The organism is Actinoplanes derwentensis, assembly GCF_900104725.1.
Taxonomy (GTDB): domain Bacteria; phylum Actinomycetota; class Actinomycetes; order Mycobacteriales; family Micromonosporaceae; genus Actinoplanes; species Actinoplanes derwentensis.
The window spans coordinates 7,213,014-7,270,368 of sequence record NZ_LT629758.1; the positions used below are offsets into that span (position 1 = coordinate 7,213,014).

53 protein-coding genes (2 of these 53 only partly in view) are annotated in these 57,355 nt (G+C 68.5%); 13 read left to right on the forward strand and 40 right to left on the reverse strand.

Annotated elements, in window-relative coordinates:
* Positions 1–393 carry the final stretch of an EamA family transporter RarD gene (rarD, locus tag BLU81_RS31750; protein WP_092549557.1) on the forward strand. 537 nt of this gene lie to the left of the window's left edge, so the window shows 393 of its 930 coding nt (coding positions 538–930); the start codon falls outside the window, past its left edge; its stop codon occupies positions 391–393.
* 40 nt (positions 394–433) lie between these two features.
* On the opposite strand, the gene BLU81_RS31755 is transcribed toward rarD, so the two are convergent.
* Both BLU81_RS31755 and BLU81_RS31760 read right to left on the reverse strand, forming a co-directional pair.
* Positions 434–1,114 (reverse strand): anti-sigma factor, encoded by a 681-nt coding sequence (locus BLU81_RS31755; protein ID WP_092549560.1) that lies wholly within the window; start codon positions 1,112–1,114, stop codon positions 434–436.
* Between the two features lie 128 nt (positions 1,115–1,242).
* A complete protein-coding gene (locus BLU81_RS31760; RefSeq protein ID WP_092549564.1) occupies positions 1,243–2,037 on the reverse strand; it encodes an IclR family transcriptional regulator in 795 nt (264 codons plus the stop codon).
* 154 nt (positions 2,038–2,191) lie between these two features.
* Between BLU81_RS31760 and BLU81_RS31765 the strand changes: the two genes are divergently transcribed.
* On the forward strand, positions 2,192–3,376 hold the full coding sequence (locus BLU81_RS31765; protein ID WP_092549567.1) for an MFS transporter: 1,185 nt from the start codon (positions 2,192–2,194) through the stop codon (positions 3,374–3,376).
* Here the strand turns inward: BLU81_RS31765 and BLU81_RS31770 are convergent.
* The 21 genes from BLU81_RS31770 to BLU81_RS31870 all read right to left on the reverse strand — a co-directional run bounded on the left by BLU81_RS31770 (position 3,354) and on the right by BLU81_RS31870 (position 26,162).
* Positions 3,354–4,313, reverse strand: a complete 960-nt coding sequence (locus tag BLU81_RS31770) for a polyprenyl synthetase family protein (protein WP_231954846.1) — start codon at positions 4,311–4,313, stop codon at positions 3,354–3,356. The genes BLU81_RS31765 and BLU81_RS31770 overlap by 23 nt on opposite strands.
* 249 nt (positions 4,314–4,562) lie before the next feature.
* Positions 4,563–5,489 carry a pyridoxamine 5'-phosphate oxidase family protein gene (locus tag BLU81_RS31775; RefSeq protein ID WP_172890657.1) on the reverse strand — a complete coding sequence of 309 codons (927 nt, stop codon included), beginning with the start codon at positions 5,487–5,489 and terminating at the stop codon, positions 4,563–4,565.
* Positions 5,490–5,585: 96 nt separating this feature from the next.
* Complete coding sequence (gene nuoN / locus BLU81_RS31780) at positions 5,586–7,115, reverse strand: NADH-quinone oxidoreductase subunit NuoN (protein WP_092549570.1); 1,530 nt, start codon at positions 7,113–7,115, stop codon at positions 5,586–5,588.
* A 1-nt stretch (position 7,116) separates the two neighbouring features.
* Complete coding sequence (locus BLU81_RS31785) at positions 7,117–8,655, reverse strand: NADH-quinone oxidoreductase subunit M (RefSeq protein WP_092549574.1); 1,539 nt, start codon at positions 8,653–8,655, stop codon at positions 7,117–7,119.
* Complete coding sequence (nuoL, locus tag BLU81_RS31790; protein ID WP_092549577.1) at positions 8,652–10,580, reverse strand: NADH-quinone oxidoreductase subunit L; 1,929 nt, start codon at positions 10,578–10,580, stop codon at positions 8,652–8,654. The genes BLU81_RS31785 and nuoL overlap by 4 nt, the downstream gene beginning before the upstream one ends.
* Positions 10,581–10,593: 13 nt before the next feature.
* On the reverse strand, positions 10,594–10,893 hold the full coding sequence (nuoK, locus tag BLU81_RS31795; RefSeq protein WP_092549580.1) for an NADH-quinone oxidoreductase subunit NuoK: 300 nt from the start codon (positions 10,891–10,893) through the stop codon (positions 10,594–10,596).
* A complete protein-coding gene (locus BLU81_RS31800; protein ID WP_092549582.1) occupies positions 10,890–11,633 on the reverse strand; it encodes an NADH-quinone oxidoreductase subunit J in 744 nt (247 codons plus the stop codon). The genes nuoK and BLU81_RS31800 overlap by 4 nt, the downstream gene beginning before the upstream one ends.
* Positions 11,630–12,190: an NADH-quinone oxidoreductase subunit NuoI gene (gene nuoI / locus BLU81_RS31805; protein ID WP_092549585.1), complete on the reverse strand. Its 561-nt coding sequence runs from the start codon at positions 12,188–12,190 to the stop codon at positions 11,630–11,632. The genes BLU81_RS31800 and nuoI overlap by 4 nt, the downstream gene beginning before the upstream one ends.
* A gap of 1 nt (position 12,191) precedes the next feature.
* On the reverse strand, positions 12,192–13,565 hold the full coding sequence (gene nuoH, locus BLU81_RS31810) for an NADH-quinone oxidoreductase subunit NuoH (RefSeq protein ID WP_092549588.1): 1,374 nt from the start codon (positions 13,563–13,565) through the stop codon (positions 12,192–12,194).
* Positions 13,562–16,057 (reverse strand): NADH-quinone oxidoreductase subunit G, encoded by a 2,496-nt coding sequence (locus BLU81_RS31815; RefSeq protein ID WP_092549592.1) that lies wholly within the window; start codon positions 16,055–16,057, stop codon positions 13,562–13,564. Before BLU81_RS31815 ends, nuoH begins: the two co-directional genes overlap by 4 nt.
* A complete protein-coding gene (gene nuoF, locus BLU81_RS31820; protein WP_092549595.1) occupies positions 16,057–17,373 on the reverse strand; it encodes an NADH-quinone oxidoreductase subunit NuoF in 1,317 nt (438 codons plus the stop codon). Before nuoF ends, BLU81_RS31815 begins: the two co-directional genes overlap by 1 nt.
* Entirely contained in the window at positions 17,370–18,206 is an 837-nt protein-coding gene (gene nuoE, locus BLU81_RS31825) for an NADH-quinone oxidoreductase subunit NuoE (RefSeq protein WP_092549598.1), read from the reverse strand. Before nuoE ends, nuoF begins: the two co-directional genes overlap by 4 nt.
* Positions 18,203–19,528 (reverse strand): NADH-quinone oxidoreductase subunit D, encoded by a 1,326-nt coding sequence (locus tag BLU81_RS31830; RefSeq protein WP_092549601.1) that lies wholly within the window; start codon positions 19,526–19,528, stop codon positions 18,203–18,205. The genes nuoE and BLU81_RS31830 overlap by 4 nt, the downstream gene beginning before the upstream one ends.
* Positions 19,525–20,220: an NADH-quinone oxidoreductase subunit C gene (locus BLU81_RS31835; RefSeq protein WP_092549604.1), complete on the reverse strand. Its 696-nt coding sequence runs from the start codon at positions 20,218–20,220 to the stop codon at positions 19,525–19,527. The genes BLU81_RS31830 and BLU81_RS31835 overlap by 4 nt, the downstream gene beginning before the upstream one ends.
* The gene (locus BLU81_RS31840) at positions 20,217–20,888 is read right to left on the reverse strand and encodes a NuoB/complex I 20 kDa subunit family protein (RefSeq protein WP_092549608.1); all 672 of its coding nucleotides are present in this window, start codon (positions 20,886–20,888) and stop codon (positions 20,217–20,219) included. Before BLU81_RS31840 ends, BLU81_RS31835 begins: the two co-directional genes overlap by 4 nt.
* 6 nt (positions 20,889–20,894) lie before the next feature.
* On the reverse strand, positions 20,895–21,260 hold the full coding sequence (locus tag BLU81_RS31845) for an NADH-quinone oxidoreductase subunit A (RefSeq protein ID WP_203737666.1): 366 nt from the start codon (positions 21,258–21,260) through the stop codon (positions 20,895–20,897).
* 86 nt (positions 21,261–21,346) lie between these two features.
* Positions 21,347–22,597 carry a geranylgeranyl reductase family protein gene (locus BLU81_RS31850; protein WP_407923873.1) on the reverse strand — a complete coding sequence of 417 codons (1,251 nt, stop codon included), beginning with the start codon at positions 22,595–22,597 and terminating at the stop codon, positions 21,347–21,349.
* Between the two features lie 163 nt (positions 22,598–22,760).
* Positions 22,761–23,021 (reverse strand): hypothetical protein, encoded by a 261-nt coding sequence (locus BLU81_RS31855; RefSeq protein ID WP_092549614.1) that lies wholly within the window; start codon positions 23,019–23,021, stop codon positions 22,761–22,763.
* A 41-nt stretch (positions 23,022–23,062) separates the two neighbouring features.
* On the reverse strand, positions 23,063–23,758 hold the full coding sequence (locus BLU81_RS31860) for a demethylmenaquinone methyltransferase (protein ID WP_269460929.1): 696 nt from the start codon (positions 23,756–23,758) through the stop codon (positions 23,063–23,065).
* A 301-nt stretch (positions 23,759–24,059) separates the two neighbouring features.
* A complete protein-coding gene (gene mqnC / locus BLU81_RS31865) occupies positions 24,060–25,298 on the reverse strand; it encodes a cyclic dehypoxanthinyl futalosine synthase (protein WP_092549620.1) in 1,239 nt (412 codons plus the stop codon).
* 33 nt (positions 25,299–25,331) lie between these two features.
* On the reverse strand, positions 25,332–26,162 hold the full coding sequence (locus tag BLU81_RS31870; RefSeq protein ID WP_231953608.1) for a TetR/AcrR family transcriptional regulator: 831 nt from the start codon (positions 26,160–26,162) through the stop codon (positions 25,332–25,334).
* Positions 26,163–26,232: 70 nt separating this feature from the next.
* On the opposite strand from BLU81_RS31870, the gene BLU81_RS31875 reads away from it, so the two are divergent.
* The 5 genes from BLU81_RS31875 (at position 26,233) to BLU81_RS31900 (ending at position 33,453) form a co-directional block, all read left to right on the forward strand.
* Entirely contained in the window at positions 26,233–26,622 is a 390-nt protein-coding gene (locus tag BLU81_RS31875; protein ID WP_092549623.1) for a VOC family protein, read from the forward strand.
* Positions 26,623–26,671: 49 nt separating this feature from the next.
* A complete protein-coding gene (locus tag BLU81_RS50960; protein ID WP_231954848.1) occupies positions 26,672–29,995 on the forward strand; it encodes a DEAD/DEAH box helicase in 3,324 nt (1,107 codons plus the stop codon).
* On the forward strand, positions 29,995–30,810 hold the full coding sequence (locus BLU81_RS31890; RefSeq protein ID WP_092549626.1) for an SWIM zinc finger family protein: 816 nt from the start codon (positions 29,995–29,997) through the stop codon (positions 30,808–30,810). Before BLU81_RS50960 ends, BLU81_RS31890 begins: the two co-directional genes overlap by 1 nt.
* A 61-nt stretch (positions 30,811–30,871) precedes the next feature.
* Complete coding sequence (locus tag BLU81_RS31895; RefSeq protein WP_092549629.1) at positions 30,872–31,828, forward strand: aldo/keto reductase; 957 nt, start codon at positions 30,872–30,874, stop codon at positions 31,826–31,828.
* Positions 31,829–32,682: 854 nt separating this feature from the next.
* Entirely contained in the window at positions 32,683–33,453 is a 771-nt protein-coding gene (locus BLU81_RS31900) for a hypothetical protein (protein WP_157751856.1), read from the forward strand.
* 120 nt (positions 33,454–33,573) lie between these two features.
* On the opposite strand, the gene BLU81_RS31905 is transcribed toward BLU81_RS31900, so the two are convergent.
* The 5 genes from BLU81_RS31905 to BLU81_RS31925 all read right to left on the reverse strand — a co-directional run bounded on the left by BLU81_RS31905 (position 33,574) and on the right by BLU81_RS31925 (position 38,258).
* Positions 33,574–35,103, reverse strand: coding sequence for a COG1361 family protein (locus BLU81_RS31905; protein WP_157751857.1), 1,530 nt, complete (start codon positions 35,101–35,103; stop codon positions 33,574–33,576).
* Positions 35,104–35,188: 85 nt separating this feature from the next.
* Complete coding sequence (locus tag BLU81_RS31910; RefSeq protein ID WP_092549637.1) at positions 35,189–36,040, reverse strand: menaquinone biosynthetic enzyme MqnA/MqnD family protein; 852 nt, start codon at positions 36,038–36,040, stop codon at positions 35,189–35,191.
* Positions 36,037–37,275: an MFS transporter gene (locus BLU81_RS31915; protein ID WP_092549640.1), complete on the reverse strand. Its 1,239-nt coding sequence runs from the start codon at positions 37,273–37,275 to the stop codon at positions 36,037–36,039. Before BLU81_RS31915 ends, BLU81_RS31910 begins: the two co-directional genes overlap by 4 nt.
* 45 nt (positions 37,276–37,320) lie before the next feature.
* Positions 37,321–37,878: a helix-turn-helix domain-containing protein gene (locus BLU81_RS31920; RefSeq protein WP_092549643.1), complete on the reverse strand. Its 558-nt coding sequence runs from the start codon at positions 37,876–37,878 to the stop codon at positions 37,321–37,323.
* A 44-nt stretch (positions 37,879–37,922) separates the two neighbouring features.
* Complete coding sequence (locus BLU81_RS31925; RefSeq protein ID WP_407923874.1) at positions 37,923–38,258, reverse strand: helix-turn-helix domain-containing protein; 336 nt, start codon at positions 38,256–38,258, stop codon at positions 37,923–37,925.
* A 262-nt stretch (positions 38,259–38,520) separates the two neighbouring features.
* Here BLU81_RS31925 and BLU81_RS31930 point away from each other — a divergent pair, with 262 nt between their 5' ends.
* Complete coding sequence (locus BLU81_RS31930) at positions 38,521–40,527, forward strand: HelD family protein (RefSeq protein ID WP_092549646.1); 2,007 nt, start codon at positions 38,521–38,523, stop codon at positions 40,525–40,527.
* Positions 40,527–41,399 (forward strand): LLM class flavin-dependent oxidoreductase, encoded by an 873-nt coding sequence (locus BLU81_RS31935; protein ID WP_092549649.1) that lies wholly within the window; start codon positions 40,527–40,529, stop codon positions 41,397–41,399. Before BLU81_RS31930 ends, BLU81_RS31935 begins: the two co-directional genes overlap by 1 nt.
* A 57-nt stretch (positions 41,400–41,456) precedes the next feature.
* Here the strand turns inward: BLU81_RS31935 and BLU81_RS31940 are convergent, their stop codons facing one another.
* Together BLU81_RS31940 and BLU81_RS31945 are read right to left on the reverse strand one after the other, a co-directional pair.
* Positions 41,457–41,882, reverse strand: a complete 426-nt coding sequence (locus tag BLU81_RS31940) for a GNAT family N-acetyltransferase (RefSeq protein WP_092549653.1) — start codon at positions 41,880–41,882, stop codon at positions 41,457–41,459.
* Between the two features lie 17 nt (positions 41,883–41,899).
* Entirely contained in the window at positions 41,900–42,616 is a 717-nt protein-coding gene (locus BLU81_RS31945) for an SDR family NAD(P)-dependent oxidoreductase (RefSeq protein WP_092549656.1), read from the reverse strand.
* A gap of 141 nt (positions 42,617–42,757) precedes the next feature.
* On the opposite strand from BLU81_RS31945, the gene BLU81_RS31950 reads away from it, so the two are divergent.
* On the forward strand, positions 42,758–43,519 hold the full coding sequence (locus tag BLU81_RS31950; protein ID WP_092549659.1) for a VOC family protein: 762 nt from the start codon (positions 42,758–42,760) through the stop codon (positions 43,517–43,519).
* Between the two features lie 184 nt (positions 43,520–43,703).
* Here BLU81_RS31950 and fliQ read toward each other — a convergent pair whose 3' ends face one another.
* The 9 genes from fliQ to BLU81_RS31995 all read right to left on the reverse strand — a co-directional run bounded on the left by fliQ (position 43,704) and on the right by BLU81_RS31995 (position 49,502).
* The gene (gene fliQ / locus BLU81_RS31955) at positions 43,704–43,973 is read right to left on the reverse strand and encodes a flagellar biosynthesis protein FliQ (protein WP_092549663.1); all 270 of its coding nucleotides are present in this window, start codon (positions 43,971–43,973) and stop codon (positions 43,704–43,706) included.
* Positions 43,974–44,040: 67 nt separating this feature from the next.
* Complete coding sequence (locus BLU81_RS31960; RefSeq protein ID WP_373873284.1) at positions 44,041–44,811, reverse strand: ABC transporter ATP-binding protein; 771 nt, start codon at positions 44,809–44,811, stop codon at positions 44,041–44,043.
* Complete coding sequence (locus tag BLU81_RS31965; RefSeq protein ID WP_092549666.1) at positions 44,808–45,857, reverse strand: FecCD family ABC transporter permease; 1,050 nt, start codon at positions 45,855–45,857, stop codon at positions 44,808–44,810. Before BLU81_RS31965 ends, BLU81_RS31960 begins: the two co-directional genes overlap by 4 nt.
* A complete protein-coding gene (locus BLU81_RS31970; protein WP_092549669.1) occupies positions 45,854–46,777 on the reverse strand; it encodes an ABC transporter substrate-binding protein in 924 nt (307 codons plus the stop codon). Before BLU81_RS31970 ends, BLU81_RS31965 begins: the two co-directional genes overlap by 4 nt.
* A 295-nt stretch (positions 46,778–47,072) precedes the next feature.
* Positions 47,073–47,717 (reverse strand): signal peptidase I, encoded by a 645-nt coding sequence (gene lepB / locus BLU81_RS31975; protein WP_092549672.1) that lies wholly within the window; start codon positions 47,715–47,717, stop codon positions 47,073–47,075.
* Positions 47,714–48,043, reverse strand: coding sequence for a PadR family transcriptional regulator (locus BLU81_RS31980; RefSeq protein ID WP_092549675.1), 330 nt, complete (start codon positions 48,041–48,043; stop codon positions 47,714–47,716). The genes lepB and BLU81_RS31980 overlap by 4 nt, the downstream gene beginning before the upstream one ends.
* A gap of 64 nt (positions 48,044–48,107) precedes the next feature.
* Complete coding sequence (locus BLU81_RS31985; RefSeq protein ID WP_092549678.1) at positions 48,108–48,422, reverse strand: DUF4229 domain-containing protein; 315 nt, start codon at positions 48,420–48,422, stop codon at positions 48,108–48,110.
* Positions 48,423–48,433: 11 nt separating this feature from the next.
* On the reverse strand, positions 48,434–48,844 hold the full coding sequence (locus BLU81_RS31990) for a hypothetical protein (RefSeq protein ID WP_092549681.1): 411 nt from the start codon (positions 48,842–48,844) through the stop codon (positions 48,434–48,436).
* A 22-nt stretch (positions 48,845–48,866) separates the two neighbouring features.
* Positions 48,867–49,502: a hypothetical protein gene (locus BLU81_RS31995; protein WP_092549684.1), complete on the reverse strand. Its 636-nt coding sequence runs from the start codon at positions 49,500–49,502 to the stop codon at positions 48,867–48,869.
* Positions 49,503–49,666: 164 nt separating this feature from the next.
* Here BLU81_RS31995 and BLU81_RS32000 point away from each other — a divergent pair, with 164 nt between their 5' ends.
* From BLU81_RS32000 to BLU81_RS32015, 3 genes are all read left to right on the forward strand, one after another.
* Positions 49,667–51,364 (forward strand): C40 family peptidase, encoded by a 1,698-nt coding sequence (locus BLU81_RS32000; protein WP_092549686.1) that lies wholly within the window; start codon positions 49,667–49,669, stop codon positions 51,362–51,364.
* Positions 51,365–53,927: 2,563 nt separating this feature from the next.
* Positions 53,928–54,236, forward strand: coding sequence for a hypothetical protein (locus BLU81_RS32010; RefSeq protein ID WP_157751858.1), 309 nt, complete (start codon positions 53,928–53,930; stop codon positions 54,234–54,236).
* A 277-nt stretch (positions 54,237–54,513) separates the two neighbouring features.
* Positions 54,514–56,367 carry a DEAD/DEAH box helicase gene (locus tag BLU81_RS32015; RefSeq protein WP_231953609.1) on the forward strand — a complete coding sequence of 618 codons (1,854 nt, stop codon included), beginning with the start codon at positions 54,514–54,516 and terminating at the stop codon, positions 56,365–56,367.
* Positions 56,368–56,707: 340 nt separating this feature from the next.
* Here BLU81_RS32015 and BLU81_RS32020 read toward each other — a convergent pair whose 3' ends face one another.
* On the reverse strand, positions 56,708–57,355 hold the 3' portion of the coding sequence (locus BLU81_RS32020; RefSeq protein WP_092549695.1) for a hypothetical protein. The gene runs 657 nt beyond the window's last position; only the last 648 of its 1,305 coding nucleotides appear in the window; the start codon falls outside the window, past its right edge — the gene reads right to left on this strand; it ends in the stop codon at positions 56,708–56,710.

Genomic DNA, 57,355 nt, shown 5'->3' on the forward strand with positions numbered 1-57,355 from the left:
GAGTCGGCGGTGCTCGCGCTGCCCGCGCTGGCCTTCCTGACGTGGCTCAACGTCGCCGGTGGAACCGACGGCGGCGCGAAGTTCGGGCAGGTCTCGGTCACACATACGCTGTTGATGATCTTCTCGGGGGTGGCGACCGCGGTGCCGCTGCTGTTGTTCGCCGGCGCCGCCAACCGGGTGCCGCTGGTCGGGTTGGGCATCCTGCAGTACATCGCCCCGATCCTGCAGCTCGCGGTCGGTGTGCTGCTCTATCACGAGCCGATGCCGCTGGCCCGGCTCGCCGGTTTCGGGCTGGTCTGGATCGCACTGATCATCTTCACCGTGGACGGTATCCGCAGCGCCCGGACCGCGGCGCGGAACCGTGCGGCAGCCGCCGCCCTGCCCGTTCACTGAGGCAGGCGCAACCGCAGCCAACCGGTCTGATCGGGCCGGGTCACCGCGGGGGTTCGTAGACGAGCATGACCTTGCCGTCGTAACGGACCAGTTCGAGCCGTGCCAGGCTGCCCTGCGCGAAGTGGGTGGCCGCCGGCATCAGGAAGTCCGCGCCGGGTTGTGCCAGCCACGAGCCGAGTTGTTCCCGCTGCTCGTCCGGCCCGTACGCGATGAGCCGGAACGTGTAGGGCTTGCCGGTGCTGCTGTATTCGCAGTGCATCTCGACCCGGCTGCCGCCGGGGGTGCTGGTGATCCGGACGGTGGCCGCGATCGGTGAGCCGTTCTCGACAGCCGTCATCGCGATCGCCGGACCGAGCGGTGGCCCGGCCGGGTTGTCCCGGTTCATCGCCCATGCGGTGACCCCACCGCCGATGCCGAGCACCAGAACAGCCGCGACCGCGGTGCTGGCGATCCGGGTCCGCAGCACCCGGGACTTCTTGACGGCCGGCCGAGACGGCGGCCGGGGCGACGGCCGATGGGAAGAGAACAGATCCGGGTCGAGCAGCCGTTCGAACTCGTCCGCGTCGAGCCGGTCCAGCATGTCCGGCACCTGTGCCAGATCGGCTACGGCCTCCCGGCAGAACGAACATGTCGCCAGGTGGTTCTCGTATGCGGCCCGCTCGATCGGCGACAACGCGCCGAGGACATAGGCGGCGTCGTCGTGCCCGTCCTCGCATCGCATCCGTACCGCCTCCTACTGGGTCTGCCCTTCCCGGTTGGAGGTACGCGGCTTGAGCCGCGAAGGTTCAACGGAGCCTTAGAACTCCACCTCAAGCCGTGGCGGCCCGAATCCGGAGAGCAACCACCCTTTCAGGCGGTTGCGGACTCGCCGCCGGACAGGGCTTCGGCCACGTTCCGGGCGGCCGCGGTGAGTTTGGCGCGGACCACCCGGGCCGAGGTCAGCATCTCGGCAGCCGGCATCGAGCAGGCCAGGACGAGGCGTCGTTCCATGTCGCGGTCGGCGACGACGACGACGGAGGCGGAGGCGAGGCCCTGCCGGAACTGACCCATCTCGATCTGCATGCCACGCCGTTCACCAGCGGCCAGGTCGGCTTCGAGCGCCTCGGGCGTGGTGAGGGTGGCCGGGGTGAAGGCCCGCATCCCGTAGTCACGCAGGTAGCGCGACCGCTGGTCAGGGGTGAGGGTGGCCAGGAGCGCCTTGCCGAGCGCGGTGGCGTGCCCGCCTTCGTCGAAACCGGGGGCGACGTCGTCCATGAACGGCGACCGCGCGCCTTCGGCGGAGGCGGTGACGGCTATCCGCCCGCCGACGAATCGGCCCAGGTAGTGGCTGTATCCACTGTCGACGGCGGCCCGGCGCAGCGCCTCACCGACAGCGGGCGGGCCGCGGAAGGCGGAGACCAGCTCACGGTACCGATCGGCGATCTCCAGCCCGACGATGTACGTACCGTCCTCACGCCGGATGACGTAGCCCTCGTACGCCAAGGTCCGAACCAGGTGGTACGTCGTCGCGACGGTCAGTTCGCACCGTCGAGCGATCTGTTTCACGGTGAGCCCGCGTGGCGCCCGGCCCACCGATTCCAGCACGCGCAGGGCACGCGAAACGCTCCGGATGAGATCTGACGGCTCCGCTAGGGGGTCACGCACAGCTACCTCCGAGGCACAGGGACTTACACCATATGAAGAATCGTCCGTCGACGGAATGCCAAACGCATGTGGATCACGGTCGATTTACACAGCGCGTGTGATCAATGGAACTGTCCGCATCAGGACCGGGGTTGAATCGCCTAGTCTGCCTCCAATGCACGAGCTCGCGAAAGACCCTGTTGAGACCGGCTCCACCAGCGCAAACGCGGTCCGGGCGACGAGCGGCGCACTTACCACGACGATCGCTGTTTCGATACCCGTCTTCCTGGTCGGCGGGCTCGCGGTTCAGGTCGGCGACGAGCTGAATTTCTCCCCCGCCGGGTTGGGACTGGCGGTCTCCGCCTACTTCGGAGTGAGCGCGCTGGCCTCGATCCCCGCCGGTAATCTGGTGGAACGATATGGTTCCGCCAAAATCGCCCGGATAGCGATCGGACTGGCCGGAGCGTCACTGATCGGTATCGCATTCGCGGCCCGGTCACTGTGGACACTGACCGCGATTCTGGCCCTCGGCGCGGCCGCCAACGCGATGGGACAACTGGCCAGCAACACCAGTCTTTCCCGATATACCCCGAAGAACCGGCAGGGCCTGACCTTCGGGATCAAGCAGGCCGCCATTCCGGTCTGCACCCTGCTGGCCGGCGCGGCGGTGCCGGTGCTCGCCCTGACCGTGGGCTGGCGCTGGGCGTTCGTCCTGGCCGGGCTGCTGGCCGGAGCCGCGGTCCTGCTGGTGCCCGGAGACGGCAAGAGGTTACCCAAAAACACGCGGTCCGGCCGGAGCACCGGCCCGTTGGTGGTCATCGGTGTCGCCGCGACGCTGGCCGCCGCTTCGGCCAACGCGCTGGGCACGTTTGTCGTCTCGTCCGCGGTGGAGCGCGGCATCGCGCCCGGCCCGGCCGGCCTGGCGCTCACCCTGGGCGGCGCGATCTGCGCCCTGGCCCGAATCGTCGGCGGCTGGCAGGCCGACCGCCACCCGGACCACCAGATCGGCGTCATCGCGGCCCTGTTGGGCACCGGAGCGGCCGGACTGGCCCTGCTGGCGGTCCCGGGGACCCCGGCGTTGCTGGCCGGTGTCGTCCTGGGCTTCGGGTTCGGCTGGGCCTGGCCCGGCCTGATGACCTTCGCCGTGGTGCGACTGCACCCGCAGGCACCGGCCGCGGCCACCTCGATCACCCAGACCGGTGTCTACGCCGGCGGTTGTGTCGGCCCGATCGCCCTGGGTGCGATCGCGCACGGGGCCGGTTACCCCGCGATGTGGTTCAGCGCGGCGGCCGCGATGATCGGCGCGGCCGGCCTGATGGTGCTGGGGAGCAGGCTGATCAGCCGGTCCGGTCGGCGATGAAGTCGCAGAGCGCCTCCATGGTCCGTTTCGCCTCACCGGCGGGCAGCGGGGCCAGGCTCGACCGGGCCGCCTCCGCATAACCGCGGACGGTCTCCCGGGCCCGTTTCATCGCCGCCGACTCGCGCAGCAGGGTCAGCGCCTCGGCATGAAGCGTGTCGTCGGTGAGCGGCCCGGACGCCAGCAACTCCCGGAGCCGGACCGCGGACGGCTCCGCGTCGTCGTCGGCCAGCGCGTAGAGCATCGGCAGCGTGGGCACGCCCTCCCGCAGGTCGGTGCCGGGCGTCTTGCCGGACTGGACCGACTCACTGGCGATGTCGAGCAGGTCGTCGGAGAGCTGGAAGGCGATGCCGATGGTCTCGCCGTAACCCGCGAGGGCCTCGACGAACTCCGGCCGGGCGCCGGAGAAGAGCCCGCCGAACCGGGCCGCGGTGGCGATCAGGGAGGCCGTCTTCTCGGTGATGACGTGCAGATGGTGCTCGATCGGGTCACTGCCACGCGGGCCAACCGTCTCGGCGATCTGCCCGTGCACCAGCCGCGCGAAGGTCTGCGCCTGCAGGTGCACGGCCTCGGTGCCGAGCGTGGCGGCCAGGTCGGCGGCCTGGGCGAACAGGTAGTCACCGACCAGGATGGCGACCGAGTTGCCCCAGCGCGCGTTGGCGCTCGCCGCACCGCGCCGCACGGCGGCCTCGTCCATCACGTCGTCGTGGTAGAGCGTGGCCAGGTGGGTCAGCTCGACCACGTTCGCTGCGGCGACGACCTGTGGCGCCGACGGGTCACCGAACTGGGCGCCGAGCGCGACGAGCAACGGCCGGAACCGCTTGCCCCCGGCCTCGGCGAGATGCCGCGCGGCCTCCGCCACCAGCGGATCAGCGCTGGACACATGGCCGCGCAACGCGATCTCCACAGCGGCCAGCGTCGCGGACACCGACTCGTCCATCGCAGGATCGACGTCGAGGCCCAAGGATGACAGCGCTAGTTCGCGCGGGCTCGAATCACCGGTGCTCACCACGCTTTCACCTTGCCATACCCATCTGACGGTTTCTGTCCCAGGGTGGCACGCGACAAGATCAAAAATCCGACAGCGCCGGTACGGACCACAAAGGCGCCCGTGACCACAGCCGGACGTGAGCGTCACACCGGGTATCCGGACCACCTGCGGGCCGAATGCGGTGGCTGGGGAAAACGGTCACGCCCGGACCCGGGCCCGGATCGCCCGGTAGTCGGCCCAGGGCACGACCGGCCGGGCGAGCCCCCGCTGGTCCAGATACCGCTTGGTGGCCCGCCGGGTCTCCCGCACGATCCGGAGCTGGTCGAGCACCCCGCCCCGGTGCCGCCCGCCGGGTTCCACGAGACGCTCCGGCTTCAGCAGCCAGCCGGCACCGTCGGCCACCAGTTCGCCGCGCACGCTCGCGTTGTAGAGATTCCAGAGCTGTTCGTCGTGCCGGTGCACGAGCAGCCCGGCCGGCCCGGCGGCGAGCGGCAGATCCTCCGGAACCGCGATCCGGTACCCGCCCGTCTCCGCCTCGACCGTGGTCCGCAGCAGCACCGGGGCACCGGCCTTGTCCACCGCGGTCAGCACCACCGACGCGAACTCGGCCAGCACCTCGGCGCCGATCAGTGCGCTGTCGGCGAGACCGGTCGACGACAAGTCCGGCAACGGCCGTTCGACGACCTCGGTGGGCGTGACGACGATCTTCAGGCGCATGTAATAGAAATCGGTCAGTAGTGTCGCCGGCCAGTCCAGGTAGGACTGCGAGGCGGGCTGGCGTTCGAACAGCATCGCCCAGAACGGTTCGAGGTCACCGGCCGGCGTCACGTGGACCTCACCGGGGCAGCGTGCTTCCCCCCGTACCAGAACCTGGGTCGGATGCTTCAGACCGCTCGCCGTGGGGTCGGAGAACAGCAGTGCCACCCGCTCGTCCCGCCGGATGTTGACCGCCTTCTGCGGGAACCCCAGCGAGGTGGTCAGCAGGATCGTGCCGTCGTCCAGGACCAGCCCGGAAGTCGGCCAGGCGACCGGCGATCCGCTCTTGCTCAGGGTGGCGAGTTCACAGGTCCGGTAGGCCTGAAGAGTCTCGGCGAGGGAGGTCGGCAGCAGGGTCGAGTCAGACACGCGGGCAAGTTAGAAGAGCGTGATCGACAGCCGATGGACAACGGATTGACGGGAGCCCCGAAGGACTCCCGCCAATGATCGTTTACGGAAAGAGCGCTACCTGACGAACTGTGCCGCTTCCCGGGTCAGGTCGATCAGCGGAGCCGGGACGACACCCAGCGCCACGGTCACGAGCACACCCAGCGCGAGCACCGCCGAGGTGAGGAAACCCGGAATGGAGACGGTCGGCGTCGTCTCGCCCGGCTCGGACAGCCACATCAGCACGACCACCCGCAGGTACGGGAAGGCCAACAGCATGCTGCTGACCACGCCGAAGATGACCAGCCACGTCTGACCGCCTTCGACGGCCGCCCCGAAGACCGCGAACTTGCTGGTGAAACCGCTGGTCAGCGGGATACCGGCGAAGGCCAGCAGGATGAACGTGAAGACACCGGCCAGCAGTGGGCTCTTCCGCCCGATGCCGGCCCACCGGGACAGGTGGGTGGCCTCGCCGTCGGAGTCCCGCACCAGGCTGATGATCGCGAACGCGGCGAGCACCGAGAACCCGTACGCCACCAGGTAGAACATCGTGCCGCTCAGGCCCGCCTCGTTGAGCGCGAGCACACCGACCATCAGGTATCCGGCGTTCGCGATCGACGAGTAGGCCAGCAGCCGCTTCAGGTCGGTCTGGGTGACCGCCAGGATCGCGCCGATGAACATGGTGAGCACCGCGATCGTCCCGAGGACCGGCTGGAAGTTCCAGCGCACCCCTTCGAACGCCACGTAGAGGATCCGCAGCAGCGCCCCGAACGCGGCGACCTTGGTGCAGGCCGCCATGAACGCGGTGATCGGCGTCGGCGCGCCCTGGTAGACGTCCGGCGTCCACACGTGGAACGGTGCCAGCGCCGCCTTGAAGAGCAGGCCGATCGAGAGCATGGCCAGGCCCACGTAGAGCAGCACCTCGCTGCGCTGCGGGTCGGCCACCGCCTGGTGCACCACGCTGAGCTGGATCCCGCCGGAGAAGCCGTAGATGAAGGCCACCCCGAACAGGAAGAACGCCGAGGCGTACGAGCCGAGCAGGAAGTACTTGAGTGCTGCCTCCTGGCTGAGCAGGCGACGCCGCCGGGCGAGCGCGCACAGCAGGTAGAGCGGCAGCGAGAAGACCTCCAGCGCCACGAACATGGTGAGCAGGTCGTTGGCCGCGACGAACAGGAGCATGCCGCCGAGCGCGAAGGTGCTCAGCGGGTAGACCTCGGTCGCGCCGGGACTGCCGGTCTGCCGGGCGTCCTTCTGCGAGCCGATGGTGACCGCGGCCTGGGCGACGAACGCGCCGCCCTTCTCGATCGTGCGCTCCCCGATCAGCAGCAGCGAGACCCCGCCGAGTACGAGGATCGCGCCCTGCAGGAACAGTGTCGGCCCGTCCACGGCGACCGCACCGCCGATGGTGATCGTCCGGGTGCCCCGGGCCACGATCACCGCGGTCAGCGAGGCCACCACGGCGAGCAGCGACAGGATGAGTTGGACCGCGTTACGGGCCCGGCGTGGCACCACGATCTCGACGAGGATCCCGGCACACGCGGCGCCGAAGAGGATCAGCATCGGGAGCAGTGCCCCGTACTCGATGGGAGGCAGTTTCAACGGTTCCATGTCAGCCGCCCACCTTTCCGCCGGCCTCCACGTTGGGGGCCGGGTCTGTCACGCCGACGTCCTGCATGGTCGCCTGCACCGCCGGGTTGATCACGTCGGTGACCGGCTTCGGGTAGAAGCCGAGCACCAGCAGGAGAGCGATCAGCGGGGCGACGACCGCCTTCTCCCGCAGGGTGATGTCCTTCGACATCGCCGGCACCTCGGTCAGTGCCGGGTTGAGCGTGCCCTGGGTGGTCCGCTGGATCATCCACAGCACGTAGGCGGCGGCCAGCACGATGCCGAGGGTGGCCACCACGGCGTAACCCTTGTTGGTGCTGAACGTGCCGATCAGCACCAGGAACTCGCTGACGAACGGTGCCGTGCCGGGCAGCGCCAGCGACGCCAGACCGGCGAAGAACAACACCCCGGCGAGTACGGGTACCAGCTTGCCGGCCCCGCCGAAGTCACTGACCAGCGACGATCCACGCCGGGCCACGAACATGCCGACCACGATGAAGAGCAGGCCGGTGGCCAGGCCGTGGTTGACCATGTAGAGCACGGCGCCGGTGCCGGCCTGGGTGGTGAAGGCGAAGATGCCGATGCCGATGAAGCCGAAGTGCGCGATCGACGTGTACGAGACGAGGCGCTTGAGGTCGTTCTGGCCGACCGCGAGCAGTGCCGCGTAGATGATGCCGATCACCGCCAAGGCCATCGCCGCCGGGGCGAACCAGCGCGATGCCTCCGGGAACAGCGAGAGGCAGTAGCGCAGGATCCCGAACGTGCCGACCTTGTCCATCACGCCGACCAGCAGTGCGGCGGCTCCGGCGGGGGCGGCGCCACCGGAGTCCGGCAGCCAGGTGTGGAACGGGAAGAACGGTGCCTTGATCGCGAACGCCACGAAGAAGCCGAGGAACAGCCACCGTGCGGTGTCGGTGTCCAGGTCACCGGCGATCGCGGCGAGTGCGGTGAAGTCGAAGGTCTTCCCGCCGACCACCCACAGCCCGACCACCGAGGCCAGCATGAAGAGGCCGCCGACCAGGCTGTACAGGAAGAACTTGACGGCGGCGTACTGCTTCTGGCCGGTGCCGAACGAGCCGATGATGAAGTACATCGGGATCAGCATGATCTCGAAGAACACGTAGAACAGGAACACGTCCGCCGCGGCGAACACCCCGATCATGGTGAACTCGAAGGCCAGCAGCAGCGCGAAGTAGGCCGGTGCCGACCGGGTGCTCTGGTCGACGTCGTGCCAGGACGCCAGGATCACGATCGGGAACAGGATCGCGATCAGCATCAGCATGACGAGGGCGATGCCGTCGGCCGCGAACGTGAAGTTGGCGCCCCACGCGGGAATCCAGGCGTACGACTCGCGGAACTGGAATCGGTCGCCACCGACGCTGTAGGCGATCCACATGAAGATGCTCAGCACCAGCACGAGGATCGACCAGCCGAGCGCGACGAGCTTGGCCAGTTCTGCCTTCGTACGCGGAATGAAGGCCACCACCAGCGCGCCGGCCAGCGGTAGAAGCGTCAGTACGGAGAGGAAGGGAAAATCTTTCACGCCAACCACCCCAGTTGGATCGCGAGGAAGGCGCCGACCACGAGCATGGCGCCGGTGAGGATGGACATGGCGTACGAGCGGACGAAGCCGGTCTGGAGCCGCCGCAACCTGCCGGAACCGCCGCCGACTCCGGCCGCGATCCCGTTGACCAGGCCGTCGATCCCCCGGTTGTCGAGGAAGACGAGTGCCCGGGTGAGGTAGATGCCGGGCCGCTCGAACACCGCCTCGTTGATCGCGTCGGTGTAGAGGTTGCGCCGGGCCGCCGTGACCAGCACACCGGCCGGCTGCGGTTCGAGAGCCGTGCCCTTACGGAAGATCGCCCAGGCCAGACCCGCACCCAGCACCGTGACCACCAGCGACAGGATGGTGATGACGGTGTGCGACAGCACGCCGTGTGCTTCGCCTTCCGACGCGCCGAGGACCGGGGTCAGCCAGTCCGGCACGCTGGTGCTGAGAAGGAAACCGGCGCCGACCGAGCCGACCGCCAGCAGGATCAGCGGAATCGTCATGATCGCCGGGGATTCGTGCGGGTGCTGGTTGTCCTCGGTCCAGCGGGCCGGGCCGTGGAAGGTCAGCACAAAGAGCCGGGTCATGTAGAACGCGGTCAGTCCGGCACCGATCAGCGCCGCCATCCCGAAGACCCAGGCTTCCCAGACCACTTCCCGCTCGAAGGCGGCCGCGATGATCGGCTCCTTGGAGAAGTACCCGGAGAGCGGCGGGATGCCGATGATCGCCAGCCAGCCGGTCCCGAAGGTCAGCCAGGTGATCTTCATGTGCTTGGACAGGCCACCGAATCGCCGGATGTCGACCTGGTCGTGCATCCCGTGCATGACCGAACCGGCCCCGAGGAACATGTTGGCCTTGAAGAAGCCGTGTGCCAGCAGGTGCACGATGGCCAGCGCGTACGCCCCGCCGCCGAGCCCGACACCGAGGAACATGTAACCGATCTGGGAGACCGTCGACCAGGCCAGGACACGCTTGATGTCGTCCTTGGCCGAACCGATGACACAGCCGATCAGCAGGGTCAGCGCGCCGATGCTCACCACGATCAGCTGCAGCGTGGTGTTCGCCGAGAAGATCGGGTTGGACCGGGCGATCAGGTAGACACCGGCGGTGACCATGGTCGCCGCGTGGATGAGCGCGGAGACCGGGGTCGGGCCCTCCATCGCGTCCGGAAGCCAGGCCTGCAACGGGAACTGGCCGGACTTTCCGCACGCGCCGAGCAGCAGCAGAATCCCCATGACCAGGACCGTTCCGGCGGCGAGCGAGTCGACGCCGTTGAAGACGTCCGCGTACTGCGTGCTGCCCAGCTCGGTGAACATCAGGAAGATGCCGATGGCCAGGCCGGCGTCGCCGACCCGGTTCATCAGGAAGGCCTTCTTGCCCGCGGTGGCCGCCGACGGCTTGGTGTACCAGAACGAGATCAGCAGGTAGGACGCCAGGCCGACGCCTTCCCAGCCGAAGTACAGCATCACGTAGTTGTTGCCCAGGACCAGCAGCAACATCGCCGAGACGAAGAGGTTGAAGTAGGCGAAGAACCGCCGGCGGCCGGGGTCGTGCTCCATGTACCCGACCGCGTACAGGTGGATCAGCGAGCCGACACCGGTGATCAGCAGCACGAAGACGCCGGCCAGCGGGTCGAAGAGCAGCCCGAAGTCGACCTTCAGGTCGCCGACCACGATGAAGTCCCAGAGGCTCAGCTCCGCCGAACGCCTGCCGTCCTCCAGACCGGCGAGACTCAAGAAGAAGATCAGCCCGAGTACGAACGAGGCCGCGACCGAGGCGACGCCCAGCCAGTGTCCCCACTTGTCCGCCCGCTTGCCGAGCAGCAGCAGGATCGCCGCGCTGGCCAGCGGGATCGCCACGAGCAACCAGATGTTGCTCAACACTCCCGCCGCGGGGGCGAACTCCACAGTCTGTTCCATGCGAAGGCCCCTTTCAGTACTTGAGGAGGTTGGCGTCGTCGACACTCGCCGAACGTCGCGTCCGGAAGATCGACATGATGATGGCGAGGCCGACCACGACCTCGGCCGCCGCGACGACCATCACGAAGAACGAGATGATCTGGCCGTCCAGGCCGCCGTTGATCCGGCTGAAGGTGACAAGCGCCAGGTTCGCCGCGTTCAGCATCAGCTCGATGCACATGAACAGGACGATCGCGTTGCGCCGGACCAGTACGCCGGAGGCGCCGATGGTGAACAGGATCGCCGCCAGGACGAGGTAATAGTCAGGAGTCACTTCTCGGTCCCCTTAGGCGCGACCTCGTCCGGGGTCAGCTCCCGGATCGGGAGGATCGGCGAGATGCTCCGCTCGGCTCCGTTACCGTCCGGCAGCCGGGCCGGCGCGGCCACCGACATGGTGTTCGCGTAGACGCCGGGTCCGGGCTTGGCACCCGGGTAGTTGCCGGGACGGAACCGGTCCTTCATCCGGGTCACCTGATCCCGCGTCTCCTCCTTCGTCTTCTCGACGTGCGCCAGGATCATGGCGCCGACCGCCGCGGTGATCAGCAGAGCCGAGGTCACCTCGAAGGCGAAGACGTACTTGGTGAAGAGCAGCGAGGCCAGGCCCTGGACGTTGCCGTTCGCGTTGGCGGCATCCAGGCCCATCGTGGGGGTGGAGCCGAGGGCACGGGCCAGACCGGTGCCGATCAGCGCGGCGAAGGCGACACCCAGCGCGATCGCGGCGATCCGCTGACCGCGCAGGGTCTCGATCAACGAGTCCGACGCGTCCCGGCCGACCAGCATCAGCACGAACAGGAACAGCATCATGATCGCGCCGGTGTAGACGATGATCTGCACGAAACCGAGGAACGGCGCCGAGTTGATCACGTAGAAGAACCCGAGGTTCAGCATCGTGACGACCAGCCACAACGCGGAGTGCACCGCGTTACGGGCCAGCACCATGCCGAGCGCGCCGATCACCGCGAGCGAGCCGAGGATCCAGAACGCGATCTGCTCCCCGGTGGAGACGGCGGTCATTGCTCGCCCTCCCGGTAGACCGGCGCCCGCTCGGCCCCGGCCGACGTACCCGGGTTGGTCAGCGCCCCGATGTAGTAGTCCTTGTCGGTCTCGCCCAGGCGCATCGGGTGCGGCGGCTGCTCCATGCCCTCCAGCAGCGGGGCCAGCAGTTCCTTCTTCGTAAAGATCAGGTCCTGCCGGTTGTCCCGGGCCAGCTCGAACTCGTTGCTCATGGTCAGCGACCGAGTCGGGCAGGCCTCGATGCAGAGTCCACAGAAGATGCACCGGGCGTAGTTGATCTGGTAGATCTTCGCGTACCGCTCGCCCGGCGAGAACCGCTGGTCGTCGGTGTTGTCGCCGCCCTCGACATAGATCGCGTCGGCCGGGCAGGCCCAGGCACACAGCTCGCAGCCGATGCACTTCTCCAGGCCGTCCGGGTGCCGGTTGAGAATGTGCCGCCCGTGGTAGCGCGGTGCCGGCTTCGGCGGGGAGAACGGGTAGTCGGTGGTGATCACTTTGCGGAACATGTGCGCGAAGGTCACGCCGAACCCTTTGAAGGAACCGGTGAACGTACCCACGTCACACCTCCTTCGAATCGGGCTCGGCGCCGACTGCGGCCGGGGCACGTTCGGCCACGGCTCGGCGGGCTCGAGGGCTCGGCGGGACCTGCAGGTCCATCGGCGGGACCGGGAAACTGCCCGGCGGCCGCTGATGCAGCTCCTCCTCGATCGAGAGCTGTTTCGGCTTCTTCGGTGTCGGCCAGCCCCAGGCGACGGCCAGGATCAGCACCGCCGCCGCACCCGTGATGACCCAGCGAGTGGTGTCGGAGATCGCGCCGCTGCGGGCGACCTTGATGAAGGCCAGGCAGAGGATCCAGACCAGGTTGACCGGGATCAGCACCTTCCAGCCGAAGCGCATGAACTGGTCGTAGCGCATCCGGGGCAGCGTGGCCCGCAGCCAGATGAAGCCGAAGAGCAGAATCAGCACCTTGCCGAAGAACCAGAGCAGCGGCCAGTAGCCGGAGTTGGCGCCGTCCCAGACCGTGGTGATCGGGGCCGGAGCCCGCCAGCCGCCCAGGAACAGCGTGGTCGCGAACGCCGAGACGGTGATCATGTTGATGTACTCGGCGAGGAAGAAGAGCGCGAACTTGAACGACGAGTACTCGGTGTGGAAGCCGCCGACCAGCTCGGACTCCGCCTCGGGCAGGTCGAACGGGGCACGGTTGGTCTCACCGACCGCCGCGATCAGGTAGATGATGAAGCTCGGCAGAAGCTGCACCGCGTACCACCCGGGGGCGGTCACCTCGAACCCGAAGAACTCCACCGGGCTGCCGTGCGCCTGCGCCTTGACGATCTGCGAGGTGCTCATCGTGCCGGCGGTCATGAACACCGCCACGATGGACAGGCCCATCGCCACCTCGTACGAGATCATCTGGGCACTGGAACGCAGACCACCGAGCAGTGGGTAGGTCGAGCCGGACGCCCAACCGGCGAGCACCACGCCGTAGACCGCCATCGACGAGCAGGCGAGCAGCACCAGCACCGAGACCGGCACGTCGGTGAGCTGCAACGCGGTCTGCTGGCCGAACATGTTGACCACGCCGCCGAACGGGATCACCGAGAACGCGGTGAAGGCCACCGTCGCGGAGATCACCGGGGCGATGAAGTAGACCACCTTGTCGGCGGTCTTCGGGATGATCTCCTCTTTGAACGGCAGTTTGATGCCGTCGGTGAGGCTCTGCAACCAGCCGTTCGGGCCAACCTGGTTGGGGCCCGGCCGGACCGCCATCCGGGCCACGACCTTGCGCTCGTAAACAATCGTGAACAGCGTCAGGAGCAGCAGCAACACGAACAGGGCGAGCAACTTGACCAGCGAGATCCACCAGACGTCGTTCTCGAACGTCTCCAGAGTCGGATCGACGGCGCCCGCCGTCGCCAGCACAATTCCGTTCATCGAACGACCTCTTCAGCGAGGATCGGGCCGGGGACTCCGGCCGTCAGCTTGACCACCGCACCGGCGGTGACGCCGAGACTGCGCCGCACCGTCGAGCCCGGCGAGTTGGTCGGCAGCCACACCACCCGCGGCGGCAGGTCGGTGATCGCGGCCGGCAGCGTGACCGAACCACGGATCGTGCTGACCGTGACCAGGTCACCGTCGACGACCTGCAGCGACTCGGCGAGGTACTTGCCGATCCGGGCCACCGGCGGCCGGGCGGTGCCGGCCAGGATCTGGTCGCCGTCGAGCAGCGAACCCAGGTCGATCAGCTGGTGCCAGGTGGCGAGAACCGCCTCGTCGGCGGTGGGCTGAGCGGCACGGGCGGCCTCGGCACGCGGCCGGGACGGGCTGGACGTGCTGCCGGGCAGCGAGCCCAGTTCACGCCGGACCGCCTGCACGTCCCCGGTACCCAGGGTGACGTCCAGCAGGTCCGCGAGCGCGTCGAGCACCCGGCCGTCGGTCATCGCGGTGCTCTTCAGCACCGCGCCGAACGATCGGAGCCGGCCTTCCCAGTCCATGTAGGTGCCGGCCTTCTCCACGGCCGGCGCGATCGGCAGCACCACATCGGCCCGCCGGGTCACCGAGGTCTGCCGCATCTCCAGGCTGACCAGGAACGGCACTGCGTCGAGCGCCTCCTCGGCCAGCTTCGGATCGGTCAGGTCGGCCGGGTCGACCCCGCCAACCAGCAGGGCACCCAGGGTGCCGTCGGCGGCCGCCGCGATGATCCGGTCGGTGTCCCGGCCGGGTGTGCCGGACAGCGCACCCGCGTCGGTCTTCCAGGCCAGCGACAGTTCGTTACGGGCCGCCGTGTCGGTGACCGGACGGCCACCGGGCAGCAGGTTCGGCAGGCAACCGGCGTCGATCGCGCCCCGGTCACCGGCCCGGCGCGGCACCCACGCCAGCTTCGCGCCGGTGCGGACGGCCAGGTCGGCCGCCGCGCTGAGCCCGCCCGGCACGGTGGCCAGACGCTCGCCGACGATCAGCAGGGCACCCGGGGCGCTGAGGGCTCCGGCCACCGCGGGATCACTCTGCAGGACGTGGGCCTCGTCGCCTGGGACGGCCGCGACCAGCACGGCGCCGACCTTTTCCAGACCCCGGCTGAGGTACGACGAGACCGCGGTCACCGTGAGCTTGCGCCGGACATGGGCCTTGCGCAGACGCAGGAAGAGAATCGGTGACTCCTCCTCCGGCTCGATGCCCACGAGCACCACCGACGGAGCGTTCTCGACCTGCTCGTACGTCACTCCGGTGGCCCCGGCGACCACAGCGGCCAGGAAGTCGGCCTCCTCCGTGGTGGACACCGGCGAGCCGGTCGCCCGGATCGGCCGAGCCCGGAAGTCGACGTCGTTGGTGCCGAGCGCGATGCGGGCGAACTTCGCGTAGGCGTACGCGTCCTCGACCGTCAGCCGGCCACCCGGAAGAACGCCGACACCACGGTCCTTCGCGGCCCGCAGACCCTCCGCCGCCGTGAACAGCGCCTCACTCCAGGAGGCTTCACGCAGCTCACCGGTGGCCGCGTCCCGGACCAGCGGCGTCATGACACGGTCGTTGGCGGTGGCGTACCGGAAGCCCCAGCGGCCCTTGTCGCAGTTCCACTCCTCGTTCACCGCCGGGTCGTCACCGGCGAGCCGGCGCAGCACCTTCCCGCGCCGGTGGTCGGTGCGCTGCGAGCAGCCGGAGGCGCAGTGCTCGCAGGCGCTCGGTGTGGAGACCAGGTCGAACGGGCGGGCCCGGAACCGGTACTGCTCGCCGGTCAGCGCGCCGACCGGGCAGATCTGGATGGTGTTGCCGGAGAAGTACGAGTTGAAGGCGACGTCGCCCTCGCCCTCTCCCACCTGGCCGTCGCCGGTCCCCGTACCGCCGAAGAAGTCGTCTCGGTAGACGTTGATCTGCTCCCCGGACGAACGGTCCATCAGGTCGATGAACTTGTCGCCGGCGATCTCCTCGGAGAACCGGGTGCACCGCTGGCAGAGCACGCAGCGTTCCCGGTCCAGCAGCACCTGGCTGGAGATGTGGATCGGTTTCTCGTACTCCCGCTTCTCCTCCTTGAACCGGGACTCGGCACGGCCGGTGCTCATCGCCTGGTTCTGCAGCGGGCACTCACCGCCCTTGTCACAGGTCGGGCAGTCGAGCGGGTGGTTGATCAGCAGCAGCTCCATCACACCGGCCTGCGCCTTCGCGGCCACCGGCGAACTGAGATGGGTCTTCACCACCATGCCCTCGGCCACCGTCTGGGTGCAGGAGGCGATCGGCTTGCGCTGGCCCTCCACCTCGACGAGGCACTGCCGGCAGGCGCCGGCCGGGGCGAGCAGCGGGTGGTCGCAGAACCGCGGGATGGCGGTTCCCATCCGCTCGGCGACCCGGATCAGCAGCTCGCCCTTCTCCGCAGTGACCTCGACCCCGTCGATGGTGAGCTTGACGGTGTCGGTTCTCTTTTCCACGTCAGTCATCAGTGCGCTCCTACGAGGGACTTCTCGGAGAGCCGCGGCGCGGTGCGGCCCTCGATGTAACCGAGGTAGTCGTCCCGGAACCACTTGAGCGTCGAGATGACCGGTGTCGCGGCGCCGTCACCGAGGCCGCAGAAGGACCGGCCGAAGACGTTGTCCGCGGTGTCCTGCAGCGTGTCCAGGTCGGCGACGGTGCCGTGCCCGGCGAGGATCCGCCGGTAGGTGCGGACCATCCAGTAGTTGCCCTCACGGCACGGGGTGCACTTGCCACACGACTCGTGGTGGTAGAACTCCAGCCACCGCCACGTGTTGTAGACCGGGCAGTCCTGGTCCGAGAAGATCTGCATCGCCGTGGTGCCGAGGATCGACCCGGCCGCCGCGACACCTTCGAAGTCCATCGCGGTGTCGATGTGCTCGGCGGTCAGCAGCGGCGTCGACGATCCGCCCGGCGTCCAGAACTTCAGCTCGTGCCCCGGCTGCATCCCCCCGGCCAGCTCGATCAGCTCGCGCAGGGTGATGCCGAGGCCGCACTCGTACTGGCCCGGGTTGACCACCCGGCCGGACAGCGAATAGATCATCGGGCCGGCCGACTTCTCGGTGCCCATGCTCTTCCACCAGTCCGGACCGCCCAGCACGATGTAGGGCACGCTGGCGATGGTCCCGACGTTGTTGACCACGGTCGGGCTGGCGTAGAGCCCGGCGATCGCCGGGAAGGGCGGCCGCAGACGGGGCTGTCCGCGGAACCCTTCCAGGGAGTCGAGGAGCGCGGTCTCCTCACCGCAGATGTACGCGCCCGCACCGCTGTGCACGACCAGGTCCAGGTTGAAGCCGGAGCCGAGGATGTTCTTTCCGAGATAACCCTTGGCGTACGCCTCCTGCACCGCGTTACGCAGCCGCCGGGCCGCGTGCACCGCCTCACCACGGATGTAGATGAACGCCCGCTCGGCCCGGATCGCGTAGGAGGCGATGATCGCGCCTTCCACCAGCGAGTGCGGGTCGTAGGTCATCAGCGGCAGGTCCTTGCAGGTGCCCGGCTCGCCCTCGTCGGCGTTGATCACCAGGTAGTGCGGCTTGCCGTCACCCTGCGGGATGAAGCCCCACTTGAGCCCGGTCGGGAACCCGGCGCCGCCGCGGCCGCGCAGTCCGGAGTCCTTGACCAGCTGGATCAGGTCGTCCGGGTGCACGTCGAGCGCCTTGCGCAGTGCGAGGTATCCGTCCAGCCGCTCGTAGACACCGATCTGCCAGGCGTCCGGCGACAGCCAGCGCTTGGTCAGGACCGGGGTGAGCTTCTGCAGGACCTCCTGCCGTGGCTGGGTCATTTTGTACCCTCCTTGCCGCTCGGGCGGCTGTCACCAGCGGGCTTGGCATCGGAGGCCGGCTTGTTCGCGGCCACTCCGGCTGCCTCGGCGGGGTTGGCGACCTCGTCCTTGGGCAGCGGCTTGGTCTTGGTGATCGGAGTGTCCGGATCGAACCCGGCCACCGCGACACCGTGCTCCTGGGCGAGCCGCACCCCGCGCAGGGTCGGTGCACCGGCCACCCCGTCGCCGACCGCGCCGTCCCGGGGGTCGGCGAAGCCGGCGAGCTGGAACTGCATGTCCTTCAGCGAGCAGATCCGGGCGCCGCGCGCCGGGGTCGGCCGCTGGTCCTGGCGCAGGCTCTCCACCAGCTCGACCGCGTTCTCCGGCGTGGCCTGGTCGACGGTGAAGTCGTAGTTGACCGTCACCACCGGCGCGTAGTCGCAGGCGGCGAGGCACTCCGCGTGCTCCAGCGTGATCTTGCCGTCGGCCGAGGTCTCGCCGTGACCGATGCCGAGGTGCTCGACCAGTCCGTCGTACACCTCCTGGCCGCCCATGACGTTGCAGAGGGTGTTGGTGCAGACGCTGACCAGGTATTCGCCGGTAGGCCGGCGCTTGTACATGGTGTAGAAGGTCGCGACCGCCCCGACCTGGGCCTTGTTGATGCCGAGCAGGTCGGCGCAGAACGCCACCCCACCCGGGCTGACGAAGCCCTCCTCGGTCTGCACCAGATGCAGCAGCGGCAGCAGCGCGGAGCGCTCACGACCGGCCGGGTACCGGGCCAGGATCTCCCGGGCCGGTTCGAGGAGCTTGGCCGCCAGCGGTTCGGCGGCCGGCGAGAAGTCCACCGTTGTCATCGGTCACACCCACCCATCACGGGATCCAGCGAGGCGCCGCCGGCGATCACGTCGGCCAGCAGGGCGCCCTCGGCCATCGCGGGGATGGCCTGGAGGTTCACGAAGCTCGGCTCGCGGTAGTGCACCCGATAGGGCTGGGTTCCACCGTCGGAGACCGCGTGTACGCCGAGCTCGCCACGCGGGTGCTCGATGGCGACATAGACTTGACCAGGCGGAACCCGGAAGCCCTCGGTCACCAGCTTGAAGTGGTGGATCAGCGACTCCATCGACTGACCCATGATCTTCGCGACGTGTTCGAGGGAGTTGCCGAGACCGTCGGTGCCGATCGCGAGCTGCGCCGGCCAGGCGATCTTCTTGTCCTCGATCCAGATCGGCCCGGGTTTGAGCCGGTCCAGGGCCTGCTCGACGATCTTCAGCGATTCCCGGATCTCCGCCATCCGGACCAGGTAACGGCCCCAGACGTCGGCGGTGGTCGCGGTGGGCACATCGAACTCGTAGTTCTCGTAACCGCAGTACGGCATCGTCTTGCGCAGGTCCCACGGCAGGCCGGCCGAGCGCAGCACCGGGCCGGTGATCCCGAGCGCCAGGCACCCGGTCACGTCCAGCACCGCGACACCCTGGGTCCGCTGCTGCCAGATGATCTGGCCGGACAGCATCGCCTCATATTCCTTGAGCTTCTTCGGCAGGTAGACCAGGAAGTCGCGGATCTTGCGAACCGCGGACTCCGGCAGGTCCTGCGCGAGGCCGCCCGGGCGGATGTAGCCGTTGTTCATCCGCAGGCCGGAGGTCTCCTCGAAGATGTCGAGGATGTACTCCCGCTCGCGGAAGCCGTACAGCATCATCGAGATGGCGCCCAGCTCCATGCCCGTGGTCGCGAGCCAGACCAGGTGCGAGGCGATCCGCTGCAGTTCCATGAAGAGCACCCGGATGGTGTTCGTCCGCTCAGTGATCTGATCGGTGATGCCGAGGAGCTTCTCCACCGCGAGGCAGTACGCCGTCTCGTTGGACATGTTGGCGAGATAGTCCATCCGGGTCACGAAGGTGACGCCCTGGGTCCAGTTGCGGTACTCCAGGTTCTTCTCGATCCCGGTGTGCAGGTAACCGATGACCGGGCGGACCTCGGTCACCGTCTCGCCCTCGAGTTCCAGCACCAGCCGGAGCACCCCGTGGGTGGACGGGTGCTGCGGGCCCATGTTGACGACGATCTTCTCGTTGCTGAGCGGATCGACGCTGGAGGTGATGGTGTCCCAGTCGCCGCCGGTGACCGTGAAGACCCGGCCCTCGGTCGTCTCGCGCTCGGTCGCGTACTCAGATGTGGTCACTGGTAGACCCTCCGCTGGTCGGGAGGCGGAATCGAGGCGCCCTTGTACTCGACGGGCACGCCGCCGAGCGGGTAGTCCTTGCGCTGGGGGTGGCCCTCCCAGTCGTCCGGCATGAGGATCCGCGTCAGGTTCGGGTGGCCGGCGAAGACGACGCCGAACATGTCGTAGGCCTCGCGCTCCTGCCAGTCCGCGGTCGGGTAGATCCGGGTGACGCTCGGAACGGTGACCCCGTCGGCGACCGAGACCTCCAGGCGTACCCGGCGGCGATAGGTCATCGAAGTCAATTGATAAGCGACATGGAAACGGCGCTCGTCGGAGGCCAGATAGTCGACGACATCGACCGAGGAGCACAACTCGAAGCGCAGGGAGGCGTCGTCACGCATTACCTGACACACCTCAGCGATGTGTTCAGGGCGTACGTGAAGTGTGAGTTCCGCCCTATCCACGACCACTTTCTCGATTGCTTCGGCAATGGCCGGATAAGCTTCCTCAAGCGCGTCGTAGACGTCGTCGAAATACCCGCCGTAGGGCCGCGGGCTGTCAAAAGCAGCAGGTCTCGGGCGGGTCAGACGACCGAAGCCGGAGACATCTCCGGTGCCCTTGACGCCGAACATGCCCTTATCCGGGGTGGTCGGCGCCTGCACTTCAGGACCCTTCGGAACGCTACCCTCGGTTCCGGCTTGAATACTCATTTGTGAACCTCCCGCAAATGCGGCTGGAGTTTCATCCAGTTCTCGATCCGCAATTGCTCTTCGCGTCCCTCTTTCACGGCCTGAGTCCATTCCGCGCGGCGGACCTTGTCCACGCGGTAGGACGACGGCATGGCTCCCGGCGCGACGATCGGAACTCGGCCCTCGGCCTGCCGAGCTTCGAGCATCTTTCGGCCGTTGGGACCGAGTGGTGCCGCCATGACCTTCTCGCGCATCTTGAGGATCGCGTCGATCAGCATCTCGGGTCGAGGCGGACAACCGGGTAGGTAGATGTCGACCGGAACGATGTGGTCGACGCCTTGAACGATGGCGTAGTTGTTGAACATGCCGCCGGACGAGGCACAGACGCCCATCGAGATCACCGAGCGCGGCTCGGGCATCTGGTCGTAGATCTGCCGGACCACCGGAGCCATCTTCTGGCTGACCCGGCCGGCCACGATCATCAGGTCGGCCTGTCGAGGCGAGGCGCGGAAGACCTCCATGCCCCACCGGCCCAGGTCATAGTGCGGGCCGCCGGAGGCCATCATTTCGATGGCACAGCAGGCGAGACCGAAGGTGGCGCCCCAGAAGGATGACTTCCGGGCGTAGTTGGAGAGTTTCTCCACGCTCGTCAGCAGGATGCCGGCCGGGAGTTTCTCTTCGATTCCCATGTCGCATCAGTCCCAGTTCAGGCCGCCACGTCGCCACACGTACGCGTAGGCGATGAAGACGGTGAGGATGAAGAGGACCATCTCCACGAACCCGAAGAGGCCGAGCGCGTCGAACGACACGGCCCACGGGTAGAGGAAGATCGTCTCGATGTCGAAGATGATGAAGAGCATCGCGGTGAGGTAGAACTTCACCGGGAATCGCCCGCCACCGATCGGTTGCGGCGCCGGCTCGATCCCGCACTCATAGGCGTCGAGCTTCGCGCGGTTGAAGCGCTTGGGCCCGACGATGGGCGCGATGGACACCGAGAACAACGCGAACAGGGCGCCTAAAATCAGCAACCCGACGATCGGGACATAAGGGTTGATCGTCATGTCTACTCCCGTACGACTGTTAGCCGCTTCACACTAGTTAATGTGGTTTTGCAGTCCTTTGGTCGGGGTACCCTTTTCGTCCAGATTCAGACGGAGGGCGCCACCTTGGTCAGGCCGTTGATGATGCGATCCATGGCGTCGCCACCCCGGGGGTCGGTGAGGTTGGCCAGGAGTTTGAGGACGAACTTCATGAGCAGCGGCTGAGGCATGCCGTACTTGGTGGCGACCCGCATGATCTGCGGATTGCCGATCAGCTTCACGAAGATCCCACCGATCCGGTAATAACCACCGAACCGGAGACTCAATTCGGCGGGGTACGCCTGGAGCGCGCGCTCGCGCTCGGGACCCGCGGGACGGGCCAGCGCCTGCACGGCCACCTCGGCCGCCATCTCGCCGGACTCCATCGCGTACGCGATGCCCTCGCCGTTCATCGGATTGACCATGCCGCCGGAGTCGCCGACCAGCATCACACCGCGGGTGTAGTGCGGCACCCGGTTGAAGCCCATCGGGAGTGCGGCACCCAGCGTGGGACCGTCCGCGTTGGCCTCGTCACGCAGCCCCCACTCCTCGGGGGTGCTGCCCAGCCAGTCGGTCAGCAGGTTCCGGTAGTTCGTCTTGCCGAAGGCGTCCGACGAGTTCAGGATGCCCAGCCCGACGTTGACCCGGCCGTCACCGAGCCCGAAGATCCACCCGTAACCGGGGAGGAGCCGGCCCGGGTCCTGCGCGCTGCGCAGCTCCAGCCAGGACTCCAGGTAGTCGTCATCGGCCTTGACCGCCGAGTGGTAGTAGCGCCGGACCGCAACACCGAGCGGCCGGTCGTCACGCTTGGCCAGGCCGAGAGCCAGCGGGAACTTGCCGGAGACGCCGTCCGCGGAGATCACCAGCGGGGCCAGGAACCGGACCGGCTCCTTGTCCGCGCCGATCTTGGCCTCGACACCGGTCACGTATCCGTCGTCGTTCAGGATCGGCCCGGTGACGTTGACTCCGGTGCGCAGCAGCGCGCCCGCCTCGACCGCCTGCCTGGCCAGCAGGTCGTCGAAGTCCATCCGGGTCCGGACCAGGCCGTAGTTCGGGAAGCTGGCGAGCTCGGGCCAGTCCAGTTCCAGCCGAACGCCGCCGCCGATCACGCGCAGGCCCTTATTTTGGAGCCAGCCCGCCTTCTCCGAGGTGTCGATGCCCATCCGAACGAGCTGGCGCACCGCGCGGGGCGTGAGCCCGTCGCCGCAGACCTTCTCGCGGGGAAACTCGGTCTTCTCCAGCAGCAGCACCCGCACACCATGACGAGCCAGGTGATAGGCGGCCGCTGAACCGCCCGGGCCGGCACCGACCACGATCACGTCTGCCTCGTCACCGACGGGCCCACTAGCTACGTGGTCGCTCACGGTCCAACCTCCGTCTCGCCGGACGCTCGTGAATTAGTTCACAAGCATGCCTCGATCGGAGTGTATGCCGACAATCGAAGATCTTTGCGCTTAGGTTCGCCTAATTGTTTCGACAGGACTAACGGCCCTGCTCAGGTGCCCGAAGGACGCGGTCCGCCACGCCGAGTGCCGGACCGTCAAGGTGCTGCCGGATCGTTCCGCCCATCGCCTGGTCGAGCGCCACGATCAATCCCTCCACCAGGTCCTGCGCAAGATCGGGGTCCTCGGCTGCGACCATCCGGAGCCGGCTGGCCAGCTCCATGGCGCGGCGCTCATCCGCTTCCCCCTCGTCGATCGCGAGGTCGATGTCCGTGTCGTCGAGCTGCCCGATATCAGTCATGAATCGAGCTAAACAGTGCTTTTGGTCGCTTGTCGGCGTTTTTAGACTCTCGTAGCCCGATGGAGGGCCACGATTCCGCCGGTGAGGTTCCGCCAGCCCACCCGATCCCACTCCCCGGAGCCCGCGATCACGTCGGCCAGACCCTGCTGATCCGGCCAGGCCCGGATGGACTCGATCAGATAGACGTACGCCTCCGGGTTGCTCGCCACCGCCCGCGCCACCCCCGGCAGGGACCGCATCAGGTACTGCAGGTACAGCGTGCGGAAGGCCTTATTGGTCGGGTGACTGAATTCGCACACCACCAGCCGGCCGCCCGGACGGGTCACCCGAGCGAACTCACGCAGCGCAGCGGTGGTGTCGACGACATTACGCAGAGCGAGCGAGATGGTGACCGCGTCGAAGGTGTTGTCCGCGAACGGCAGCTTCAGCGCATCCCCGGCGAGCAACGGCACCTCGGCCCGAACCTGACGACCCGCCCGCAGCATCCCCACCGAGATGTCCGCGCCGACGGCGAACGCCCCGGACCGGGCCAGCTCCTCGGTGGAGACCCCGGTGCCGGCCCCCACGTCCAGGACCCGCTCCCCCGGCCGGAGCCCGAGCGCGGCCCGGGTTGCGCGGCGCCAGCCACGGTCCTGCCCGAAGGAGATCACGGTGTTGGTCAGGTCGTACCGATGGGCCACGCCGTCGAACATCTCGGCGACCTCATGCGGCTGCTTGTCCAGGTCTGCGCGTGTCACGCTCCCGATCGTCCCACCCGGGACGCCAAACAGCGCGGGCGGGATGGTTTCCCATCCCGCCCGCGCCTTGTGCGTTATATATACGACCGCCATCGGTCGGGTCCGACTGCTCGTCACCGGGCGCTGACCGCGACCTGCGACGTATCTGAGTTACCAAGGCCTTACACAGGCAACGTAACCAGCGGGAACGAGTCGGTACAGCCAACCGGCGGGCTCGTTACGAAGGAGCAACCCGCCCTCACCGATCTGACGATCCGAACCTGTCCGAACGGACTACTACCACCCCCCGAAGGGGCCACTCCTAGCTGGTCTGCACCAGAGGAAGGGCCTTACGAACGCCACCGCCCGGCAGCGCGATCGAGGAGAAGTGCGAGACCACCCGGTCGTCGGTGGGGTCGTCAGCCGGCGTGAGGTGCACGGCCAAGTGCTTGTACCAGGTGTCGCGCCACGCCGGGATGCGGTCCGCGGTGCGGATCATGGTGATCAGCTCCTGGAGGTTCGACCGGTGCTTGGCTCCGGCTGAGGAGATCACGTTCTCCTCCAGCATGATCGAGCCCAGATCGTCGACACCCATGTGCAGTGAGAGCTGGCCGATGTCCTTACCCGTGGTCAGCCAGGACGCCTGCAGGTGGGAAATGTTGTCGAAGAAGAGCCGGGAGACCGCGATGAACCGCAGGTACTCCATCGTCGTGGCCTGGGTGCGGCCCTTCAGATGGTTGTTCTCCGCCTGGTACGTCCACGGGATGAAGGCCCGGAAGCCGCCGACCTCGTGCGACTGCTCGACCGCGACGTCGGAGTAGCCGTTCGCCACGGCCAGGTCCTGCACATCTCGGATCATCCGGATGTGCTCGATGCGCTCGAAGTTCGTCTCGCCCGTGCCCATCATCATGGTCGCGGTGGAGGACAGGCCGTGCCGGTGGGCGATCGCCATCACCTCGAGCCAGCGGGCACCGCTCTCCTTGAGCGGCGCGATCGCCTTCCGCGGCCGGTCCGGCAGCATCTCGGCACCTGCGCCGGCGATCGAGTCCAGGCCGGCGGCCTTGATCCGGATCACCGCGTCCTCGATGGAGACGCCGTCGACCTTGGCCATGTGCAGGATCTCGCTCGGGCCGATCGAGTGGATCGCGAGCTGCGGGAACTCCTGCTTGACCGAGGAGAAGAGGTGCTCGTAGTACGCCACCCCGAAGTCGGGATGGTGGCCGCCCTGAAGCATCACCTGCGTGGCGCCCAGCTCGACCGCCTCACCGGCCCGGTGCAGGATCTCCTCGATCGGGTGCGCCCAGCCCTCCTTGTGCTTGGGAGCACGGAAGAAGGCACAGAACTTGCACGCCGTCACACAGACGTTCGTGTAGTTGATGTTGCGGTCGATCAGGTAAGTGACGATGCCCTCGGGATGACGTCGTCGCCGAACCGCGTCGGCAGCCTCGCCCAGCTCGTGGAACGGGGCCTCGGTGTAGAGGAGCAGGGCCTCCTCGGGCGTGATGCGCCCGCCGTCGGCTCCGCGCTGCAGGATGCTGTCGATCTCCGGATTCGCGGTCACGAACTGAAGCGTACGTCCACCGCGTCCCGGTCGTCAGCGGCGAGGGTCACCCGTCTCGATCAGGGCGGCCAGGCCGTCCAGCACCCGGTTCAGACCGAAGGTGTACGCGTGTCCCGGGTCGTAGGCGGCACCCAGCGCGGCCCCCGCAGCGGCGCCGACCCGGGTCGCCGTGGGATAGCGGTGCTGCTCGAACACCACCTGGAAGATCGGCCCGCGCTCCGCCCACCACTCGAAGTCGGTGTCACCGGCCCGGGTGGCCGCCGCCCGCACCTCCGCCTCGGACCGAGCCTGCGCCTGCACGAATCCGATCAGGAAAGTGAGCGCCGAATCACGCGTCACGTCGTCCAGGCCACAACCGTCGAAGGCGCGTAGCTCGTGCTCGTACTTCGCCATCAGGCCCGGGCCCAGTGGTGGCCGGCTGGCCGGCAGGCTCGCCGCCCACGGATGCTCGCCGTATAGCCGGCGGTTCTCCTCGGCGACTGCGGCCAGCCGCTCCCGCCAGGGGCGGTCCGGGTGGTCGGCGCGGGGCATCGCCAGGTAGAGGCGGTCCAGCATCAGATCCAGCAGGGCGCCCTTGTCGGGGACGTAGGTGTAGAGGGTCATCGGCACCACGCCCAGCTCCTGGGCGACGCGGCGCATCGACACTGCGTCCAGGCCCTCTGCGCCGGCCAGGGTGATTCCGGCCTCCACCACCCGCGTGACGGTCAGTCCTGGGCGGCGGCCGCGCTTGCTCTTCGGTTTCGCGCCCGCCGTCGCGGTCTCCGCCTCCCTCGTGGTCTCCGCGTCCGCTCCCCTCGTGGTCTCCGCGTCCCTCGTGGTTTCCGCCAACCACAGCAGCTCGATGGTTCGGCGTGTCTCGCCCACGGGTGGCACCCCTTTCCTGTACGGCGTATTCTTTACGGCGTACAACTAAACTGCTCCGGGGAGGCACTCCATGCAGATCACCTCGTCCGCCATCTCGCTCACCGTCGACGATGTCCCGGCTTCCAGCAAGTTTCTCGCAGATCACTTCGGCTATGCCGAACGGATGTCGGCTGACGGCTTCACTTCGCTCGGCCGGGAGGACGGCGGTGTCGACGTGGTCTTCCTGCGCCGCGGCATCGAGGTGCTGCCGCCGGAGCTGCGCGCGGTGCACACCGCCGGCACGATCGTCGCCTTCGTCGTCACCGACCTCGACGCCGAGCAGGCCCGGCTGAGGGCGGAGGGTGTCGAGCCGACCCTGCCCATCCGGGAGGAGCCGTGGGGTGAGCGGCTGCTGCTGGTGACCGACCCCAACGGTGTCGTTTATGAGCTGGTCGAGTGGGTCACCACCACGGACTCCTGAGGCTCCGACCAGCGGCCGATAGTCTCGACGAATCGTTCAGGAGGTGGAATTGCTAGTCGTGCACGGTGGTTGGGTGCCGGGGTCCGGGCGCCCGGGCCGGCTGGTCCTCTGGGCAGAGGATCCGGCACTGCCGCTGACCTCTACCTCTCGCGCGAAATCCCGTCCTCACCCGTTCGCCGCCCCGGCCCGAGTCCTCGTCTCGGTTCTCGGGGAAGCGGTCACCGGTGCCACCACTGGATCGGTGCCGGTGGAGCTGCCCGGGACCAGCCGGGGCCCACTGCCGTCACCGGAAAGCGGTGTCGACGCGGTGGCCCGGGGTCTCAAGCTCGGCACCTGGACCGTCCCGGCGCTGTCGGTGCCAGGCGACTCCGCGATGGCGGCTCTCGGGCTGCTAGCCGACCCCGATCCGGACGGTCCGTGGCTGGCCGGGACGTCGCTGCGCTACTTGAGCCTGCTCGCCGGTTACGCCTATGACCTGGCCCGGCGCGGGCGGATGCTGCCGCAGCTGGTGACCGAGGTGGGTGTGCCAGCCGCCCGTTGGCGGCCGGTGCTGACCGGCTCCGACACGGCCGCCTTCAAGGACTTCGCAGCGGGGATGCCACCGGTGGTCCGCGCCGCCGACGGCGGTCAGCCCGTTGGCCGGGCGGTCCGTGACGCACTGGACTCGCTGCTCGACAGCGCCGCCAGGTCGATCCTGCCCGACCGGATCATGGTCGGTCAGCGCCCCGGCCCGAAAGCAGCCCTGCCCGACCGGTGGTTGGGCGCTCTCACCGCCGATCCCGCGCTGCCCGGTGCGGCCGACGCCGATGTCCGTGACCTGCGACAGGCTCTCGACGGTTGGATGCGAGCGGCCAACGAGGCGAACGGACCGATCCGGGTCAGCTTCCGCCTGATCGAGCCACATCCCGAGCCCGATCCCACCCCACCCCAACCGTCGGCACCCTCCCCATCAGCCGCTCTAACCTTGCCGCCCACATCCTCAACGCTGACCTCGCCGTCCGCTTCAACCTCGGCGTTCTCGCCCTCCGCGCCGTCCGCACTAGCCTCACCACTCGCGGTGGCCTCGCCGTCCGCGCTGGTCCCGTCGCCCTCGCTGGCTGCGGCGGATGAATGGGCGCTTGAGTTCGCTCTTCAGTCCGCCGAGGATCCCGGGCTTTATCTGCCCGCCCGCGACCTGTGGGAGGGCGAGCGCTTCCCCGGCCTGCCCCGGCGGCCCGACGAGACGCTGCTCGCCGGTCTCGGCCGGGCTGTGCGGCTCTTTCCGGTGCTGCACGTGGCCCTGTTGGAACAGCGCCCGGCCACGATGCCGCTGAGCACCGGGGAGGCTTACGAATTCCTCCGCCAGACAGCACCGCTGCTGCAAGCGGCCGGGTTCGGGGTGCAGCTTCCGGCGTGGGCCGGCCGTAAAGGGGTGGGTCTCAAGCTGACCGCCCGGTCGAAATCGAAGTCGAAAGCCGGGGCGTCCCGGGCGGTGGCCGACTCCGGGTTCGGTCTGGAGCAACTGGTCGACTTCCGCATCGACCTGGTCATCGGTGACAGCACGGTGAGCGCCGAGGAGCTGGCCGAACTGGCCCGCGCCAAGATTCCGCTGGTCCGGGTGCGCGGCCAGTGGGTGGAACTCGACGACCGGCAGCTCAAGGCGGCTCTCAAAGCGGTCGAGCGTCGACGCGAGGGCGAGCTCACTGCGGGCGAAGTGCTCCGGCAGGTGGTCGACGGTGGTGACGAGGACCTGCCGCTGATCGCGGTGGACGCCGACGGCGATCTGGGGCATCTGCTCTCCGGGCAGGCGGCCGACCGACTGAGTCCACTGCCGACGCCGGACGGGTTCCAGGGGGCTCTCCGGCCGTACCAGGAAAGGGGTTTGTCCTGGTTGCACTTCCTGGGCCGACTCGGGCTGGGCGGGATCCTCGCTGACGACATGGGCCTCGGCAAGACCGCTCAGACCCTGTCCCTGCTGCTGACCGACCAGTCCACGGCACTCGCCAACCAGCCGTCGCCACCGATCGACCACTCCTCGCCGCCTGCTGACGAGTCCTCGCTGCTTGCCGACGAGATCTCGGCGCCTGATGACAAGTCCTCGTTGCCTGCCGGGCGGCTCTCTAAGACGCTGCTGATCTGCCCTATGTCGCTGGTGAGCAACTGGTTCAAGGAGGCCGCGCGGTTCGCGCCCTCTCTGCGGGTCTACGTGCATCACGGCGGCACCCGACGGCGCGGTGACGAATTCGCGGAGGCGGTGGCGGGCGCTGACCTGATTCTCACCACCTACGGGACTGCGCTCCGTGATCTAGAGACATTACGCAGCGTGAATTGGAGCCGGGTCGTCTGCGACGAGGCACAGGCGATCAAGAACAGCGGGACGCGGCAGTCGCAGGCGGTCCGGGCGATCCCCGCGCGGACGAGACTGGCCCTGACCGGTACGCCGGTGGAGAACCACCTCGCCGAACTCTGGTCGATCATGGACTTCTGCAATCCCGGCCTTCTGGGTCCGGCGAAACGGTTCCGCCGCCGTTTCCAGGAGCCGATCGAGAACCGGCAGGACGAGGACGCGACCGCCGCCCTGAAACGGGCCACTGGACCGTTTGTGCTGCGCCGCCTCAAAACCGACAAGAGCATCATCTCGGATCTTCCGGAGAAGAACGAGATGAAGGTGTGGTGCTCGCTCACCCCCGAGCAGGCCACCCTCTACCAGGCCGTGGTCGAGGACATGATGGCCGAGATCGAGAGCACCGAGGGCATTCAGCGCCGGGGCAACGTGCTGGCCGCGATGATGAAGCTCAAGCAGGTCTGTAACCATCCCGCTCACCTGCTCAAGGATGGTTCCCGGCTGCCCGGGCGATCCGGCAAGCTGGCCCGGCTGGAGGAGTTGGCCGACGAGATCATCTCGGACGGGGACAAGGCACTGGTCTTCACGCAGTACGCGGAATGGGGCTCGCTGATGCAGCCCTATCTGGCCGCGCACACCGACCGGCCGGTGCTCTGGTTGCACGGCGGCCTGAGCAAGGCCCGCCGGGACGAACTGGTCGAGCGATTCCAGACCGATGACGAGCCGATGATCTTCTTGCTCTCCCTCAAAGCGGCCGGAACCGGTCTCAACCTGACCGCCGCCAACCACGTCGTCCACTTCGACCGGTGGTGGAATCCGGCGGTCGAGGACCAGGCCACCGACCGCGCGTACCGGATCGGGCAGTCCCGCGATGTGCAGGTCCGTAAGTTCATCTGCATCGGCACGCTGGAGGAGAAGATCGACGCCATGATCGAGCGGAAGAAGGCGCTCGCCTCCGCGGTCGTCGGCACCGGCGAACAGTGGATCACCGATCTGAGCACCGACCAGCTGCGGGAGTTGTTCTCGCTCGACCCGGCGGCGGTGCGCTGATGGTCTTCTTCGAGAGTGCCCGGCCGATCCAGGTCGACGGCGGTCTTGCCGTCCGATCGAAACGCGGCAAGATCGGCGAGCAGTGGTGGTCCCGCCGTTTTGTGGACGTCCTGGAGGAGGTCTGTGACCCGGGACGGCTGTCCCGCGGGCGGGCCTACGCCAGAAAGGGGCAGGTCATCGACTTCGCCCTGACACCAGGGCAGGTACAGGCCCGGGTGCAGGGATCCCGGTCCGCTCCGTACAAGGTCACCGTCAAGATCAGTCACTTCGACGCGGACCAGTGGGCCGGGATCACCGAGCAGCTCGGCGCCCGGGCGCTCTACCGGGCCGCGCTGCTCGCCGGTGAGATGCCGCACGAGATCGTCGACCTCTTCACCGAGCTGGGCCTGCCGCTCTTCCCGGACCGGCTGGACATCGCCTGTTCCTGCCCGGACTGGGGCATTCCCTGCAAACACGGGTCGGCGGTGCTCTACGTGCTGGCTGAGGCGTTCGACGACGACCCGTTCCTGGTGCTGGCCTGGCGCGGGCGCGGCCGGGAGGAACTGCTCGGCGCACTGCGCGGCACCCCGGAACCCGAAGACACCATCGATCCTCTCGCGGTGGAGGACGAACCGCTGGACGCGCGCCTCGCCGACTATTACTCCCCGGCGATCAGTCTGGGCCGGTTGCGGGAGCGGCCACCACGCGGCGCCGCACCACCTGAGCTGCTACTGCGAGCACTGGACGCACCACCGGTGAGGGTGCGGCACGTGCCGCTGGTCGATGTGCTCCGCCCGCACTACCGCGATCTGGCGAACCCCGGGACGGAAGAATGAGCCTCACATCCACCGTCGTCGTGGTCGGATCGAACCAGGTTTTGTGCATAAGGAGCAGTTCATGAGTGAGATGACCTACCGTCGGCTCGGTGACTCGGGTCTGGTCGTGTCCGCGGTCGGGATCGGCTGCAACAACTTCGGCCGCAAGCTCGACGCCGATGGCACTCGCGAGGTCGTCGACGCCGCCCTCGACCACGGGATCAACCTCTTCGACACCGCCGACATCTACGGCACTCCGCACGGCTCGTCCGAGCAACTGCTCGGCGCCGCCCTCAAGGGCCGTCGCGACGAGGTGGTGCTGGCCAGCAAATTCGGCATGAACATGGAAGGACTCAACGGGCGTGACTTCGGGGCTCGCGGGTCCCGGCGCTACATCGTCCGGGCCGTCGAGGCGTCACTGCGACGGCTGGAGACCGACCACATCGACCTCTACCAGATGCACGAACCCGACCCGGCGACCCCGATCGAGGAGACCCTGGCCGCGCTCGACGACCTGGTCCGTTCCGGCAAGGTGCGCTACCTCGGAAACTCCAACTTCTCCGGCTGGCAGATCGCGGACGCCGACTGGACCGCACGCAGCGGCAACACGACCCGGTTCATCAGCGCGCAGAATCGTTACAGCCTGCTGAACCGCGGCGTCGAAACCGAGGTGGTTCCGGCTTGCGAGCAGTTCGGCCTGGGTCTGCTGCCGTTCTTCCCGATCGAGGCAGGCCTGCTCAGCGGCAAATACCGCCGCGCTGAACCAGCACCGGCCGGCAGCCGGATGTCGACCGAGCGCTACCGGCTGTGGCTCGACACCGCCGACTGGGACACCATCGAAGCGCTGACCGCGTTCGGCGCCGAACGTGGCCACAGCCTGCTCGACGTCGCCATCGCCGGCCTGGCCGCACAGCCCGCGGTCGCCAGCGTGATCGCCGGAGCCACCACAGCCGAGCAGGTACAGGCAAACGTCACCGCCGGCACCTGGGAACTCACCACCGCCGACATCGCAGCCCTGGACAACTTGCTGAACACCTGACAAGTCCGAGCCAGCTCCCAAGCCAACTCCGGCCCCACCGGCGGAGCGCTTTCCGGGACGCCAGCGAGCGTGCCGCTTCCGCGCATCGATAAACATCTTGTCGGCCGCCATGGCAAGTGCGTTTGCCTGTACGCGACGGGCGCGTTTGCCTCCGCCTCGACCGGCGCGCTCCTTCTGCTCCCAGGCGGGCGCGCTCGTCGTGCTCCCGCGTGCGCTCCGGCGGGCGCGCTTGTCGTGGTGCGAACAGACACGTGGTGTTCGAGATGCGCGGATAGGCTGGCGGCACCTGGGACCGCTGTCAGGTCCGCGGCCAGCCGACGACGAGCATCGAAATTCCGTGCCACCGCCTATGATCTCGGCTCATGTCCGAACGTAGTGCCGCATTCACCTCCTCCTCCGCCGGGCCGGGCGCCAATAGCCCAGACTCATCCGGCACCGAGCCGATCGATAGCGACGACTCGCCCCCGGCTGACCACGAGGTCTCGGCTGACCACGAGGTCTCGGCTGACCACGAGGTCTCGGCTGACCGCGAGGTCTCCTCCTCGTCTGCGGAAGCGCCGGAAGGTGCAACGCTTGAGGCGAATTCGCCGGACATCTACGGAAATGACCACGCTGCGGCTGACGCCTCCAGCTCCGTCGTAGGCGGAGCAAGCATTCCTTCCGCCGAGTCAACCGCAGGCGGCCGGGCGGTGTCGAAGCCGGTCACGGACAAGACGTCGGAGCCTTTAACCAACGTGGTTGCTACTGCTGTCGAACCCGAATCTTCACCTGCGGCGGGCACGGCGAATGACCCTGGAACGGCCCAGGCAACAGACACCGCAACGGATGCTGCTGCCGAGTCCGGCGCTTCGCCCGTGACAGATCCGGAGACCAGTTCCGCAGTCGCGCAGGCAGCTGTCGCCACCACGGACACTGATGGCATCGAATCCAGTGCTTCGCCGGTGGTGGATCCGGAGACCGACTCACTGGTCGTGCAGGCGGCTGCTGCCGCAACGGTTGCCGCGACGGCGGCTGCGGTTGCCGCGGACGCTGCTGCGGTTGCCGCCGATGCCGCAGCCGGAGCAGCGGTCGCCGCGGCGGAGGCGGCTGAGGCTGCCGCCGTCGCAGCTGAACTCGCTGTCATGGCGACCGGAGGCCTCCCGGCTGGGATCGGTGCCGTCGACGGGACCGCGATCGGTGACGACGTACGCGAGGACGTTGGTGGCGACGACGCGCCGCCCTACAGCGACGTTCCAGGTGACGAGGCTGACGAGGCTCTCCCCGAGGCCGAGCCGGAAGCTCGGGGAATCGCGGCGTGGGGATCGGACCGGCGGCGGGATCTGCTGGCCTACATCGGGGTACCACTGGGGACGCTATTCGCCGCGCCGGCGCTGGTGCTGTTCTGGGGCATCGTGATCCTCGGCAGCAGTACCAGCTCACCGGCCATCTGCGACGGGGTCCGCGTCGTCAACGGTTGCGAAGAAGCCACCTGGCTCGTAATCCGAGTACACGTGCTCGGGTTCCTCGGCCTGTGGGCGCTGCTCTGGGTGCTGCCCTGGTGGCGAGGTCTGCGCACGCCGCGCGCGTTGCTCGCCCTGACGTCCGGGGTCTTCCTGTTCGCCGGCTTGCTGCGCCTGGCCGCCTGACCAGCACCCCAACAAACGGGCGGCCGAACCCAAAGGAGCCGGGCGGAAGCCCGGCTCCTTTGTCGGTGAGCGGCGTGACGGTGAGCGGCGTGACGGTGAGCTGGTTGAGGGTGCTGCCGGCTACTCGACGACCGTGATGATTCGGCGGCGGCGGGCGGCTCGGAAGGCGATCGCGCCTGCGAGCAATAGCACCGCGCCGCCGACGGCGATCAGGCCGGCCGGGGCGCCGGTGATCGGCAGGCCGCCTCCGCCTCCGGCGGCGGTCAGTTTCACCGTGAGGGCGGCCTTGTTGTTGCCGGTTTTCGAGTCCTGCACGCCACCGTCGACGGTGACCGTGCCGGCTTTGTGTTCGGCCGCGTCGAGGATTTCCGCGGTGAGGGTGAACAGGTGCTTCTTGTCGGCTGGCACTGATTCCAGTACCAGGCACACCAGGTCGGTGACTTCGGACAGGTCCCGCACCGACTCGTCGATGTCGTCGAACGATGTGCCGGGCAGGCAGCGGTCGTCGGACTTGGTCAGTTCGACGCCGGTGGGCAGTTTGACGTGGACGTACTGGATCCAGGTCACGGCCGGCGGAACGGTCGACGCCGGGCCGCGGTTCCGCATGCCGACCTCGACCGAGGCTTTCGTGCCGATCGCGCCGGTGAAGGTTCCGCCGACTGCGGCACTGTCGGCGCTGGTCTTCGGCACGCTCACCGAGAAGAGGGTGTAGTTGTCGTCCTCGTTGAGGTCGTCGACCGGTTCCGGCTCCTCGGCGGTGGTCGACGCGATCGTTTCCATCTTCAGTTCGGCACCGGCGGCACCGGCGGTCCGTTTCGTGAAGTCGAAGACGTACTTGTCGGAGAGACCGACGACACCCACGTAGATCGGGTAGTCGTACGGCCCGGCGGCGTTGCCGGGCACTTTGACCCGCAGCGGCGTGGCGGACGGCAGTGTGAAGGAGCCGCCCGCGGCGAGCGTGTCGTTGAAGACGCAGACGATCGCGGTGATGCCCTCTTCGGTGGCTTTCTCACAGTTGCGGTAGGCGAGCGCCGGCGTCAACCCGAACGGGGACAGTACGACCAGGCCCAGCGCTTTGACGTCTTTGTTGCCACTGTTGGCGACGACGACCGGCACGTTCGCCGATTTGCCGGGGCTGAGTTTCAGGTCGGCGATGTCACCCATTTCGAGGTCCACGCCGCCTTTGTCGGTGCGTACCACCGCAATTGATGTCTCGTCGCTTGTTGTGCCCGCGACCGACGTGGACAGTGCGATCGTCCCGGCCGGTGCGGTGGTCCCGCCAGCGGCCGGCTTCAGCGTGAACTTGACGCTGCGCCGTTCGCCGGGCTTGAGGGAGCCGAGCTGACAAGTGTTGCCGGCGCAGTCGGCCGGTGCCGCGAATCCCAGATCGGCACGGATCGGCTGGGCTGCGGTGCCGAAATTCAGGGCGACATTATTGGTTTTCGTATCGCTGATGTTGTAAAGGTCGAATTTGACCGTCTTTGCCTGACCGTTGATGACGGTCACCGTTTCCGGAGCGAGAATCGCTACATAAGCGAAATCCTGCTCATCAGCGGCCTGAGCAGGCAGAGCGAGGCCGTTAAGGGCCAACCCGGAAGCCGCCGTGGTCAGGGCGAGACGGCTGAGAAAAGCGCGCAGACGCATGGTCACCGATTTCGAACTCAGAGAAAGTCCGAGGATCGTAAGACGCGCGGTTCCAGAGATCAAACAAAGAGGAGATCACCCGAAGAGAAGATCAAACGTCGGCGAACCGGGGACCGTCAGCGGGAAGAGGCGGCACTTCGCCACGATTCGCCGCACGCCGGGCGAATTCCCGGACACCGGCGATCTGGCGTTCCCCCAGCGAGAAGTCGAGAGCCCGGAAATAGTTGGCAAGCGTCGCCGCGTCGAACGGTTCCCAGCGGGCCGCCGCCTCGGCCACCTCGTCCAGATGGTCCAGGCACAGGTCGCGGGAGCGCTGGAACGCCTCGTGCACGTCCTTGACCAGTCCCGGGTGCGCGGCCGCGAAGTCACGGCGAACCGCCCACACCGCGAAGACCATCGGCAGGCCGGTCCATTCCTTCCACGCCTCGGCCAGGTCGATCACCTGAAGGCCGTTGCCGGGCGCCTCATACATCGCGCGGAGTGCCACGTCACCGATCAGCACTCCGGCGTCGGCCTCCAGCAGCATCTGGGACAGGTCGGGTGGGCAGCGGAAATACTCCGGCTCGGCGCCGTACCTCTCGCTCAGCAGCATCTGGGCCAGCATCACCCCGGTCCGGGACGTCGAACCGAGAGCGACCGGCCGCCCGTCCAGCTCGGCCGGCGGCCGGGTGGACACCAGGTTGACCGACAGCACCGGACCGTCGCTGCCGACCGCCAGATCGGGCAGTAGAAGCAGCTCGTCGGCGTGCCGCAGGTACTCGACGAGAGTGATCGGCCCGATGTCCAGGTCACCGGCGACGAGGCTGGCGCTGAGCCGCTCCGGGGTGTCCTTGTGCAGGTCGACGTCGAGCAGGGCGCCCGAGCGCATCAGCCCCCAGTAGATCGGCAGACAGTTGAGGAACTGGATGTGCCCGACCCGGGGCCGACGGACGCTGTCGTTCATGATGCGACGTTATCCCCGATCTCGTCCCGCATGCTGGTCGCGGGAGCCGTCCGTGTCTGAGATCGCACCTCGCCCCGGATCAGCGGCACACACGCCAGCGCGGCCAGCAGCCCGGCCGCCCCGGCACCGGCCACCAGCACCCGCGGATCGAAGAACTCGACCAGCGGCCCGGCCACGAAGAACCCGACGATGCCCGCGGCCTGCACCGACGCGCCGTAGACGGAGAACGCGCGACCGTGCGCTTCGGGCCGCACCCGGCTGACGATCAGCACGTTGGTGCTGACGTTGAGCAGACCGTTGAAGAAGCCGCCGGCCACCCAGAACGGGATCAGCACCCAGGCGGAACCGGCGGTCGCGCCGCCGATCAGCACGGCCAGGCACGCGGCGCCGAGAAGCGCGAGCACGGTACCGACGGTGCGCCGGTGTTCCGGGATGCGGCTGCCGAGTGGGCTGCCGAGCAGCATTCCCGCCGACCACGACGCGGAGACCAGGCCGTAGACCGTGGTCGAGGCGCCGAGGGTCTCCCGTACGAAAAAGATGTCGAAGACGTTGATCGCACTCACTCCGGCCACCACGGACGCGACCGCGATCGTCATGACGGTCAGCGTCCGGTCGTCCCACAGCCGGAACGGGGCTGCCGCCTGCTGATCCTTCTCGGTCGCCCCGTGTCGCCGGGTGCGCAGCAGCAGGCCGATCGCGACGAGGGACAGGTAGCTGACCGCACCGATCAGCAGCGGCCCGCGCTGCCCGGTCTGCCCGATCAGCACTCCGGCCAGCGCGGGCGCGGCCAGCATGCCGATCTGACCGGCGCTCTGCACGATGCCACTGGCCTTGGGGAAGTCCGCCGGCCGCACCATCCGCGGCACCAGCGCGGCGAGCGTCGGCTGGGTGATCGACAGACCGGCGGCCAGGGCCGCGACCAGGGCGACGATCAACACCGGGTGGGTGGCGAAGGCCAGGACCGCGCAGATCGCGGCCTGCGCCACACCGATCACGACCAGGAGGGTACGGCTGTCGGCACGGTCCGCGAGCCGCCCGGAGAAGGGTGCGAGCAGCGCGATCGGCAGGGTGGCCGCGAGCAGCAGCCCAGCGACGGCGAACCCGCCGTGGCCCGCCGACTGGAGCACGAGGGCCAGGGTGGTGGCGGCGAGGAGTTCACCACAGATCGAGATCCCCCGGCCGGCGGCCACCAGATAGACGTCAGCCCAGCGCGACCCGGCAGATGTGAAGGACATACTTCGAAAGTAATCCTTCGCATCTGCTCGATGCAACCCCGTCAGTCACTCCTTGGGAAAAGCCACGTACTGAACGACCACATGACGCGCCCCGTCCGGGGCCGAACCACGCCGGTCCCGTAGCCGGTAGACCTCCGTCAGCGCCCGCACCTTCTGGTTGAGCTCGGTCAACTCCTCGGCGGTGACCAGGATCTGCTGGCCCATCAGCGCGCTGGCCTCACGCCACAGTTCCGGTTCGGTGGCCTGCCGGCTCATCCATTCCTGGATACGAGCCCGGTCCCGGCTCAGGTAGAGGTCGACGAGGGCGTGCTCGGCCGCCATCGAGTCGGGGGCGTCGGTATCCGCGGCGAAGGAGAGCGTGGCGTTCACCGCCTGCCACCGTCGCTCCCGCCCGTCGCCGCGGCCCGGAGCATGCTCGACCAGGCCGTACTTCGCCAGCTCCCGCAGGTGATAGCTGGTCGCACTGGGCGACAGCCCGACCAGCTCAGCACACTCGGTCGCGGTCACCGACTCCCCGGTGGCCGTCAGATGGTCGATGATCTCGATCCGAGCCGGATGCGCCAGAGCCCGCATGGTCCGCGCATCGCTGATCCGTTCCGCCATCCCCCCATTCTCGGCCAGCCCGGCCCGGACCTTTCCAGCAGATCTCAGGCGACCTTCAACTGCTCGTCACCGAAGTCGGCGATGAGCTTCAAAGTCCCACCCAATGCGCTGATGTAGCGCGCCAGTACGTCCTGGGTGGAGACCGAACCGGCCTCGATCTGCGAAACCCTGGCCACCGAGACACCCATCCGCTCGGCGACCTGCTCCTGCGTCATCTCACGGCGCTTACGCAGCTCGACAAGCCGCCAGCCGCGCGCTTCATCGAGTATCCGCTCGACACCGGCTTCGAACTTCTCGACACCGCCAGCAGTGCTGATGGCCCGATCAAGGTGATCCGTGTCTCGCCAACGCTTTGTTCCCATCAGACGCCCACAACCCATCGAGGAACTCCTCGACCTGCCGGGTCATGTTGATCTCCCACTGCACTACGAAGCCTCCCCATGAACTTAACAATATCCTTAACCCACGCGGGAGGCTGTAGCAAAAATGGGTAGACCTAACGGGGGAACGGCGTAGTGTGGAGGGCCGCTTGACGGCCGTGGTGAGAATGCACCGCAGCGGGCGTCCACCGCGCCGTGGGGTGGCCTAAACGCCCTGCGGATACGCGAGCGACCTCGATCGCTGTGAACCGAGGACGACCCTGTGCCCATCACTGATCTGGACACCGAACTCGCCGCCGAACGTACCCATCTGGAGAGTTCCCGGGCCGCGCTGCGCCGGATGCGGAACCGCGCCCAAGAACTCTTCTCCACCGGTGACCGGGTCGCCGGTGACGCCTACACCGCCGAACAGTTGGGCCGGCACATGGCCCGCCGGGTCAAGGAGTTGGCCGACGACCCGGATACCCCGTTGTTCTTCGGGCGGCTGGACATCGACGAGAGCCCGTACCACGTGGGCCGCCGGCATGTCACCGACGACGCCGGGGAGCCGATGGTGCTGGACTGGCGGGCGCCGTTGTCCCGCTCGTTCTACCGGGCCAGCGTGCGGGACCCGCAGGGGGTGGCGACGCGGCGCCGGTTCGGGTTCGTCAAGGGCGAACTGACCAGTTTCGAGGACGAGCACCTGGACCGTGGCGAGGAGCTGGGCACCAGTTCGCGGATTCTGACGTCGGAGATCGAACGGCCGCGTGTCGGCCCGATGCGGGACATCGTCGCGACCATCCAGCCGGAGCAGGACGAACTGGTCCGGGCCGACCTGTCCGAGTCGATCTGTGTGCAGGGCGCGCCCGGCACCGGTAAGACCGCGGTGGGCCTGCACCGGGCCGCCTACCTGCTCTATCTGCACCGGGAGCGGCTGCGTAAGTCGAAGGTGCTGATCGTCGGCCCGAACACGGCTTTCCTGTCCTACATCTCGGCGGTGCTGCCCACTCTGGGTGAGGTGGAGGTGCAACAGTCGACGCTGGATGACCTGGTGGGCCGGGCGGTGGTCAAGGCGGTTGATCCGGCCGAGGTCACGGCGATCAAACATGACGTACGGATGGCCGAGGTCCTGCATCGGACACTGTGGAGCCGGATCACCGGGCCGACCGAGCCGATCATGGTGTCGGACGGTTCGTACCGCTGGCGTATCGATTTGCAGCCCTTGCACCGCATCCTCGACGAGGCCCGCCGGGAGGGGCTGCCCTACGCGACCGGCCGGGAACGGGTGCGGGCCCGGGTGGTCAACCTGCTGCAACTCCAGTCGGAGTACCGCACCGGCAACTCCCCGAACGACTCCTGGCTGCGCCGGATGAGCCGGATCGCCCCGGTCGCCGGTTTCCTGGAGTCGTGCTGGCCGGCGGTCACCCCGGAGTCCCTGGTGGTGGACCTGCTGACCGATCCGTCGGCCGCCGGCGATCTGCTCACCGAGGCCGAGCAGGAGGCGATCCGCTGGGTGAAGCCACCGAAGTCGGTGAAGTCGGCGAAGTTCAGCACGGCCGATCTGGTGCTGATCGACGAGGCTGCCGGGCTGCTCGAACGGGAGACCAGTTTCGGTCACGTGGTCGTCGACGAGGCGCAGGATCTGTCCCCCATGCAGGCGCGCGCGATCGCCCGGCGCAGCGAGCACGGGTCGATCACGCTGCTCGGCGACCTGGCGCAGGGCACCGCGCCGTGGGCCACCACCGACTGGCGGGACATCCTCGTGCATCTGGGTAAACCGGATGCGGCGGTGGTTCCGCTGACCGTTGGTTTCCGCGTACCGGAAGCTGTGGTGGCCCTGGCCAACCGCCTCCTGCCGGCGCTCGGGGTGAACGTGCCGGAGGCCGTCTCGCTGCGCCGGGACGGCGAGCTCACCGTCCTCGACGTGGCGGATCCCGCCGACCTGGATCAGCGGACGGTCGCCGAGGTGACGGCCGCCCTGGTGCACGAGGGATCAGTAGCGGTCATCGCGGCCGACACCGCGGTGGAGCGGCTCCGCGGTCACCTGGACGCGGCGGAGATCGGGCACGCGACGCCCGACGACGTCGACAATCCGGCGCGCGTCCGGGTCGTTCCGGCGACGATGGTCAAGGGCCTGGAGTACGACCATGTCATCGTGCACGAGCCGGCGGACATCGTGGCCGCCGAGCCGAAGGGCCTGAACCGCTTGTACGTGGTGCTCACCCGCGCGGTCACCCGCCTTTCGGTATTGCATTCGAAAGCCCTTCCGGAAGCGCTTACGCTTCCGTGATGCCTCGTATCGGGTTCATGTTCGACTGCAATCGCGCCCCCGAAGAACTCCCCGCCTTCGCCGCCGCCCTCGACGAGGCCGGAGCCGACGACCTGTGGGTGGTGGAGGACCTCGGCTGGAACGGTGGGGTCAGCGCCGCCGCCGTGGCCTTGGCCGCCACCACCCGGCTGCGGGTCGGTATCGGCATCGCTCCCGCCCCGCTGCGCAACCCGACCCTGTTCGCCATGGAGATCGCCACCCTGGCCCGGATCCACCCCGGACGGATCGTTGCCGGAATCGGTCACGGGGTGCCCGGCTGGATGAAGCAGGCCGGCGTTTACCCGAAGTCTCCGCTGTCCCTGCTGGAGGAGACCGTCGTCGCGATCCGCGGCCTGCTCAAGGGCGAGACGGTCACCCTGGACGGCCGTGAGGTGCACCTCGACGGCGTGAAGCTGGTGCATCCGCCGACAGTGGTCCCGCCGGTCGTCACGGGTGTGGTGAAACCGAAGGGGCTGGCACTGTCCGGCCGGGTCGCGGACGGCACCATCATCGTCGAGGGCCTGAGTCCGGAACAGATCACCGAAACCATCGCGGTCATCCGCAGCGGTGGCGCCGGCGACGACCACGAGATCATCAACTTCGCGTTCCTGCACGTGGAGGAGGATCCGGAGGCGGCCGCCAAGATCCGGCAGACGGCTCTGGCGGGGCAGGCCGGATTCCTCGGGGTCCCGGTCGACGAGGTGTTCGGGCTGATCGGCCCGGCTTCCGAGGTCCCCGCCAAGATCCAGATTCTGACCGGCGTCGGCTCCGACACCGTGGTGCTGCGCCCGTTCGGCGACGACCACCTCGGTCAGGCGCTGGCCGCCCTCAAGGCCCTGGGCCGAAAAGCCTGATCAGGGTTATCCACAGCCTCACCGAGGAGGCTGTGGATAACTTTCGGGCCGTACCGGTCAGGTCAAGGGCTTCACCCAGCGGGACCAGTGGTCCTGCGGGTGGTACCCGTGGGCTGCCCAGATTCCGTGCGCCACGGTGTTGCCGTCGAGGACCATGGCGTCGGCTCGCGTACCGCCGAAAGTCCTGAAACGCTCTTCGGCGGCCGCGACCAACCGCCCACCGATCCCCTCCCGGCGACGCCGTGGTGCCACCGCCAGCCGGTAGAGGTGGCAGCGCCAGCCGTCCCAGCCCGCGATGACCGTGCCGACGATCTCGGCACCGTCGACGGCCAGGATCAGCGCCTCGGGATCTCGCCGGTGCAGCGCCCGGATCGCGTCGTCGGTGTCCACCGGCCGGCTGTCGTTCTCCGCCGCCGACTGCCAGAACTCCAGGACCGCCGGGAGTTCCGTCACCACCGCGGCCCGCAAGATCAAGTCACCCATGGCACCAACCTAGGACCTCAGCGCAGATTGAGGCCGCCGTCGAGAAGGATCACCTCGCCGGTCAGGTAGGTGTGCCCGATCAGCATCGCGATCAGGTCGGCCACATCGGACGGCTGGGCGGCCCGGCGCATCGGGCTGGCGGTCCGCCACAGTTCCTGGGCGGCGGTCCACCCGGCCGTCATCGGGGTGTCGACCAGCCCGGGTGCGACCGCGTTGACCCGGACGTCCGGCCCGAGGGCGGCGGCCAGCAGTTTCGTCACGTGGTTGAGCGCGGCCTTGCTGGCGGCATAGGCGATCGAACTCCCCTTCGGCCGCACCCCGGCATGACTCGTCACGTTGACGACGCACCCGCCGGACTCGCGCAACGCCGGCAGTGCCGCGGTGCACAGCAGCCAGGGCGCGATCAGGTTCACGTCGAGCAGCCGCCGCCAGTCGTCAGCGGTGAGCCCACCCAGTTCGGCGTGCGGAACCGGCCAGCTGATCCCCGCGTTGTTGACCAGCACATCGAGCCGGCCGTGCCGGTCCAGCACGGCCGGCACCAGCCCGGCCGCCGCGGCGTCGTCGCCGAGATCCGCCTGGTGGTAGGAGCCGCCGATCTCTCCGGCCAGTTCCTCACCGGCCACCCGGCTGGACTTCGAGTGCACCGCCACGGTCATCCCGTCCGCGGCCAGCCGCCGGGCGGTGGCCGCCCCGATCCCCGATACCGACCCCGTGACCAGCGCGACTTTCCTCATCCCTGGGATCCTAGAGAGCGCTTCGGGACGAGGCGGACGATCCTTTTCGGACGTGGGCATCGGTGAAGATCGGGTCGGCGGTTCGGGTAGAAGATTGACAGTTCGGTCCGGCCACTGGCGTCCGGGTGCCACCATCCGAGCATGACCGTTGCTTCGCCCGGCGTGCCCAACTGGGTGGATCTGGCCACCGCCGATCTTGATGACGCGATCCGTTTCTACACCGAGCTGTTCGGCTGGACCGCGGAGATCTCCGGGGACGAACTCGGTGGTTACACGACGTTCCTGCTGAACGGGCTGCCGGTGGCGGGAGCCGGGCCGCTCTTCGGGGAGGGCCAGGTCAGCGCGTGGAGCACCTATTTCTCGGCGTCCGACGCGGACGCGGTGGCCGGGTGGGTCGAGGCGGCGTACGGCACGGTGCTGGTGCCGCCGTTCGACGTCGGGGATCAGGGCCGGATGGCGGCGTTCCTCGATCCGGCGGGAGCGCCGTTCAGTGTCTGGGAGCCGCGGGCGATGCGGGGCGCCGAGGTCTTCGGCATTCCGGGTGCCCTGACGTGGAGCGAGTTGAACACCCGCGATCTGGAGGGTGCGGCGGGGTTCTACGGCGCGGTGTTCGGCTGGCAGTTCCGGCGGACCCGGATCGGCGGCCTGCCCTATCTGCTCTGCGAGCTGGAGCAGGCGCCGGTGGCCGGTTTCCAGTTGATGGCCGGTGACAACTGGCCGGTCGATCTGCCGCCGCACTGGCAGATCCATTTCGCGGTCGGTGACTGTGACGGGGCCGTCGATCACGCGGTCCAGTTGGGCGGCCGGCTCCTGCATCCGCCGACGACGATCCCCGGAGCCCGGTACGCGGTTCTCGCCGATCCACAGGGCGCGTCGTTCGCGATACTGCACAAACATCGTTGATCGTCAATCAAGGGTTGCTCTCTAGCGTTCTCGGCAAGCGTCCAGATCGGACGCCGGGACTATGGAGGAACCCATGCGACCCGTCTCACCGACCACCGGCTCCCCGAACCGCCTGCTCTACACCGGTTCCTGAGTCCCGACAGTGAAAGGCCGCTCCGGTCGGAGCGGCCTTTCGACGTGGGGATCAGCTCAGCAGGCTGGGGATCTTCTCGAAGAGCTGGACCGTGAACGTCATCATCTCGCGGAGCATCCAGTTGCCGGTGAGCAGCAGCACCGCGCCGATACCCACCGCTTTCGGCACGAAGGAGAGCGTGGCTTCCTGGATCTGGGTCACCGACTGGAACAGCGAGACGACAAACCCGATCCCGAGTGCGGTCAGCAGGACCGGGGCCGCCATCTTCGCGGCGACGGTCATGGCCAGCGTGGCGATCTCCATAACCTTGGCGTCCGTCATACCTTTCCCTTCGGGCGCCCGGTTGTTTCCCGTAGTACGGAACGGTTGCAATTCGGTTCGTTCCGCCTCAGCCCCGGACCGCCACCACCAGCGGCCCATGATCACCCGGGACGATCCGCACCTTGACCCGGTAATACGTGGCCAGGTTCCCCGCGGTCAGCACCTCGGCGGGCGTTCCGGCGGCGACCGTCCGGCCACCCGCGAGCAGGACCATCCGGTCGGCGTACTCCCCCGCGGTCGTCAGGTCGTGCATGGTCGCCAGCACGGTCAGTCCGCGTTGCGCGCGCAGCCCGTCGATCAGCTCCAGAACCTCCTGCTGGTGACCGATGTCGAGGGCGCTGGTCGGCTCGTCGAGCAGCAGGATCCCGGCACCCTGGGCGAGCGCGCGGGCCAGGAAGACCCGCTGCCGCTCACCGCCGGAGAGCGTGTCCAGGCGGCGCATGGCGAACGGCACGAGGTCGAGCGCGGCGAGGGCTTCGTCGGCGGCCGCCAGGTCGGCCGCCGATTCACGACCCAGCGGCGGTACGTACGGAGTACGGCCGAGCAGCACGTAGTCGAAGACCCGGACCGCGGGTGGGATCACCGGTGACTGCAGCATGACGGCGACCGTCCGGGCCCGTTCCCGCCGCTTCAGCTCACCGATCGCCCGGCCGTGCCAGCGGATCGTCCCACCGGCCGGGAGCAGCCCGGCGATCGCCCGCAGCGCGGTGGACTTGCCGGCCCCGTTCGGCCCGATGACGGTCACCCACTCGCCCTCGGCCACGTCCAGATCGACACCGTCGACGATCAGCGTCCCGCCCAACCGCACGGTCAGCCCGGCCACCTCGATCGCGGTCACTCCGGGGCCACCCGGCTGGTTCGCAGCACCAGGATGAAGAAGGGGGCCCCGAGCACTGCGGTGACCACCCCGATCGGGATCTCCGCGTCACCACCGGCGGTCCGGGCCAGCAGGTCGGTCAGGGCCAGGAACGCCGCACCGAACAGCACCGACAGCGGCAGCAGCGCCCGGTTGCCCGGACCGGCCAGCAATCGCAGTGTGTGCGGCACGATGATCCCGACAAAACCGATCAGCCCGGAGACGCTCACTGCCGCCGCGGTGCCCAGTGAGGCCGCGATGATCAGCACGTACCGGCTGCGCTGCGGATGCAGCCCCAGACTCGCCGCCTCGGCGTCCCCAACGGTCAGCACGTCCAGTTCGCGACGCTGGGAGAGCACGATCAAACCCGTGACCAGCGCGTACGGCAGGACAAGCTGCACGTCGTGCCACCCGGCCGTGGACAGTCGGCCGAGCAGCCACGAGTACACCTCGCGCAACGACTCGACGTGCCGTTGCAGCAGGAACGTCTGCACCGCGGACAGGAACGCCGACACCGCCACCCCGGCCAGGATCAACGTGGCCGGTGACCGGTCCCGCCCACCCGCGGCACCGAGCAGCCAGGTCAGCGCCACCGCCCCGACCGCACCGGCGAACGCGGCCATCGGCACCCCGATCGGCAGCTCGGTCATGCCGTCGCCCGCTTGCAGAACGATGACCGCGGTCACCCCCAGACCCGCACCGGAGGCCACCCCGAGCAGGTGCGGGTCGGCCAGCGAGTTACGGAACGCACCCTGGTAGGCGGCACCGGCCAGGGCCAGCATCGCGCCGACGATCAGGCCCAGGACGACACGGGGCAGCCGGAGCTGCGTCAGGATGTCGACCTCACGGTCGGACAGGCCACTGTCCAGGCGTACGCCGGGAACCAGATTGAACATCTCCACCGCGACACCGCCCGGTGGCAGCGGCACCGAACCGAACGCCAACCCCATGATCGTCGCGGCCAGGACCACCGCGAGTGCCGCCGCCAGCCATGCCGGGCGCAGTCCGGCGGGCCGGCGAACGATCATGTCGCCGGGACCTTGGCCAGCGCGTCGGCGACGACCTGGACCAGATCGACGGTACGGGGACCCCAGCGCGAGGCGATGTCGTCGTCGAGCGGGTAGATCTGCCCCTTCGACACCGCGGTCACCGACGCCCAGCCGGCCCGGGCCTGGACCGTGGCGACGGACTGCTGGCAGCACTTGGTGTCGGCCAGGAAGATGGTGTCCGGGTTCGCCGTGACCAGGGCCTCCTGGGAGAGCTGTGGATAACCGCCGAGCTTGCCGGCCGGGTCGGCGGCGTCCGCGATGTTCGTCATGCCGAAGAGGCCCAGAACCGAGCCGATGAAGGTCTTCGATGTGGCCGAGTAGAGGTCCGGGCCCAACTCGTAGTAGTAACTGAGCGGCGTGCTCCGGGCCGGCACCGACTTGACGATCTTGTCGATGTCGGCGGCCATCCGCTCGTTCAGCGCACCGGCCTCGGCCTGGTGCCCGGTGAGCATGCCCAGATCGGTGATGCCCTGATAGGTGTCGTCGAGATCGGCCGCGGCCGGCGACACGAAGACCGGGATCGACAGCTTGCCGAGCTGGGCCACGATGCCGTCGGCGTCGCCGGAGAGCACCACCAGATCCGGATCCTTCGCCGCGATCGCCTCGGCGTTCGGCTTGAACCCGGACAGGTCGGTCTTCGGCGCGTCGGCCGGGAAGTTCGACTGGTCGTCGACCGCGGTGACCTGCGGGCCGGCGCCGATCGCATAGAGCATCTCGGTGGCCGTCGGGCTCAGCGAGACGATCTTCGCCGGCTGGGCGGTGAGCGTCACGGCGCCGACCGTCACCGGGTACGTCAATCCGGAACCGGACGCGGTGACAGCCGGTTCGGGCTTGCTGCCCGCGCATCCGGTGAGAAGCAGTGCGGTGGCCGCCACAGCGGCGGTGAGCAGGCGTTTCATGGTCCTCCTGTCGGCCGGGCATCCGAGACTTCGCCTGGTACTTCGCCGACAGGGCCGCCGTGGCCGCCGCCCGCGAGGCGCCCCTCCACGGGAACGCTTGATCGCGACCGGCCCCAGGCGACCTGGCTAACCCCCGTGGGGGCATCACAGTTGCGGGACAGCTCCGGTTTCGCACCGGCTTCGCTGAGGACGCGGTCGGGAAAACGCTAACCCACAGCGGCCTTTTCAGCCTGGCGACTTTCCTGGCGTGGTGACTTGGGGCGCGATCCGCACCTCAAGTCACCACGCCGGGTTTTCAGACGATCATGCGGCCGGATATCGCGTCCGCGGCGATCGTGCCCCAGTGGCGGGAGTCGTCGGCCACTTCACGGTTGTCGGCGAGCACGTAGATCGCGCCGTCCGGAACGGTCACCGCGGCGCACTCGGTGCCGATCACCTCAGCCTCCGGCGGAAGGTACGGCTCGTTCAGGGCCACGCCGTCGCGCAGCACCCGGCCCTCCCGGCACTCGATGCGGTCGCCGGGCAGGCCGATGACACGGCGCATCGTCTCGAAGGAGCCCGGCGGCGTGCCCGGGGCCGCGAAAGCGACGATGTCGCCGCGATCGATGCCGGTCGCCCGGAACGCCACCCGGTCGATGAGGTGATCACTCCCGATCGCCAGGGTCGGCTCCATCCCGCCGCTCGGCACGAAGCGCACCCCGAGCAGGAACGGCGCCGCCACGATCACGACGAGGGCCGCGGCGGCCAGGCGATAGGGGGCCGGACGCGCGACGTACCGCTCCCGGATGGCCACCCGCATCCCGCCGGCTGCCCAGCGCATCGCCGCCCCGGTTGTGGCCGCCTGATCGAACTCGGCCAGCACCGCCTCACCCCACGGCCCGCCCCGCTCCCGGCGACCGCGCACCACGATCCGCAGCACCCGATGGGCCACCCGCCTCATGCCGGCCTCACCCTCGCGATGCTCGCGGCCCGGCCGGACGTCGCCGCCTTGGCAGCCGCGTCGGACAGCCGGACCTTGGCCAGCGCGACACCGTCGCCGGTCAGCCGGTAGAGGTGCCGGGGTGGGCGGCCTGGCTGGTCGGACGGCTCCCAGTCGGCATCGAGCAGGCCCTGCTCGGTCAGGCGCATCAGGATCGGATAGAGCGTCCCGGAGGCCAGGCCGGTCTCGCGGCTCAGGTCGTAGCCGTACCGGCGGGTGGTGGGCTCTTTCAGCAGTGCCTCGAAAAGCCGCAAGGTCTGCGGTGAGGCGTGTGACGTCCTCGGCATGTCGAAACTCTACATAACTCGACTTATGAGTTGTCAAGAGTCCGGCATCGATGCCGGGCTGCACTCAGACGTCGGCGCGCTTCGGGTGCTCCGCGATGTCGGCGGCGGCCACCCGGTCACCGTCGGCGGCCGCCTGCTCGTCACCGGCGAGCGCCGAACGCAGCCGGTCCTTCTCCGCCGACCGGCGGGCCGAGATCTCACCCAGTTGCTCGGCCATGTCGTCCCGCCAACCGCGGAGCAGGATGAACGAGAGACCGGACGCGGCGACGAACGCGACCATCGCCTTGACCAGGATGTTCAGCGGTGTCAGGAACAGCGCCAGAAAGACGGCCAGGAACAGTCCGAGACGGCCGAGCGTGTACTTGACGGCGGGCTTCATTAGTTTCTCCCTCAGCCCGACCGATGGCTGAGCCACCGCAGGCCGTAGAACCAGACCAGGCAGTACACGACCGTACCGGTCAGGGCGCCGGAGCCGCCGCTGACCAACGCCGGAGCGACCCCGGCCACCACACCCGCCACCGACATCCCCATCGCGACCCCGAACCCGGCGGCCAGACCGGCCACCATGATCCGGTGTGCGCCGAAGCCCTCGGCCCGGAACTCCTCGACGAAGAGCCAGACCGGCAGGATCAGGATCAGCCAGCCGTTCGACTCACCGAACTCGCCGAGCCCGGTCAGCGCCATCACCGCTTCGAAGATCAGCAGAACCGCCGTACCGGCCGCGAGTCCGGCGAAAGCCGAGCCCAGCAGGTCACCGAAGGTCGCCAGGCGACCGGTCGCGTCTTTGTTGAGCTGGGTCATCGACGTCACCGTCCGTGGGGTCTCAGGCCCAGATCTTCTGGGGCTCGCTCCGTCGCTCGGCCAGCGACGACGCCTTCTCGTATTCCCGTATGACCTGATAACGAGCGTCCCGCTCGACCGGCCGGAAACCCGCGTCCCAGATCAGGTGCAGAAGATCGTCGTGCTTCTCCGCCACCGGACCGACCAGATCCTCGGGCTTCTCCGTCGTCACCGGGCCGGCCAGATCGTCGGCGCCGAAGTTCAGTGCGAGCTGGGACACCGACAAGCCGTGCACGGTCCAGGCGCAGGTCACGTGCGGCACGTTGTCGAAGAGCAGGCGGGACACCGCGAACGTCTTCAGTGAGTCGGCCGGGCCGCTCGGGCTCAGCGGGGCGAAAGCCGTGAACTCGCCCGTCTCGTCCTGGCGCTCGCGCAGACTCAGCACGTGGTCGACCCGCTGCTGCGGGTCGTCGCCCGGCTCGTACGACATCTCGGCTCTTCCGGTGGTCTCACCGCCGAACGTCACGCGGTCGCCGTTCGCCTCGGTGCGCTTGTGGTGTGCCAGGCGGCCGAGCCAGGCGAGGTCGTCGGAGGCGAACAGCGCGACGCCGTCCTCACGGGTCAGCCGTTCACCCGCGTAAACCTTCGCTTCCAGCGCACGCTTCAACCCAGCATCCATAGGCACGAGGGTACGTCGCCTCCCTCGAGTGACCTGCGGCACCGTTCATGCGAATAGTTCTCAGCGTACTTTCACCTTGATTCGATCGACATCGGTACGCCGCTTGCGGTATGAACCTTTAGGAACGACTAGCGACGGTCCACGCCGACGCGGACGGGGAGATCATGGCCAAGGGTTCGCGGCACGGATCACCGCAACGCGGGCGCCGCAGGCGTTTCCGGTTGCGTCCCCTGGTCCTGTCGGCGGCGGTGGCAGCGGCGATCGCCACGCTCTTCCAGCCGATCCCGGCGATGGCCGATCCGGGCACCGCACCCGGCATCACTGCCGTCCCCAACACCGGCGCGCGTCCCACCCAGACCGGCAGCCTGGTCCTGCCCGGCAGCCCGGCCACCACCACGACGCCGACCACCACGACCCTGACCACGCCCGGTGTCACCGCCAGCCCGGTGATCCTGAAAGTGGAGAAGGGCCGCGCCGAGATCGCCGCCCTGGGTGACCAGCTGATCCGCGTCGGCCAGGACCGCGACCTCGCCCAGACCCAGCTCACCACCGCGTCGCAGCGGGTCAGCGAGACCCAGCTGGCCGTCACTCAGGCCCGCGAGCAGGCGGAAGCCGCCGCGGCCGAGACCATGCAGCAGGCCGCCGCACTACCGCCCGGCGCTCTCGACACCGGCCTGCTCGAACTCGGCGCGCTCGCCCGTATGCAGCGCGGCGACGCCGCCCCCTACGAGGCCAGCGCCCGCCGGGTGATCGCCGCCGAGGACGCCGTCCGGACCGCCGTCACGGACCACCTCAACGCCAACAACCGCTATGCCGGCCTGGTCGCGCAGTGGACCAACCTCAACACCAGCCTGGCCACGAGGCAGGCGACCCAGAAGGCGTATGAGGACGCGCACCGCGACGAGATCACCGCAGCCGAGAGCAGAGCCACCGCCGCCGACCAGCAGCTCGGTCAGGACATCCTGGCCGGCTCGGACGCCGGGCGCGGCTCCGACCCGAAATCTGTCCGGGCGCTCCAGTTCGCCCTGGCCCAGCGCGGCGATCCGTACGTCTGGTCCGAAGAGGGCCCGGATCAGTACGACTGCTCCGGCCTGATGTACGCCGCCTACCGCTCAGTCGGTTACCCGCTGGTCCGGGTCTCCCGCGATCAGTACTACCAAACCCGCGACCGGACCGTCTCGCGCTACTCACTGCTCCCCGGCGACCTGCTGTTCTTCAGCTCCTCCAGCAGCTGGACCGGCATTCACCACGTCGCGATGTACGCGGGCGAGGGCATGATGGTCGAGGCCCCGCGTACCGGCCTCAACGTGCGGCTCACGCCGGTCCGGTGGAGCCGCCTCTTCGCGGCCACCCGGGTCTACGGCTCGATCGAGGGCGAGACCGAGACGCCCGACCTCGGCTCCCCCGACCCCGACGAACCGGCCACGACGCCGAGCCCGAGCAAGACCACGACCAAGCCGTCGAACAGCCCGTCCCCGTCGACCTCAACGTCGCCGTCGAAATCGCCGTCGACGTCCCCGTCGCCGTCGGGCTCCACCTCGCCGTCGGGCTCCACCTCGCCGTCCCCGTCGACCTCCACCTCGCCGTCCCCCTCGGCCTCGCCGTCCCCCTCGGCCTCGCCGTCCCCCTCGGCCTCGCCCTCGCCGTCGGTTTCGACCTCGCCCTCGCCGGCGGTGACTCAGTCGTCGCTCCAGCCGGAGCCGACCCCCACCCCCGACGAGACCGGTTCGTCCGCGACAGCGTCCACATCGGCCACGAAGTCCACCGGTTCATCGTCGTCCGACTCATCGTCGTCAACGGCTACCGCATCGGAAACAGCCTCGAAGTCCGACGCCTCCGCCAGCGCGTCCAGTGACGATTAGTCCGGTAATCAGGTAATACACCCCCCAAAAATTGCCCCGAAAGGGCGAGTTGCGCACTGGACTGTCGTCGCGCGACAGGTGACTCAGATGCCGGGTGTGTTCACACCGGCTGATGTGGCACGGTTAAGGTCAGCGCCCGACGTCCGAGCGTCGGCAGCGGTGGTCGGGAGGACCCATGGACGAGCAGCACGCGACCAGGGACGGCGAGATCGGAACGCCGCCCGCTGCGCGGCCGCCCGCAAAAGACCCCGAGGGGTACGCACCCCCACCCCCACCCGCACCGGGAGCCCTCTGGGCCACTCCCGCCCCGCCGGCAGCCAGCGCCAGCAAAGCCATCGCTGACGCGCCCGCGCCCACAAAGCCGGGCCCCGGCACGCCCCCTTCCACCGGCCCCACATCATCCGCACCCGTTTCCGCCGCACCCGTTTCCGCCGCGCCGGTTTCCGCTGTGCCTGTCTCCGCTGTGCCTGTCTCCGGCGGGTCCTTGTCTGACACCCCGGTTCCGGAAGCACCTACTTCCGGCGCACCTGCCTCTGGAGTTCCCGTCTCCGACACTCCCGCCTCCGGCGCACCTGTCTCCGGCGCACCTAAATCTGACACGGCCGTCTCTAGCGCGCCTGTCTCCAGCGCACCCGTCTCTGGGGTCCCTGTTTCCGGAGCTCCCGTCTCCGGTGTGCCCGTTTCCGGGGCTCCTGTTTCGGGAGCACCAGCGTCCGACACACCCACTCCGAAACCCTCCGACACGACCCCTGAGTCCGGCTCGCCGGCCTTCCGGGTAAGCGCTTCGGCCCCGGTTTCCGCGGCCCCAGTCTCGACGCCCCCGGATTCGGCAACGCCACCATCGCCCGCCCCGACGTCCGCAGCTCCGGTTTCCGCAGCTCCGACATCGCCCGCCCCGGCGCCCGCAGCCCCTGTCTCCGCGGCCCCCGTGTCTGCAGCGCCCAGCCCGGCTGTTCCGAGTAGCCAGACTTCCGGCAGTTCCGCACCCGTTTCTCCGGCGCCGGCTGTCTACGGCACCGCGACGCCCACACCGGTTTCGCCTGCCTCCACGACCGAAGCCGCAAAGCCCGTCTCGTCCGCACCCGCGGTCGGTTCGGCCAAGCCGGTCTCAGCGGTCCCCGTCTCCGGCTCTTCTTCCACCGGTTCCGCGGCCGGTTCAGCGCGGCCGGTTTCGGTGGCGCCGAGTGGTGGGGCGTCGGTGCGGCCTATCTCGGCTGTTCCTGGTTCTGGTGCGGCTCGGGCCTCGGTGCCCGGGGTGGCCAAGGCTGAGGGCGGCGGCGTATCCGCTGCAGCGCGGGTGGGTGGGCAGTCGACCGTCTACGGCTCGTCGCCTCGTCCGGGTGGCGTGGATGGTCCACGCGGAGATGTCTCCGGCGCCGAACCTGGGAAGACAGACAACCCGAAAGCCTCCGAACCTGCGAAGCCAGGCGAGCTGAAGCCAGGCGCACTGAAGGCTTCCGGACCGGAGACGCCGGGCGAGCCGAAGCTTGCCGAGTCGAAGAAGGCGGGCGAGCCGCAATCTGTTCAGGCGAAATCGGCTCAGGCAGAGTCCGGTGACTTGAAGCCGAGTGGACCGGAGTCCCGGAAGCCCGAGTCGAAACCGGAGCCCTCCGGCCCCAAGCCGGGCGAGGCCGCTCCGGCGGAACCGAAGCCTGCTGAACCCGGCACGCCGGAGAAGCCTGAGCCGGGCGAGCCGCTTCCTGCGCCGGCCCGGCCCACGCCGCCGAAACCGGCAGACCCGCGTCCATCACGGCCGGAACCGATTCGGCCTGGCCCGGTTCAGCCGCCGACGCCGTTGCCGAAGCCTCCGACCCCGTTCCCCACGCCGTCGCCCGCACCCGGCCCGGTTCCCCCGGTGCCGGGTCCGACGCCACCAAGTCCGGTACCGCCAGGACCAGGTCCGAGCCCTGTCCCGCCAGGACCAGGACCGAGCCCAGTCCCGCCAGGACCAGGACCGAGCCCAGTCCCGCCGGGGCCGAGTCCGGTTCCGCCGGGACTGAAGCCGGGATTGAAGCCGGGATTGAAGCCGGGATTGGGATCTAGCCCAGTACCGCACGGGCCAGTGGCCAATCCGGCGCCGCTTACTGCGGGGCAGAGGTCGACTGCTCCTGGGCAGACGCCGGCTCCTTCGGGGCCGGGGCCGAAACCGGTTTCGTCGGGGTCTGGGCCGGTTCCGCCGGCTGTTTCGCCTGCTTCGGGGATCGGGGGTGGCGGGAGTGGGCTGCCCAGCTATACCCTGCCGCCCAGTGCTGCTTCGGCAGGATTGCCACCGGCCCCACAGAGCGCTCCCCGCGGAACGCCTTATCGGGGCTTCCCGTCTGCGCCGGAGAACATCGAGATGACCCAGCCGGTCTCTGCCGGAAATCCTTACCCGAGCGGGTCTCCGTACCCGGCTCAGGCTCAGTCCGGATCTCCGTATCCGTCGCAGGCCTCGACGGGGACGCCGTATCCGTCTCAGGCTTCCAGCGGCACGTCGTATCCGTCACAGGCTTCAGCGGGGACGTCGTACCCGGCTCAGGCTCCGGCCGGGTCGACTTATCCGTCTCAGAATCCGACCACTCCGGTGAATCCCACCTCGGGTGGTGTGCCGCAGCAGCGTGGGCAGGTGGGTGGCACGGTCTACAGCACCGGCGGGTATCCGGCGATCGACACGACGATGCCGGTCAACATCGACCCGGTGGAGAATTCGGGTTCGCTGACCGGGCACATCCTGGCTCAGGGCTGGTATGACGCGCCGACTGAGCAACGCCGCAGTAACCTGAAAGTGGTTGTCGCCATGCTCGTGGTGCTGGGGCTGCTCGTCACGGTGAGTCTGATCTTCGTGTTCACAGCGGGTGACGCCTTCACCGATTTCCTGGGTGGTCTGACGTAACTGACAGAGGTCCGACAGCGGGTCGAGGTCCTGGCGTTTTGCCCGCCGGGGCTTCGACCATCTAAGCTGGCGAGGTTGAGCTCTGGGGTGAGTAGGCCCACTACCCGACCGGAATGCGGTCGGCGGTTTCAACGTTCACCCGTACACTGATGGTAGTTATTGACGCGGCGTGCCCAACCGGTGCATGCCATGGGCGTTCTTGCGGGCATTTCAGCGGGCGGTCGACAGTGACCGCGGCGGGCCATTCGCGAGCATGCGCCCCCGTAGAGAGGTTCTCTTGACCACTTTCGCTGATTCCAGCACGTTCCCGTCCGTCATCGACAACAGCGACACCCCCGAGATCGAAGCCCCTGAGACGACCGTCACCGAGACGTCGGACACTCCCGCGGCTATCACTTTCGCCGACCTCGGCCTCCCGCCCGAGATCGTCCGCGTTCTGACCCGTGAGGGCATCACCACCCCGTTCGAGATCCAGGCCGCGACCGTTCCGGACGCGCTGGCCGGCCGGGACGTCCTGGGCCGTGGCCAGACCGGTTCGGGCAAGACGCTCGCCTTCGGCCTCCCGGTTCTGACTCGTTGCTCCAAGGGTGGCCGGGCTCGCCCGCACTACCCCAAGGCTCTGATCCTGGTCCCCACCCGCGAGCTGGCGATGCAGGTCGCCGACTCGCTGATGCCGGTGGGCCGGGCCGTCGGCGTCTTCCTGAAGACCGCGGTCGGCGGGGTTCCCTACGACCGTCAGATGGACGCGCTGCGTCGCGGCGTCGAGGTGATCGTCGCCACTCCGGGCCGGCTCGCCGACCTGATCGAGCGGGGCGCCTGCCGGCTCGACGACGTCGAGGTGACCGTCCTCGACGAGGCCGACCAGATGGCCGACATGGGCTTCCTGCCCGAGGTCACCGATCTGCTGTCCAAGACTCCGGCGAACGCCCAGCGGCTGCTCTTCTCGGCCACTCTGGACGGTGACGTCGACACCCTGGTCAAGCGGTTCATGAACGACCCGGTGACGCACTCCACGGCTCCGGCCGAGGCCAGCGTGTCCACCATGGAACACCACATGCTGCTGATCCCGCCGGCGGACAAGTTCCCGATCACCTCGTGGATCGCCAACCGGGAGGGCAAGACCATCGTCTTCGCCCGCACCCAGATGGGCGTCGACCGGCTGGTCGAGCAGCTCGCGGCGGTCGGTGTCCGGTCCGGTGCCCTGCACGGTGGCAAGACGCAGCGGGTCCGCACCCGCACGCTCGCCGAGTTCAAGGAAGGCCGGACGAACGTCCTGGTCGCCACGGACGTGGCGGCCCGTGGCATCCACGTCGACGGCATCTCGCTGGTCATGCACGTGGACCCGCCGAAGGACCCGAAGGACTACCTGCACCGCGCCGGCCGTACGGCTCGTGCCGGTGAGTCCGGCTCGGTCGTGACGCTGGTTCTGCCGAAGCAGCGCCGCACCACCCAGGCGATGCTGACGAAGGCCGGTGTCACCCCGGGCGAGTTCCGCGTCCGTCTGGGCGACGAGAAGCTGGCCGAGGTCACCGGTGCCCGTGAGCCCAGTGGCATCCCGGTGATCGAGGAGCCGGAGGCTCGTCGTGAGCGTTCCGGTGGCGCGCGTCGCTTCGGCGACCGGCCCCGTGGCGACCGCCCGCAGCGGTCGTACGGTGACCGTCCCCAGCGTGGCTACGGCGACCGCAACGAGCGTTCGTTCGGTGACCGTCCCCAGGGTGACCGGCCGCAGCGTTCCTACGGCGACCGCCCGCAGGGCTCGTTCGGCGACCGTCCCCAGGGCGACCGCCCGCAGCGTTCTTCGTACGGTGACCGCCCGCAGGGCGACCGTCCGCAGGGCTCCTACGGCGACCGCCCGCAGGGTGACCGGCCGCAGCGTTCCTACAGCGACCGGCCGCAGAGCTCCTACGGAGACCGGCCGCAGGGTGACCGTTCCTACGGTGACCGCAACGCGACGGGTGACCGGGGTCAGCGTTCGTTCGGTGACCGGCCGCAGCGCACGTTCGGTGACCGGCCGACCGGCCAGCGCCGGGACAGCCACCGCACCGAAGGCCAGCGCACGTTCGGAACCGCCGACCGTCGCGAGGGCCCGAGCGGCCGTCAGGGCACGCCCCGCCCGGCGCGCAGCTACTGATCGAGTACTCGGAGACGTCAGCGAGCAGCTACTGATCCGGTAACCGGAGACGCCAGCTGGTAGCTACTGATCCAACAGTCGAAGGCGAAGCCCCGACCCGCGTGACAGCGGATCGGGGCTTCGCCCGTTTTCCAGGCCGCGAGTGGCACGCGCCGGAAAGCGGCGGCCGGAGACTTTCAGCGGCCGGGCCCGAGGCGCGGATGACGCCTGGACCGTGGCACGGCGGCTGGGGGTGCGGTGACCACCGCATTCGGCCCGGCGGCCGCGGGTCGGCCCAGGCCGGGCGCCTACCTGGCGCGGGGGCCACGGGGCTTTGCCCGGTCGTACCGAAAAAGGCAGTTCAGATCTGGCTCTTGATCCACTTCACGCAGGCCTTGTCCACCGTCTTGAAGGGCTTGCCGTAGTGGATCTGGGATGCCGCGTCGATGTCCACGCCTTCGTGCAGGACCATGGCGACAAAATCGAGCATCTTCGTCTCGCCGTATTTCGCGGCCATGCAGCCGACCGCGAAGTGGCCGTTGGCGTAGAGCCTGGTGACGGCGAGGTCGTCGGATTTCCCGGTGACGGGCGGCAGGGCTATCGTCTTCGCGGTACGGCCCCGGGACTGGACGTAGCGGAGCGCGTCCCGGCTGTAGGTGTTCTGGAGCTTGGCGGGCTGGTTGCCGATGTATTCAGCGACTCCTTCGACCAGCCACTGGTCTTTCTTCTCGTCCGTGTTGCGGTTGCCGTTGAGGGTGACGGCGTGGCCGAGTTCGTGCTGAATCACTTCGGTGATGTAGCGGTTTCCTTCCGGCATCACCTTGCCGGCCCTCACCACGATGTCGCTGCCGATGCGGTTGAGGGTCAGGTGATAGGCGATGGACCAGGGTGGTGACGGACGGGCGTACCAGCTCTTCCACGCCTTGTCGTCGGCCAGGTAGATCCGGTACCGGGTCTGCGGGTTGTTCAGTTTCGCGGCGTACCGGTCGGCGACCGCGGCGGCTTTCTC

Excerpts from the sequence above, each read along its gene's own strand:
- BLU81_RS31800 (WP_092549582.1), bottom strand. The coding sequence starts at position 11,633 with ATGACCGCCGTCTCCACCGGGGAGCAGATCGCGTTCTGGATCCTCGGC.
- fliQ (WP_092549663.1), bottom strand. The coding sequence starts at position 43,973 with ATGACGGACGCCAAGGTTATGGAGATCGCCACGCTGGCCATGACCGTC.
- BLU81_RS31940 (WP_092549653.1), bottom strand. The coding sequence starts at position 41,882 with ATGGGTGACTTGATCTTGCGGGCCGCGGTGGTGACGGAACTCCCGGCG.
- BLU81_RS31910 (WP_092549637.1), bottom strand. The coding sequence starts at position 36,040 with ATGAACGACAGCGTCCGTCGGCCCCGGGTCGGGCACATCCAGTTCCTC.
- BLU81_RS31935 (WP_092549649.1), top strand. The coding sequence starts at position 40,527 with ATGCCTCGTATCGGGTTCATGTTCGACTGCAATCGCGCCCCCGAAGAA.
- nuoL (WP_092549577.1), bottom strand. The coding sequence starts at position 10,580 with ATGGAACAGACTGTGGAGTTCGCCCCCGCGGCGGGAGTGTTGAGCAAC.
- BLU81_RS31840 (WP_092549608.1), bottom strand. The coding sequence starts at position 20,888 with ATGGGAATCGAAGAGAAACTCCCGGCCGGCATCCTGCTGACGAGCGTG.
- nuoE (WP_092549598.1), bottom strand. The coding sequence starts at position 18,206 with ATGACAACGGTGGACTTCTCGCCGGCCGCCGAACCGCTGGCGGCCAAG.
- nuoH (WP_092549588.1), bottom strand. The coding sequence starts at position 13,565 with ATGAACGGAATTGTGCTGGCGACGGCGGGCGCCGTCGATCCGACTCTG.
- BLU81_RS31915 (WP_092549640.1), bottom strand. The coding sequence starts at position 37,275 with ATGTCCTTCACATCTGCCGGGTCGCGCTGGGCTGACGTCTATCTGGTG.
- BLU81_RS31970 (WP_092549669.1), bottom strand. The coding sequence starts at position 46,777 with ATGAAACGCCTGCTCACCGCCGCTGTGGCGGCCACCGCACTGCTTCTC.
- BLU81_RS31875 (WP_092549623.1), top strand. The coding sequence starts at position 26,233 with ATGCAGATCACCTCGTCCGCCATCTCGCTCACCGTCGACGATGTCCCG.
- BLU81_RS31980 (WP_092549675.1), bottom strand. The coding sequence starts at position 48,043 with ATGCCGAGGACGTCACACGCCTCACCGCAGACCTTGCGGCTTTTCGAG.
- BLU81_RS31920 (WP_092549643.1), bottom strand. The coding sequence starts at position 37,878 with ATGGCGGAACGGATCAGCGATGCGCGGACCATGCGGGCTCTGGCGCAT.
- BLU81_RS31755 (WP_092549560.1), bottom strand. The coding sequence starts at position 1,114 with ATGCGATGCGAGGACGGGCACGACGACGCCGCCTATGTCCTCGGCGCG.
- BLU81_RS31945 (WP_092549656.1), bottom strand. The coding sequence starts at position 42,616 with ATGAGGAAAGTCGCGCTGGTCACGGGGTCGGTATCGGGGATCGGGGCG.
- BLU81_RS31990 (WP_092549681.1), bottom strand. The coding sequence starts at position 48,844 with ATGACCCAGCTCAACAAAGACGCGACCGGTCGCCTGGCGACCTTCGGT.
- BLU81_RS31815 (WP_092549592.1), bottom strand. The coding sequence starts at position 16,057 with ATGACTGACGTGGAAAAGAGAACCGACACCGTCAAGCTCACCATCGAC.
- BLU81_RS32000 (WP_092549686.1), top strand. The coding sequence starts at position 49,667 with ATGGCCAAGGGTTCGCGGCACGGATCACCGCAACGCGGGCGCCGCAGG.
- BLU81_RS31770 (WP_231954846.1), bottom strand. The coding sequence starts at position 4,313 with ATGGACGAGTCGGTGTCCGCGACGCTGGCCGCTGTGGAGATCGCGTTG.
- BLU81_RS31950 (WP_092549659.1), top strand. The coding sequence starts at position 42,758 with ATGACCGTTGCTTCGCCCGGCGTGCCCAACTGGGTGGATCTGGCCACC.
- nuoF (WP_092549595.1), bottom strand. The coding sequence starts at position 17,373 with ATGACCCAGCCACGGCAGGAGGTCCTGCAGAAGCTCACCCCGGTCCTG.
- nuoN (WP_092549570.1), bottom strand. The coding sequence starts at position 7,115 with ATGGAACCGTTGAAACTGCCTCCCATCGAGTACGGGGCACTGCTCCCG.
- BLU81_RS31995 (WP_092549684.1), bottom strand. The coding sequence starts at position 49,502 with ATGGATGCTGGGTTGAAGCGTGCGCTGGAAGCGAAGGTTTACGCGGGT.
- BLU81_RS31855 (WP_092549614.1), bottom strand. The coding sequence starts at position 23,021 with ATGACTGATATCGGGCAGCTCGACGACACGGACATCGACCTCGCGATC.
- BLU81_RS31765 (WP_092549567.1), top strand. The coding sequence starts at position 2,192 with ATGCACGAGCTCGCGAAAGACCCTGTTGAGACCGGCTCCACCAGCGCA.
- BLU81_RS31985 (WP_092549678.1), bottom strand. The coding sequence starts at position 48,422 with ATGAAGCCCGCCGTCAAGTACACGCTCGGCCGTCTCGGACTGTTCCTG.
- BLU81_RS31895 (WP_092549629.1), top strand. The coding sequence starts at position 30,872 with ATGAGTGAGATGACCTACCGTCGGCTCGGTGACTCGGGTCTGGTCGTG.
- lepB (WP_092549672.1), bottom strand. The coding sequence starts at position 47,717 with ATGAGGCGGGTGGCCCATCGGGTGCTGCGGATCGTGGTGCGCGGTCGC.
- BLU81_RS31835 (WP_092549604.1), bottom strand. The coding sequence starts at position 20,220 with ATGAGTATTCAAGCCGGAACCGAGGGTAGCGTTCCGAAGGGTCCTGAA.
- BLU81_RS31890 (WP_092549626.1), top strand. The coding sequence starts at position 29,995 with ATGGTCTTCTTCGAGAGTGCCCGGCCGATCCAGGTCGACGGCGGTCTT.
- BLU81_RS31965 (WP_092549666.1), bottom strand. The coding sequence starts at position 45,857 with ATGATCGTTCGCCGGCCCGCCGGACTGCGCCCGGCATGGCTGGCGGCG.
- BLU81_RS31925 (WP_407923874.1), bottom strand. The coding sequence starts at position 38,258 with ATGGGTTGTGGGCGTCTGATGGGAACAAAGCGTTGGCGAGACACGGAT.
- BLU81_RS31845 (WP_203737666.1), bottom strand. The coding sequence starts at position 21,260 with ATGACGATCAACCCTTATGTCCCGATCGTCGGGTTGCTGATTTTAGGC.